This window comes from Acetomicrobium sp. UBA5826, from assembly GCF_002433005.1.
In the GTDB taxonomy this organism is placed as follows: domain Bacteria; phylum Synergistota; class Synergistia; order Synergistales; family Acetomicrobiaceae; genus Acetomicrobium.
In genome coordinates this window covers 57672-115342 of record NZ_DJHF01000025.1, presented here as the reverse complement: position 1 = coordinate 115342, position 57671 = coordinate 57672, and the positions used below count along the sequence as shown (strand labels likewise).

At 43.7% G+C, this 57671-nt stretch carries 58 protein-coding genes and 1 riboswitch (1 of these 59 only partly in view); of the genes, 21 read left to right on the top strand and 37 right to left on the bottom strand.

Features of this window, described 5'->3' with window-relative positions; translation table 11 throughout:
- Positions 1-11: 11 nt before the first annotated feature.
- On the bottom strand, positions 12-1250 hold the full coding sequence (gene gltS / locus B3N34_RS09285) for a sodium/glutamate symporter (protein ID WP_286977380.1): 1239 nt from the start codon (positions 1248-1250) through the stop codon (positions 12-14).
- Positions 1251-1630: 380 nt separating this feature from the next.
- Here gltS and B3N34_RS09280 point away from each other — a divergent pair, with 380 nt between their 5' ends.
- The 8 genes from B3N34_RS09280 (at position 1631) to B3N34_RS09245 (ending at position 8057) form a co-directional block, all read left to right on the top strand.
- Positions 1631-2824, top strand: coding sequence for a DUF3798 domain-containing protein (locus B3N34_RS09280; protein WP_286977375.1), 1194 nt, complete (start codon positions 1631-1633; stop codon positions 2822-2824).
- Between the two features lie 252 nt (positions 2825-3076).
- Positions 3077-4246: an ABC transporter substrate-binding protein gene (locus tag B3N34_RS09275; protein ID WP_286977373.1), complete on the top strand. Its 1170-nt coding sequence runs from the start codon at positions 3077-3079 to the stop codon at positions 4244-4246.
- A complete protein-coding gene (locus B3N34_RS09270; RefSeq protein WP_286977372.1) occupies positions 4247-5101 on the top strand; it encodes a branched-chain amino acid ABC transporter permease in 855 nt (284 codons plus the stop codon).
- A gap of 4 nt (positions 5102-5105) precedes the next feature.
- The gene (locus B3N34_RS09265) at positions 5106-6008 is read left to right on the top strand and encodes a branched-chain amino acid ABC transporter permease (RefSeq protein ID WP_286977365.1); all 903 of its coding nucleotides are present in this window, start codon (positions 5106-5108) and stop codon (positions 6006-6008) included.
- The gene (locus B3N34_RS09260; RefSeq protein ID WP_286977345.1) at positions 5957-6772 is read left to right on the top strand and encodes an ABC transporter ATP-binding protein; all 816 of its coding nucleotides are present in this window, start codon (positions 5957-5959) and stop codon (positions 6770-6772) included. The genes B3N34_RS09265 and B3N34_RS09260 overlap by 52 nt, the downstream gene beginning before the upstream one ends.
- Positions 6762-7469: an ABC transporter ATP-binding protein gene (locus B3N34_RS09255; protein ID WP_286977343.1), complete on the top strand. Its 708-nt coding sequence runs from the start codon at positions 6762-6764 to the stop codon at positions 7467-7469. The genes B3N34_RS09260 and B3N34_RS09255 overlap by 11 nt, the downstream gene beginning before the upstream one ends.
- A gap of 123 nt (positions 7470-7592) precedes the next feature.
- Positions 7593-7784 (top strand): rhodanese-like domain-containing protein, encoded by a 192-nt coding sequence (locus B3N34_RS09250; protein WP_009200353.1) that lies wholly within the window; start codon positions 7593-7595, stop codon positions 7782-7784.
- Positions 7785-7934: 150 nt separating this feature from the next.
- On the top strand, positions 7935-8057 hold the full coding sequence (locus B3N34_RS09245; RefSeq protein ID WP_262349428.1) for a hypothetical protein: 123 nt from the start codon (positions 7935-7937) through the stop codon (positions 8055-8057).
- An 82-nt stretch (positions 8058-8139) separates the two neighbouring features.
- Here the strand turns inward: B3N34_RS09245 and B3N34_RS09240 are convergent, their stop codons facing one another.
- Genes B3N34_RS09240 through B3N34_RS09230 form a run of 3 tightly spaced genes read right to left on the bottom strand, consistent with a single transcriptional unit; the run spans position 8140 to position 11572 of the window.
- Positions 8140-8574, bottom strand: a complete 435-nt coding sequence (locus B3N34_RS09240) for an arsenate reductase ArsC (RefSeq protein ID WP_286977328.1) — start codon at positions 8572-8574, stop codon at positions 8140-8142.
- A gap of 25 nt (positions 8575-8599) precedes the next feature.
- Positions 8600-10144: a glutamine-hydrolyzing GMP synthase gene (gene guaA, locus B3N34_RS09235; protein ID WP_286977322.1), complete on the bottom strand. Its 1545-nt coding sequence runs from the start codon at positions 10142-10144 to the stop codon at positions 8600-8602.
- Positions 10145-10174: 30 nt separating this feature from the next.
- Positions 10175-11572, bottom strand: a complete 1398-nt coding sequence (locus tag B3N34_RS09230; protein ID WP_349679710.1) for a Do family serine endopeptidase — start codon at positions 11570-11572, stop codon at positions 10175-10177.
- Between the two features lie 303 nt (positions 11573-11875).
- Between B3N34_RS09230 and B3N34_RS09225 the strand changes: the two genes are divergently transcribed.
- From B3N34_RS09225 to B3N34_RS09215, 3 genes are all read left to right on the top strand, one after another.
- Positions 11876-12193, top strand: coding sequence for a hypothetical protein (locus B3N34_RS09225; RefSeq protein ID WP_286977283.1), 318 nt, complete (start codon positions 11876-11878; stop codon positions 12191-12193).
- 241 nt (positions 12194-12434) lie between these two features.
- Positions 12435-13301, top strand: a complete 867-nt coding sequence (locus B3N34_RS09220; RefSeq protein WP_273003133.1) for a MurR/RpiR family transcriptional regulator — start codon at positions 12435-12437, stop codon at positions 13299-13301.
- An 815-nt stretch (positions 13302-14116) separates the two neighbouring features.
- The gene (locus B3N34_RS09215) at positions 14117-15445 is read left to right on the top strand and encodes a B12-binding domain-containing radical SAM protein (RefSeq protein ID WP_286977282.1); all 1329 of its coding nucleotides are present in this window, start codon (positions 14117-14119) and stop codon (positions 15443-15445) included.
- A 128-nt stretch (positions 15446-15573) separates the two neighbouring features.
- Here the strand turns inward: B3N34_RS09215 and B3N34_RS09210 are convergent, their stop codons facing one another.
- The 6 genes from B3N34_RS09210 to B3N34_RS09185 form a co-directional block, all read right to left on the bottom strand.
- Positions 15574-16257, bottom strand: a complete 684-nt coding sequence (locus B3N34_RS09210; RefSeq protein ID WP_286977281.1) for a metal-dependent hydrolase — start codon at positions 16255-16257, stop codon at positions 15574-15576.
- A 148-nt stretch (positions 16258-16405) separates the two neighbouring features.
- Positions 16406-17305, bottom strand: a complete 900-nt coding sequence (locus tag B3N34_RS09205) for a glycosyltransferase family 9 protein (protein WP_273003136.1) — start codon at positions 17303-17305, stop codon at positions 16406-16408.
- Positions 17293-17577, bottom strand: coding sequence for a hypothetical protein (locus B3N34_RS09200; protein ID WP_273003137.1), 285 nt, complete (start codon positions 17575-17577; stop codon positions 17293-17295). Before B3N34_RS09200 ends, B3N34_RS09205 begins: the two co-directional genes overlap by 13 nt.
- A 4-nt stretch (positions 17578-17581) precedes the next feature.
- Complete coding sequence (gene aspS, locus B3N34_RS09195) at positions 17582-19378, bottom strand: aspartate--tRNA ligase (RefSeq protein ID WP_286977280.1); 1797 nt, start codon at positions 19376-19378, stop codon at positions 17582-17584.
- A gap of 22 nt (positions 19379-19400) precedes the next feature.
- Positions 19401-20669 carry a histidine--tRNA ligase gene (gene hisS, locus B3N34_RS09190; RefSeq protein WP_286977277.1) on the bottom strand — a complete coding sequence of 423 codons (1269 nt, stop codon included), beginning with the start codon at positions 20667-20669 and terminating at the stop codon, positions 19401-19403.
- Positions 20670-20825: 156 nt separating this feature from the next.
- Positions 20826-21086 carry a stage V sporulation protein S gene (locus B3N34_RS09185; protein ID WP_009200339.1) on the bottom strand — a complete coding sequence of 87 codons (261 nt, stop codon included), beginning with the start codon at positions 21084-21086 and terminating at the stop codon, positions 20826-20828.
- Positions 21087-21570: 484 nt separating this feature from the next.
- Here B3N34_RS09185 and B3N34_RS09180 point away from each other — a divergent pair, with 484 nt between their 5' ends.
- From B3N34_RS09180 to B3N34_RS09170, 3 genes are all read left to right on the top strand, one after another.
- Positions 21571-22272 carry a DUF1538 domain-containing protein gene (locus tag B3N34_RS09180; protein ID WP_286977262.1) on the top strand — a complete coding sequence of 234 codons (702 nt, stop codon included), beginning with the start codon at positions 21571-21573 and terminating at the stop codon, positions 22270-22272.
- 30 nt (positions 22273-22302) lie between these two features.
- Positions 22303-22626 carry a P-II family nitrogen regulator gene (locus B3N34_RS09175; protein WP_286977259.1) on the top strand — a complete coding sequence of 108 codons (324 nt, stop codon included), beginning with the start codon at positions 22303-22305 and terminating at the stop codon, positions 22624-22626.
- A 219-nt stretch (positions 22627-22845) separates the two neighbouring features.
- Positions 22846-23124, top strand: a complete 279-nt coding sequence (locus B3N34_RS09170) for a F0F1 ATP synthase subunit gamma (protein ID WP_286977257.1) — start codon at positions 22846-22848, stop codon at positions 23122-23124.
- Between the two features lie 163 nt (positions 23125-23287).
- Here B3N34_RS09170 and B3N34_RS09165 read toward each other — a convergent pair whose 3' ends face one another.
- From B3N34_RS09165 to B3N34_RS09150, 4 genes are all read right to left on the bottom strand, one after another.
- A complete protein-coding gene (locus B3N34_RS09165) occupies positions 23288-23491 on the bottom strand; it encodes a cold-shock protein (RefSeq protein ID WP_009200335.1) in 204 nt (67 codons plus the stop codon).
- Positions 23492-23656: 165 nt separating this feature from the next.
- The gene (locus B3N34_RS09160) at positions 23657-23995 is read right to left on the bottom strand and encodes a tRNA-binding protein (RefSeq protein WP_286977230.1); all 339 of its coding nucleotides are present in this window, start codon (positions 23993-23995) and stop codon (positions 23657-23659) included.
- Positions 23996-24044: 49 nt separating this feature from the next.
- Entirely contained in the window at positions 24045-25910 is a 1866-nt protein-coding gene (locus B3N34_RS09155) for a TRAP transporter permease (RefSeq protein WP_286977224.1), read from the bottom strand.
- An 86-nt stretch (positions 25911-25996) separates the two neighbouring features.
- Entirely contained in the window at positions 25997-26983 is a 987-nt protein-coding gene (locus tag B3N34_RS09150) for a TAXI family TRAP transporter solute-binding subunit (protein ID WP_286977218.1), read from the bottom strand.
- A 189-nt stretch (positions 26984-27172) separates the two neighbouring features.
- On the opposite strand from B3N34_RS09150, the gene B3N34_RS09145 reads away from it, so the two are divergent.
- Positions 27173-27352 carry an EmrE protein gene (locus B3N34_RS09145; protein ID WP_286977214.1) on the top strand — a complete coding sequence of 60 codons (180 nt, stop codon included), beginning with the start codon at positions 27173-27175 and terminating at the stop codon, positions 27350-27352.
- Between the two features lie 11 nt (positions 27353-27363).
- On the opposite strand, the gene hisD is transcribed toward B3N34_RS09145, so the two are convergent.
- Positions 27364-28617 carry a histidinol dehydrogenase gene (gene hisD, locus B3N34_RS09140; protein WP_286977209.1) on the bottom strand — a complete coding sequence of 418 codons (1254 nt, stop codon included), beginning with the start codon at positions 28615-28617 and terminating at the stop codon, positions 27364-27366.
- 12 nt (positions 28618-28629) lie between these two features.
- Positions 28630-29319, bottom strand: coding sequence for a hypothetical protein (locus tag B3N34_RS09135; RefSeq protein ID WP_273002697.1), 690 nt, complete (start codon positions 29317-29319; stop codon positions 28630-28632).
- A 150-nt stretch (positions 29320-29469) separates the two neighbouring features.
- On the opposite strand from B3N34_RS09135, the gene B3N34_RS09130 reads away from it, so the two are divergent.
- On the top strand, positions 29470-30654 hold the full coding sequence (locus B3N34_RS09130) for a M20 metallopeptidase family protein (protein WP_273002695.1): 1185 nt from the start codon (positions 29470-29472) through the stop codon (positions 30652-30654).
- Positions 30655-30746: 92 nt separating this feature from the next.
- Here B3N34_RS09130 and B3N34_RS09125 read toward each other — a convergent pair whose 3' ends face one another.
- The 5 genes from B3N34_RS09125 to ychF are packed head-to-tail and all read right to left on the bottom strand — an operon-like array spanning position 30747 to position 35412.
- Positions 30747-31976, bottom strand: coding sequence for a M48 family metallopeptidase (locus B3N34_RS09125; protein ID WP_273002987.1), 1230 nt, complete (start codon positions 31974-31976; stop codon positions 30747-30749).
- Positions 31977-31994: 18 nt separating this feature from the next.
- Positions 31995-32627, bottom strand: a complete 633-nt coding sequence (gene thiE, locus B3N34_RS09120; RefSeq protein ID WP_286977206.1) for a thiamine phosphate synthase — start codon at positions 32625-32627, stop codon at positions 31995-31997.
- A 12-nt stretch (positions 32628-32639) separates the two neighbouring features.
- Positions 32640-33455: a hydroxyethylthiazole kinase gene (thiM, locus tag B3N34_RS09115; protein WP_273002985.1), complete on the bottom strand. Its 816-nt coding sequence runs from the start codon at positions 33453-33455 to the stop codon at positions 32640-32642.
- Positions 33456-33489: 34 nt separating this feature from the next.
- On the bottom strand, positions 33490-34281 hold the full coding sequence (gene thiD / locus B3N34_RS09110) for a bifunctional hydroxymethylpyrimidine kinase/phosphomethylpyrimidine kinase (protein WP_286977198.1): 792 nt from the start codon (positions 34279-34281) through the stop codon (positions 33490-33492).
- 36 nt (positions 34282-34317) lie between these two features.
- Positions 34318-35412, bottom strand: a complete 1095-nt coding sequence (gene ychF / locus B3N34_RS09105) for a redox-regulated ATPase YchF (RefSeq protein WP_286977456.1) — start codon at positions 35410-35412, stop codon at positions 34318-34320.
- A 339-nt stretch (positions 35413-35751) separates the two neighbouring features.
- Here ychF and B3N34_RS09100 point away from each other — a divergent pair, with 339 nt between their 5' ends.
- A complete protein-coding gene (locus B3N34_RS09100; protein ID WP_286977195.1) occupies positions 35752-37083 on the top strand; it encodes a sodium:solute symporter family protein in 1332 nt (443 codons plus the stop codon).
- Positions 37084-37134: 51 nt separating this feature from the next.
- Here B3N34_RS09100 and B3N34_RS09095 read toward each other — a convergent pair whose 3' ends face one another.
- Entirely contained in the window at positions 37135-37563 is a 429-nt protein-coding gene (locus B3N34_RS09095) for a bis(5'-nucleosyl)-tetraphosphatase (protein ID WP_286977192.1), read from the bottom strand.
- Between the two features lie 106 nt (positions 37564-37669).
- On the opposite strand from B3N34_RS09095, the gene B3N34_RS09090 reads away from it, so the two are divergent.
- The 3 genes from B3N34_RS09090 to B3N34_RS09080 all read left to right on the top strand — a co-directional run bounded on the left by B3N34_RS09090 (position 37670) and on the right by B3N34_RS09080 (position 41512).
- Positions 37670-39169 (top strand): DUF4139 domain-containing protein, encoded by a 1500-nt coding sequence (locus B3N34_RS09090; protein ID WP_286977189.1) that lies wholly within the window; start codon positions 37670-37672, stop codon positions 39167-39169.
- Between the two features lie 145 nt (positions 39170-39314).
- Complete coding sequence (locus B3N34_RS09085) at positions 39315-39590, top strand: FeoA family protein (RefSeq protein ID WP_286977177.1); 276 nt, start codon at positions 39315-39317, stop codon at positions 39588-39590.
- Positions 39590-41512 (top strand): ferrous iron transporter B, encoded by a 1923-nt coding sequence (locus tag B3N34_RS09080; RefSeq protein ID WP_286977176.1) that lies wholly within the window; start codon positions 39590-39592, stop codon positions 41510-41512. The genes B3N34_RS09085 and B3N34_RS09080 overlap by 1 nt, the downstream gene beginning before the upstream one ends.
- A 12-nt stretch (positions 41513-41524) precedes the next feature.
- Here B3N34_RS09080 and B3N34_RS09075 read toward each other — a convergent pair whose 3' ends face one another.
- From B3N34_RS09075 to B3N34_RS09060, 4 genes are all read right to left on the bottom strand, one after another.
- Positions 41525-42310 (bottom strand): ABC transporter ATP-binding protein, encoded by a 786-nt coding sequence (locus B3N34_RS09075; RefSeq protein ID WP_286977174.1) that lies wholly within the window; start codon positions 42308-42310, stop codon positions 41525-41527.
- A gap of 20 nt (positions 42311-42330) precedes the next feature.
- The gene (locus tag B3N34_RS09070) at positions 42331-43314 is read right to left on the bottom strand and encodes a FecCD family ABC transporter permease (protein WP_286977171.1); all 984 of its coding nucleotides are present in this window, start codon (positions 43312-43314) and stop codon (positions 42331-42333) included.
- A gap of 51 nt (positions 43315-43365) precedes the next feature.
- Positions 43366-44217 (bottom strand): LacI family DNA-binding transcriptional regulator, encoded by an 852-nt coding sequence (locus B3N34_RS09065; RefSeq protein ID WP_286977165.1) that lies wholly within the window; start codon positions 44215-44217, stop codon positions 43366-43368.
- A 111-nt stretch (positions 44218-44328) separates the two neighbouring features.
- Positions 44329-44493 (bottom strand): hypothetical protein, encoded by a 165-nt coding sequence (locus B3N34_RS09060; RefSeq protein ID WP_286977161.1) that lies wholly within the window; start codon positions 44491-44493, stop codon positions 44329-44331.
- 184 nt (positions 44494-44677) lie between these two features.
- Between B3N34_RS09060 and B3N34_RS09055 the strand changes: the two genes are divergently transcribed.
- Positions 44678-46621, top strand: a complete 1944-nt coding sequence (locus tag B3N34_RS09055) for an FAD-dependent oxidoreductase (RefSeq protein WP_286977159.1) — start codon at positions 44678-44680, stop codon at positions 46619-46621.
- Positions 46622-46720: 99 nt separating this feature from the next.
- Here the strand turns inward: B3N34_RS09055 and B3N34_RS09050 are convergent, their stop codons facing one another.
- From B3N34_RS09050 to B3N34_RS09000, 11 genes are all read right to left on the bottom strand, one after another.
- On the bottom strand, positions 46721-47080 hold the full coding sequence (locus B3N34_RS09050) for an OPT/YSL family transporter (RefSeq protein ID WP_286977158.1): 360 nt from the start codon (positions 47078-47080) through the stop codon (positions 46721-46723).
- 128 nt (positions 47081-47208) lie between these two features.
- Positions 47209-47724: a L,D-transpeptidase gene (locus B3N34_RS09045; RefSeq protein WP_286977155.1), complete on the bottom strand. Its 516-nt coding sequence runs from the start codon at positions 47722-47724 to the stop codon at positions 47209-47211.
- Positions 47725-47899: 175 nt separating this feature from the next.
- Positions 47900-49546 carry a nucleoside kinase gene (locus B3N34_RS09040; protein WP_286977145.1) on the bottom strand — a complete coding sequence of 549 codons (1647 nt, stop codon included), beginning with the start codon at positions 49544-49546 and terminating at the stop codon, positions 47900-47902.
- Between the two features lie 133 nt (positions 49547-49679).
- Positions 49680-50528: an ABC transporter permease gene (locus B3N34_RS09035; RefSeq protein WP_286977142.1), complete on the bottom strand. Its 849-nt coding sequence runs from the start codon at positions 50526-50528 to the stop codon at positions 49680-49682.
- Between the two features lie 18 nt (positions 50529-50546).
- On the bottom strand, positions 50547-51461 hold the full coding sequence (locus tag B3N34_RS09030) for a quaternary amine ABC transporter ATP-binding protein (RefSeq protein WP_286977139.1): 915 nt from the start codon (positions 51459-51461) through the stop codon (positions 50547-50549).
- A 202-nt stretch (positions 51462-51663) separates the two neighbouring features.
- Entirely contained in the window at positions 51664-52695 is a 1032-nt protein-coding gene (locus B3N34_RS09025) for an ABC transporter substrate-binding protein (protein WP_286977127.1), read from the bottom strand.
- A gap of 408 nt (positions 52696-53103) precedes the next feature.
- Positions 53104-54117, bottom strand: a complete 1014-nt coding sequence (locus B3N34_RS09020) for an ATP-binding cassette domain-containing protein (RefSeq protein ID WP_286977122.1) — start codon at positions 54115-54117, stop codon at positions 53104-53106.
- A 6-nt stretch (positions 54118-54123) separates the two neighbouring features.
- Entirely contained in the window at positions 54124-54822 is a 699-nt protein-coding gene (locus tag B3N34_RS09015; RefSeq protein WP_286977120.1) for an ABC transporter permease, read from the bottom strand.
- 140 nt (positions 54823-54962) lie between these two features.
- A complete protein-coding gene (locus B3N34_RS09010; RefSeq protein ID WP_286977116.1) occupies positions 54963-55823 on the bottom strand; it encodes a substrate-binding domain-containing protein in 861 nt (286 codons plus the stop codon).
- 62 nt (positions 55824-55885) lie between these two features.
- A riboswitch (molybdenum cofactor riboswitch) is annotated at positions 55886-56007 on the bottom strand.
- 60 nt (positions 56008-56067) lie between these two features.
- A complete protein-coding gene (gene panF / locus B3N34_RS09005; protein WP_286977107.1) occupies positions 56068-57522 on the bottom strand; it encodes a sodium/pantothenate symporter in 1455 nt (484 codons plus the stop codon).
- A gap of 6 nt (positions 57523-57528) precedes the next feature.
- On the bottom strand, positions 57529-57671 hold the final stretch of the coding sequence (locus B3N34_RS09000; protein WP_286977101.1) for a YhdT family protein. 172 nt of this gene lie beyond the right edge of the window; the window shows 143 of its 315 coding nt (coding positions 173-315); its start codon lies beyond the right edge, outside the window — the gene reads right to left on this strand; it ends in the stop codon at positions 57529-57531.

The following is a 57671-nucleotide window of genomic DNA, read 5'->3' as shown; positions in this document are numbered from 1 at the left end:
TCATATATGTGTTAATTTGCAAAATAATTTATAAACCATACTATAGAAGGAATGCCAACTAGGTCGATTAACACCGCCCCACATAAAGGTATAATTAGAAAAGCTTTGTAAGACATGACCTTGTAATGCTCGCAAACAGCGCTCATGTTCGCCACCGCGTTAGGAGTGGCTCCCAATCCGTGTCCTACAAGTCCGGCACACATTACAGCAGCATCATAGTCCTTGCCCAATATCCTGAAAAGTAAAAAGGCAGCTAACAACAAAATTGCTACCGTCTGCATTACGAGAATTACGATCAAGGGAACAGCCAGATCGTATAATTCCCATATTCGCAGACTCATCATCGCCATAGTTAAAAATATACCCAAAGATACATCTGAGATTAACTCTATGGCTTTGTCGTGCAATTTTACGAGCTTAACATGATCGTTTATGTTGCGAAACACCACCGCCACAAACATGGCAGCCACGTACCCGGGAAGACTGAAATTGTACAACTCCTTAACTTTACCCGTTACAAAACTACCAAGAGCCATTATCACTAATACGAGTGCCAGCATCTTTATAAAATCGAAACTGGCAAACCCCTCGTGCTTTTCCTCCTTAGCCTCTTGTAGATGTTGCGTATAAACTACATCGTTGTTCGCTCTAATCGTTACTTTATAGCGATCTATCAACCACCTGGCAACAGGGCCTCCCAAAAGACCTCCCGCGATCAGCCCGTATGTAGCCGAAGCGATTGCAACTACTTGCGCTCCTGAAACGCCTAAGCTTTCCGCAACAGGGCCAAAAGCTGCTGCTCCTCCATGTCCTCCTTCCAAAGAGGCAGCACCGGCCATGACGCCCAAAACAGGATGTACACCTAACAGCTTCGCCAAGCCGACCCCGAAGCCGTTTTGGAAAAGCGCCATTCCCCAACAAAAAACCAGGTAGATGATTAGGGCTTTCCCGCCTCGCTTGAGCAGTCCAAAGCTGCCCCCGATGCCAACGGTCGTGAAAAAGGCTATCATCAAGGGAGACTGAAGGGCAGTGTTGAATTTAATTGAACTGCCTCCCTGGTGGTGCAGGAGCAAGACCAATAGCGACATTAAAACACCGCCGATAACCGGAGCAGGAATGCAAAAATGCTCTAAAATGTCTATTCGTCGCCTCAAACCATACCCAACCAAAAGCAGCACAGCAGCTAAAGCTGTAGTCCACATGCCATCTAGATTGATTGTAAATATGTCGTTAATCACACCCCATGACATTCGATGAACCTCCTTTTAAATTGATATTAAAAACCTCGATAATTCCCAGGCCGTTTTACATGAACAATCCCTCCAAACACCTTTTCTGCGGTAAAATTTAACCTACGAAAATGCATAACCTCGCCGATATATATTACATAGCGACATCAAGATGTGCAATAAAGAACAACATATTTGCCCCTATATCTCATTATTATAAATTGCTATGATAAAATATAAATACGGCATATTAATAATTTTTATATTAATTTATATCGTCTAGTCATACTAAACAAATTAGAAAAACTATAATTTAAATTATTAATATAATATTGACAAGTCATAATATAGAAATTATTATTTGTTAAGCCATATATATCGTTTAACAGGAGGGGAAGGGTATGAGAAAAACCAAATATCTTGTAGGTGTAATGATTTTCACATTATTTCTTTTTTCCGGTAACTTAGCATACGCTACAGCACCATATCATATTGGTATAGTAACGGGTACGGTTTCCCAGGGTGAAGACGAACTTCGTGGTGCAGAGAGAGTTATCGAAGATTACGGAGAGGCCTCATCCGGTGGCATGATAGTGCATGTGACTTATCCTGACAACTTTATGCAGGAAATGGAAACAGTAATAAGCCAAATTGTAGGTTTGGCTGATGATCCTTTATTAAAAGCAATTGTTGTCAATCAATCAATACCTGGCACCACAGAAGCCTTTAGACGCGTAAAAGAAAGAAGGCCAGACATTTTATGCTTTGCTGCAGAAGCCCAGGAGGATCCTGGCGTAATTAGTTCTGTCGCAGATTTAGTCACCAGCGTTAATGATGTTTACAGGGGATATCTGATACCCGTAGCAGCAAAGATAATTGGAGCAACTGACTTTGTGCATATATCCTTCCCTAGGCATATGAGTTATGAACTGCTGTCGAGAAGGCGCAACATAATGGAAGCCGTATGCAATGACATAGGGGTTAGGTTTCATTTTGAAACAGCACCAGACCCAGTTAGCGACGTAGGAGTAGCCGGTGCACAACAGTTTATATTAGAAAAGGTCCCTGCGTGGCTTGAAAAATATGGCCCAAAAACGGCGTTCTTCAACACCAATGTTGCCCACGTTGAGCCGCTTATTCGACAAATTGTCACTTATGGTGGATATTACGTCGAATCATCCGTCCCTTCTCCATTAAGGGGATATCCAGGTGCTTTGGGCCTCGATCTTACTGCAGAGAAGGGCAATTTTCCTGCAATAATGCAAAAAATAGAAGATGTAATTATAAAGAAAGGTGCTAGCGGACGACTCGGCACATGGGCTTATTCCTGCGGATATGCAGAATCTGCAGGTCTTGTTGAATTAGCACGAAAAATCATCGAAGGTGAAGCAACAATTTCGATTGAGGATCTCATAAAAGCCTACGAAAAATACACTCCCGGTTCTGAATGGAACGGAAGTTACTATGAAGACTTAAGCACAGGAATTGAAAAGAGAAACTATATCCTTGTATACCAAGACACCTACATTTTCGGTAAAGGTTATCTTGGTTTAACGAAACTGGAGGTACCCGAAAAGTATCTTACCATAAGATGATAATACATTATCATAGAATCATCATGCTTTTTTAGCCTGCTTAAAAGTCTTTGAATCTTATCTATACTAGCAACAGTGTTTAAATTGAGACTAAGTAAAAAATCAGCTATATTTAGCATCTTTCGGCGATATTGCTGAATTAGCCGTGTTGTAAATTGTGTGGTAGTCGTGGACATTCTTCTAAACATCTAAGCTGATATAGTGTATAATTTTTATGAGCAATCTCAAATTTCACACAAAGAGGTGGGTGAAATGCGAAGATTTTTATGCATAGTCATGGTGTTGATGTTTGTCTTATGCGGTTTGTTATCCGTAGATGCTATGGCCCAGGAAACAGTAAAGATAGGTTTCATAACGCCTTTGACGGGTTTTGCCGCAGCTGATGGATATAGTTCCCTTGAAAGCGCAAAACTGGCCGTGGATTACGTCAATGAGCACGGCGGAATCAACGGAAAGAAACTGGAACTCATTTCATATGACGATGGCTGTCAACCCGATCAAGCCTCGGCTTTAACAAGAAAACTCATAGAAAACGACAAAGTTGCAGTCGTAATCAGCGGTTCCTACTCCTCTCCCAGCCGTGCAGCAGCAGTTATATGCCAGCAGGCCAAAGTACCCTTCACTTCGACCTACGCCGTTCACCCCAGTATAGTTGAAGCAGGTGAATATTGTCACAGAATTGGAATGGCGGCACCCATTCAGGGTCGAGTAGGCGGATACTTTGCGGCAAGGGAACTTGGAGCAAAAAGAATAGCCCTTCTTATAATGAACAACGACTTTGGCGTATCCCTGGCTGAGGCCTTCAAAGAAACCGCGCTCAAACTTGGCGCTGAAATAGTATACGAAAAGAAATATCCTCTCGGGGAGACGGAGTTTAGAAGCTATCTGAATGCCATTAAAGCCGCAGACCCCGACTTGCTTTACGCCCCTGGATACTACAACGAAGCTGCCAATATCGTTTCTCAGGCAAGGGAAGTCGGATTGAGATGCTGGCTAATGGGAGATGAAGGTTATGACTCTCCTAAATTCATCGAATTGGCAAAAACAGCGGCTAACGGGGTTTTCATAACGACAGACCTGAATCGAGATAGCGACAGGCCTATGACGCGTTATTTCCTGGAAAAGTACAAAGAAAGGACAAATATAGATGCGGACATGGTAGGAGCCTCCGGCTTCGATGCAGTTATGCTTGTCTCTCATATTCTAAACAAGGTTGGGACCAAAGCAGATGACATAATTAGATATTGGGATACCATAGAGAACTTCGAGGACTGTGCTACAGGCCCAATCATTACTTTCCAAGAAAGATCGGCAATAAGACCGATGGACATTCAAATAGTCCTAAACAATCAATTTAGGTATTTCTATAGATATTACGAACCTGAGATCATTTACCTCAATCCGCCATCCGGGGGAAAGTAAATGCTTCAAGTCCTATTAGACGCAATCGTGCTAGGTTGTTCCTATGCTCTTATGGCCGTAGGCCTTAACATGGTCTACGGCCTTTTGAGGATCATTCACGTAGCTCATGCTGCACTCTATACCCTAGGAGCTTATGTGGGATTATACTGCCTCCTTAACCTATCCCAATCTCTATGGATTTCTTTGTTTGTCGGTGCTCTTTTTTCTGCAATTGTAGGAGTGTTAATGTATCGTATAATTTATAGCCCTGCGCTCACTGCACCCAGATACGTTCCCTTAATCGCAGGTGCTGGAGTTTTTATCGCTTCACAAGAGTTATTCAGACTATTAGCTGGTCCCTATCCATACTCCTTCGACGCTCACTTCCAATTCTTGTCCATAATGACACCTAACTTGAGGGTAACGGAAACGCAGATGTTAATGATAACTTTCATGGTCGTTGCATTTTTATGCCTGTTTATTTTAATCAATAAAACGAATCTGGGTCTAATGTGGCGGGCCTGTACGCAGGATATGGAATTGGCCGCTTCATCGGGAATAAACATCAATCTCATCATCGCCATCAATTTTATGATTGGGTCTGCCCTTGCAGGATCGGCAGGTATTTTGATGGCCCTGTACAGAAATTCCGTCTTTCCCACAATGGGAGCTATGGTCTCCTATAAAGCTTTTGTTGTCATAGTATTGGGAGGTTTTGGGAGTATTCCCGGTGCAGCTATCGCAGGCATTATTTTAGCGATAGCTGAAAGCTTCCTCGGGATGGTCCCTATCTTTAACTTGCCCCGCGAAGCCATAGCTTTCCTAGTGATGATTTTGGTCTTAATGTTTAAACCAAAGGGACTATTTGGGAGATGAGGAGATGACTTTCGGATACATCCTTTCTATAGCTACATTTGCCAGTATATATGCTATCTTAATTTTAGGTTTAAACATATTAACGGGTTACACGAAACAAGTATCTTTGGGACATGCTGCCTTCTTCGCAATAGGCGCCTATACTCAAGCGCTTCTAATTACGAAGGCAGGGCTAACCTTCTGGAGCGCCCTGCCTTTGACAATATTACTATCCATGATTATTGGTGTGGTTATGGGCTTACCAAGCCTCAGGGTCTCAGATGATTTTCTTGTCCTGACAACTATAGGGCTTAACTTCATCGTTATGGGAATAACGGAATATTTCGATTTTTTTGGCGGCGCTATGGGGATAATAGGAATCACCATGCCCACAATTGGAGGAAAAAGTATCGGAACCACAGGATATTTTTTGATTACGCTCTCCTTTCTCCTGTTGACAATCTGCATTTGTTATCTTTTTTCAAAGACGTGGGGACGTCTTGCCATGGAAGCGACGGGTGAAGACGAAGACGCTGCCCAATCCCTGGGAATCAATACCTCTATATACAAAATGTACGCATTTGCACTAAGTTCGACCTTTACGGGATTGGCCGGTGTTCTATGGGCTCATAGCATAGGATCGGTATTTCCAAGAAACTTTTCTTTCGAGATGTCTGTGTTATTTTTGTCCATGCTTGTATTTGGCGGACTCGGTACCATTAGAGGTGCCGTGTTTGGAGCCTTCGTTTTATATATATTGCCTGAATTTTTCAGGTTTATAGAAAACTACAGAATGTTAGTCTACGGCGGTATGCTCGCCATGATAGTGATTTTACAACCTAACGGAATTTTAGGACGAGGGGGATTACTCGATAGATGCATCTTGAGATTGGTGAAGAAAAAAGCGGAAACTCAGGAAATATCGTAGATGTAAAAATCCTAACCCTTAAAAACGTAAAAAAACACTTCGAAGGATTAAGGGCAGTCGATGGGGTCGACTTAACACTCAATAAAGGCGAAATTTTAGGGTTAATCGGTCCAAACGGCGCAGGTAAGACTACACTTTTAAACACGATAAGCGGCCTATTGATGCCCGATGATGGGAGCATAATGTTTAAAGACCGGGATATAACGCTTTTGCCCGCCTTCAAAAGGGCGAAGCTCGGGATAGCGCGTACATTCCAAATAGCTAAACCCTTTAGTCTATTGACAGCAGAAGAAAATGTACTTGTCGGTATGGGCTGCAAATTACATGGCAACATCTCTTCGTTGTTTAAAAACTGTCGAAAAAAGGAAATCCTGCAAAAGGCAGATGAGATTATAAACCTGATCGGCCTTTCCGATTCTAAAAATCAGTTAGCCTCCTCTTTGCCCATAGGTTTATTAAGAAAACTTGAAATAGGTAGGGCCCTGGCAACTGCCCCATCGTTGTTATTATTGGATGAACCTGCATCGGGGCTGAACAACCAGGAGAGAAACGAACTTGCCGAGCTAGTAGAAAAAATCAGAAAACTGGGTATTTCGATCATCCTTATAGAACATACAATGAGTTTTGTGATGAATTTGAGCGACAGAATTGTCGTGCTCCATAGGGGAAATACAATTGCAGAGGGAACTCCGCAAGAAGTTGCCAACGATCCTTTGGTAATTGAGGTGTATCTTGGAACAAAGGGGGTTAAATATGCTTCTTAACGTTCAAGATGTTGAGATTGCTTATAATCGAATTAAAGTCCTATGGGGCGTTACTTTATGTGTAGGCGAAGGTGAAATTGTCTCCTTACTTGGCGCTAATGGAGCAGGAAAAAGCACTTTGCTAAAAGGCATCATGGGTATAGCTCCTCTACATAGGGGATCTATATCTTTCCTTGAAAAGGATGTTTCGAAAAAACGTCCCTGGGAAAAAGCTAAAATGGGGGTTGCCTATATACCTGAAGGGGGCAGAGTTTTTCCAGATCTTACAGTGGAGGAAAACCTGATGTTAATAGCCAGCCTTCATAAAGAAGCCTTCGACGTAAAGGAAAATCTGGACTTGGTTTATTCTTTATTTCCCGTCTTAAAGGAAAGGTTGCAGCAAAAGGCCGGAACTTTGAGCGGTGGGGAGAGGCAAATGCTTGCGATCGGGAGGGCTTTGATGTCGAAACCAAAGCTGCTTTTGATTGACGAAGTATCGATGGGTTTAATGCCAAAACTTGTATCAGAGGTGTTCAATACGCTAAGTTTATTAAAAGAATATGGAATAAGCATTTTGCTAACCGAACAAAATGTCCCGGAAGCATTGGCGATATCCGATAGGGGATATGTATTAGAAAACGGGCGCATCACAATATCCGGCAATTCCGAAGAACTGCTCGGAAACGAGATGGTGAAGACGTCATTCCTTGGATTGTAAAATTTAGTAATGAAGACAGAAGCCGTTAATTTTATTCCCTGGATGATGCATAGCTAAAATCATTTAAATTTGATATAATTTAGATGTACCTAACATTTATCTAAGGAGAGGAGGGGATGAAATATGCCAGATAGAATCGGAGTTGAAGAAGCGAGGAAGAAGGCACAGGCAGGGGAAGCACTTTTGGTTTGCGCCTATGCTGATGAAAATAAGTTTAAAATGGTGCATCTGGAAGGAGCCATATCCCTTCAGGAACTACAAAGCAAGGAGGATGGCTTGCCAAAGGATAAGGAGCTAATCTTCTACTGCGCCTGACCTGATGACGGCACAGCTGTCCGTGTGGCAGCTCAGTATGAAAGCAATGGTTTTTCAAATGCAAAAGCATTGCGCGGCGGAGTGAAAGCCTGGAAAGAGGCAGGTTTTCCAATCCTTTAAGCGTTAATACAAATATGGGAGGGAAATGAATTGGCGATCGAAGAAAGAAAACAAAATAAAGAGGTTTCCAACGAGGAAAAGGAAAAACTCATGAAGGAACTTTTTGAGCAGCTCGACGGATGTGCCGGATGCCCCGGCTGCTGTAACGAATAGTTCTTAACGAGAAAAACAAAGAGGGGAGACTCCCCTCTTTGTTTTTATTTACTGCACCAATTTACATCTTGGCAATGGCGTCTTACGTAATTTCTCTTATCCATTCTTCGATCTTGGCCTTCATCTCTTCTCTTATTTCTCTGGTTCTTTGAAGCTTTTCTTTCCTTGTTCCTTCAAAGGAAGCCGGGTCGGGAAAGTGCCAGTGAAGTTGTTTTTTTGCCCCCGGAAAAACAGGACAAAGCTCAGCCTGAGCCGCATCGCAGACGGCAATAACATAATCGTAAGTTTTTCCCGATTCGTATAGATCCATGATTTTCTTCGTCTTCTTAGCTGAAATATCGATCCCAATCTCTTGCAGCACCTCGACAACAAAAGGGTTTAAACTATCCCCTGCCTCCAATCCTGCACTTTCCGCTTCAAAACGGTCGCCTGCAATGGCGTTAAGCAAAGCTTCGCCCATTTGGCTTCGGGCTGTATTTTTGCCACAGACGAAAAGCACTCTAATTCTATTTCGCATTCTGTCACACTCCTCTACGAATTCGTCACTCCCACTCTATAGTTGCCGGCGGCTTGCTTGTAACATCTAACACCACTCTATTAATCCCGGGGATTTCGTTACATATACGGCGGGCAACTTTATCTAGCAACTCCCGATCTAAATAAGCCCAATCGGCCGTCATGCCGTCCAACGACTCAACCGCCCTGAGCGCAACAGTATAACCATAAGTACGTTCATCCCCAGTTACGCCCACGCTCCTAATGGGTAATAAAACGCAAAAAGCTTGCCAAACCTTTTCGTAATAGCCTGCGGCGTCAAGCTCCTCAATGAATACGGCATCGGCTCGTCTCAACAGCTCAAGTTTTTCAGGTGTCACCTCTCCAAGACATCTAACGGACAATCCCGGCCCGGGAAAGGGATGTCTTCTTAGTATAGAGCGAGGAATGCCAAGAATGGATCCTATAGCCCTAACTTCATCTTTGAAAAGGTCTTTTAACGGCTCAATTAGCTTTAATTTCATTTCCTCGGGCAATCCGCCTACGTTATGATGAGTCTTGATCACCGAAGCTCCCTTACCCTGTCTTCCGCTTTCAATTACATCGGGATAAAGGGTGCCCTGAAGGAGCCATTTGGCATCTCCAACCTTTTCTGCTTCTCGCTCAAAAACCTCGATAAAGGTTCTGCCTACAGCTTTGCGCTTCTCTTCCGGATCGGTAACCCCTTTTAAGGCTTTAAGAAATTCTTCCGAAGCATCTACGTAACGAACGTTCAGTTTTAATTCATTGCGATAGACAGAAAGAACGTTTTCAGCTTCATTGAGCCTCAGTAAACCGGTATTTACAAAGACACAATAGAGCCTGTTTCCCACAGCCCTTTGAGTAAGGACAGCAGCTACCGTGGAATCCACACCCCCAGACAAAGCAGATATGACTTTACCGTCGCCTACTGTTTGCGATATCTGCTTGACTTGTTCTTCCACCCAATCACCTAAATTCCACGTCTGGTCACAATGACATACTTCGAAAAGAAAGTTGCGTAAAATTTCAATTCCATGTTCAGTATGAGCTACTTCCGGATGAAACTGCAATCCAAAGATGGGTTTCTCCGTAAACGCCATAGCGGCTATGAGACCGCTTTCGCTTTTTGCCAAAACGCGGGCACCAGGCGGTAGTTCTACTACCGTATCTCCATGGCTCATCCACACGTAAAACTCCTTCGGAAGACCTCTAAAAATAGCAGCATTGATGTCCAGCACCTCTATTTTTGCGCGACCATATTCGGCCAATTCGACCTTTGCCACCTTGCCCCCCAAAAGATGAGATAAAAGTTGCATCCCATAACAAATGCCCAAAATGGGAACCCCTAAATCAAAAAGCTCCTCAGATATTGTGGGTGCCCCCTGCGACAAAACGCTTTTAGGACTTCCGGAGATGACTATCCCCTTGGGATTTCTTGATCGTATTTCCTCCATAGGAGCATCCCAGGGCAGAATCTCGCTAAATACATGTTGCTCTCTGATGCGTCTTGCAATAAGTTGAGTATATTGAGAACCGCAGTCTAAGATAACAATGACGTCTTCCGCCTTCAATGAAATACACCTCCGACTGATATGAAAAATTTACTTCCGCAAGGAGACAAAGAACGTACGTCCTTCGCGCATTACCAGAAGAACAGCAGAATCAGGGTTTCTTTGTAATGCCTTCTTAAGGTCATCCACAGTTTTTAGAGCTACCCCATTTGCCTCCAAGATTAAATCTCCCTCTCTAATGCCCACTCTGTCGCTTATCGATCCAGGCTTTACCCCTACAACGACGACACCATTTTCGCTATCTATATTGTATTTCTGCTTTAAAGCCGGAGTTACTGGAGATACTTCGATACCCAAGCTTTCCTCCAAATCAGAAACTTCAAGACGAGGCTCCTCAGTCTGACCGGGTATTTCCTCGAGAGTCACCGTGATGCTTCTTTTTCCGCTTGAAGTTGCCATCTCGATCTTAATCTTGTCTCCAGCCATACGCTTGCGTATCTGAAATACCAGATCTTGAGCGTCATTAATTTCAACTTCATCTATTTTAGTAATCACAAAACCCCTCTCAATGCCGGCCTTGTCGGCAGGAGAATCAGGAACGACATCTGCAACTACAGCTCCCTTTTCGACCTTCAGCCCGTATGCCTGAGCTATATCGCTCGTAAGCGGCTGAACGTAAACGCCAAGCCATCCTCTGCGAACTCTGCCGTAGCTTACAAGATCGTCAATTACGCTTTTCGCCATGTTTACCGGTATGGCAAATCCTATACCTTGAGCATAGGGTATGATAGCTGTGTTTATACCAACGACCTTGCCGTCCAAATCCAAAAGAGGACCGCCGCTGTTTCCCGGGTTGATTGCCGCATCGGTTTGCAAGAACCCGTCAAAACTCACATTACCTGCTCTAATAGAGCGGTTTTTAGCGGATATGACTCCAACAGTGACGGTATGATCCAAACCAAAGGGATTTCCTATGGTTACTACCCATTCACCTACTTGAACGGCATCCGAATCGCCCAATGGAAGGACGGGTAAATTGCCTGCCGTCACTTTTATAACGGCCAAATCGAAGGTTGGGTCTTTTCCCACGATCTTAGCATCAAGCTGTCTGCCGTCGGCCAAGGATACCGTTATTTTGTCAGCACCTTCGATCACATGGTTATTGGTCAATATATATCCGTCCTTGGAAACTATGAAGCCCGATCCCTTCCCCTTCATGGGAATAATCTGAGTGAATTGATCCCATTGGTCGCCAAAAAACTGCCTAAAGAAGGGATCATCGGCAAAGGGGAAAAGAGGCCTTTTTACCATGGTCTCCGTATCTATATTGACCACAGCCGGAGATGCCTCCTCTGCTATCTTTGCTATGGGGTTTCCCGCAATGGGATCTACAGGCTTCGCGATCGCCTCCACGGACATGCCCGTGACAATTGCCCCTATCATCATAACCATCAACAATTTAGAAATTTTCTTTAACAAAACATTCACCCCCAGATCTGCTTATATGGACAAAAAATATATATACTTCGAAGCCTAACCTGGCATCGTAAATATTGCCGAAGGCACCCCCTCGAAATAACCCTCTAGTCTCGAACAAAATTCTATCATGACGAGCGCATAAAGACACCTTAAGCGAAGAAAACAACTGCGTAACTCTTTTTCCATCATTGCTTGAAGTTAAGAGACAATTTGTCTTGAAGCTCAACATGGGGCTTGAAAATAGTGGTATTATCTAATGGATTTAACACTTACGCTTTTTTATCTTATCATATCTATTTCGGAGGTAAGGATATGGCAGATACAGCGACAATAACGAAGATAGTTAACAGTTTTGCCGGCGCATTGATAGGCGTCTGCAAAAACCTCGGTATAAGTGCCGTCCTAGACAAGTCTGAGATTTCTCCCGAGACTAAGGCTCCTAACAATCGAGCAGCGGCTTTGATAGGTTTTGTAACATCAACCGTCAATGGCACAATCGGGCTTTTGGCTGACGAGCAGGCATTTGGTGAAATCGTTACCACATGCAGAAGCTCTTCCCACTGCTCTGTATGTTACAGTAGTTTAATTTACGCCCTTACTAGGTTGAAAGATAAGGGATTGTTAGGTTAGCTTTCCAAAAAACGTGAAAATCAAAGTGGGACAGGGATATAAAAATAAAACAAAAGTCGGGATAGGTATTGGAAATTGCTCTGCCGGAGTGGGCAAGAACCTATCAGGTTTTCCTACGACAGCACTGGTACGTTAAAGTAACCCTTCGAAGGATTGACATCTATACAGTTAACCTGTAAACTTTTTTCGTTAATTTTGAACAAAAATATCTTATGTGATTCTTCTAAGGACGGTGTGGAGCATGAACCGAGAAGAGCTAGAATCTCTTTTGAGAGATAAAATACCGACGTTGCCTAAAAAAGCCAGAAAGGTAGCAGAATATCTGCTGTCTAACATGAGAGAGGTGGCTTTTTATTCAATAGGCGAGGTGGCGGAAAAATTAAACGTCTCTAAAGCTCAACTGGTCCGTGTGGCAAGAATTTTGGGTTTCCAGGGATATGCCGATTTAAAGACAGCCCTCCAAATGGCCATATTGGAACAAATAGATCCTGTGACCATGTTGGCTAGGGCAAAAGAACGGGGAGAGGGCCTCCTTCCCAATATCTTGGACACGGAGCACGCAAACATCGATAATACATGGCGCATGTTGGATAGAGAAAATATCAACGAATTCGTGGAACTGGTTAAAAAAGCAAAAAACATCTATTGCATGGGTTGGGGCATTTCCTCGCTGGTAGCTGAAACTTTCTATATGCGCTTCAGGGTAATGGGTCTTGCCGGGCATCTCATCAAACGCGGTTCTTTGGCGATTTTAGAGCAAGTGCGGGGCATCAAAGAAGGGGACATGGTCATCGTTTGCGAATTACCCAGCTATGTCGTGGAAGTTACGGAGGCCATAACAAAATGCGCAGCACAAAAGGCAACAATCGTTACCATAACCGACACTGCAGCCGCTCCCGTTTGTTCAGTGGCCACTCTCCAATTTTACGCCAGCGCCCTCAGTCCTACCTTTGGAAGCAGTATTATCGGGCCATTGTTTTTGGCACACATCTTAACCTCCATACTCTCTGTAGAGCTTGGGGAAGCTGCTAAACATGCACTCGAGGACCAAGTGCAGTTTTTACACGATGAAAGGATTTTCCACCCTGTCTTTGGCTTAAGATATTGAAATACTTATAAGCGATCAGAAATTTGAGGGCAATCAAAAGCACAAAATTATAAAATATATGTGTTATTATCTGAGTCTGCTGAAAAACCCGCTTGACATTGGTTGTTCTATATCCACCTCAGGCTTAATGACTTTAAGATATTAAAGTGCTTTGATCTGAGGTCAGCTTTTGGTCATTTTCTCGCTCTTTATGCTCTTCAAATGCCATTTTTCTTATGGTTTTCGCTCTATGAACCCTGAAAAAGGCATAGTAATCCCTTTAAAGTCGTACCACACCGCATGAAGAAAGGGCACCTTTGTGCGTTTGAATGAGGTTAAAAGCCCTTTTTATGTTCTAGGAGACCAATCTATGAGATTATTAATTTTTAATAAGAAGTGATTTTTGGAAGTCGTTCCTTTACGACCTCACTAAAAAATGTCGCTTGTTTCGATCTACGTCCCAACATAGGATATGACCTCCTAATTCACTTATGGCTTCTTGAGTGCTATGATACTATAGAGCAAGGAAAGATGGGAAATCTAAAATAGAACTAAATACTATATTACTTTCTCGAGAATCGTGATAACATAAAGTAAAAAATAAAGAAGGGAGTTTTTCAGCGAACTCAATATAAAATACATAATAGCAACACTTCAAAGGACTAAAACCTTTGGTAGTTTTACCAGAAAGGCAAATATATATGGCTATTTCGGTTAGCCAAACAGCAGTAAGATTTTTTAAGGTAGATTGCAAACATTCTTAGAGGCTTAGAGGACTCTCTTTATGAGTCTCCACGTTTTATGTGAATTTTTTGATGAAAAGGTGGTATTCTAATATGAAAGTAGCTTTGATATCTCCAGGTAAGGACGATTACTACGCCAAGCGGTTAAAAAGCGCGTTAAAACTCCCTCCCTTAACCTTAAGCACCATCGCTGCCTTAATTAAACCAGGCATAGAGGTCACATTAATCGATGAACATGTCGAACCCATAAACTATGATAACCCCCCCGATCTAGTCGGCATAACAGTTATGACCTCCGTGGCCCCAAGGGCATACAATATCGCCGACGAATTCAGAGCCAGAGGAGCTAAAGTCGTATTAGGAGGCCCACATCCTTCCGCGCTTCCTAAGGAAGCGATACAGCACTGCGATGCGGTAGTCATTGGAGAGGCCGAGGGTGCTTGGCAGAGGCTCATCGATGATTTTGAAAAGGGTGACTTAAAGCAATTTTATTCTAACGAACGATTCCCAAGCATGGAAAATTTACCTGAACCACGAAGGGATCTGTACAAAAAAGGGGCTTACTACCTCGAAAACACAATCCAGATCAGCAGAGGCTGTCCCTTTGGATGTTCCTTTTGCTCTGTTTCAAACTTCTTTGGCAATACCTACCGCCACAGACCCATAAGAGATGTTATTCGGGAGATAAGCCACATGAAGGGAAAATTGATCGCATTCATGGACGATAACATCATCGGCAATCCCAAACATAGCAAGGAACTATTCAAGGCCCTCATTCCCTACGGCAAAAAGTGGGTTGGACAAAGTTCCTTCAACATCGTCGAGGATAAGGAATTATTGGAGCTCGCACAAAAAAGTGGTTGCTCGGGGCTTTTCATCGGCCTTGAGAGCATTTCGGAAGCAAGCATGAATGAGATAGGAAAGCCTCAGAACAAAATTAAAAAATTTAAGGAAGGGATAAAGATATTACATGATCACGGAATAATGGTTATGGGAGCCTTTATCTTTGGCTTCGACAGCGACGACAGAGACGTCTTTAAAAGGACACTGGATTTCGCACTTGATTCCAAGTTGGACTTAGCTCAGTTCAGCGTCCTGACGCCCTTGCCTGGAACCAAATTATACGAGAAGCTGTCTCTCGAAAACCGCATCATTGTGAAGGACTGGTCCAAGTATGACTTTGGAAATGCTGTTTTCAAGCCCGCTCAGATGACGCCAGAGGAACTTGAAAAGGGCAATGGATGGGCATGGAGACAATTTTATTCTTACGGCTCGATTTTAAAGAGAGTTTTTGGCATGAAGTATGAACTTCAGAGATATTTACTCTATTTTGCGCCGATTTTAACGCTTAACCTCAGCTTTAAAAAGGCCCTTAATTTTGAAGCAAAGATGTCCAAGATATCTCTTGCATCATTGAGTTGATCATATACGGCCAAGTCAATTAAGGTAAACTCCTCTCGATCGTTATATAACCATGGAGAGGAGTTTACCTTAGTTTACCTTAAAAGAATAAACGGATAAGCTTGCGTATTTTTTGCATTTACGAACAGCTAAATTTCGTAGCTTTGGCCCGGCTCTAAGATTATAATTTCGGCCAAAGATCCTACTTTCGCCTTAAATTCCTGCGGATCTGCCTTTATCACCGGAAAAGTATCGTAGTGCATCGGGATTACCTTTCTTGGTTTAATGAACTCGACTGCCCTAAGGGCGTCATCGATATCCATAACGTAATTTCCTCCTATAGGCAAGATAGCAAGGTCTATGTTTTCGGCTTCGAGAAGTTTCATCTCCATAGTAAGACCTGTATCGCCGGCATGGTATACCTTTTTGCCGTCCACTTCGATGACAAATCCACAGGGAGTGCCTCCATACAACATTTTGTCCCCATCGGTGATCCCGGATCCATGCCATGCCGGAGTTAGCTTAACCCGCCCGAAGGGAAAGGTGTATCTTCCTCCTATGTGCATAGCATGACATTTAACTCCCTTGGAGGACAAGAAACCGGATATCTCCGCATTAGTCACAACAGTAGCTTGAGTTTCTTTGGCTATTTGAACCGTATCCCCCAAGTGGTCATCGTGACCATGTGTTATGAATATGAAATTCAGCTCCTTTATATCGCTTGGCTTCCAAGCGCTGTTGGGATTACCCGACAAAAAAGGGTCTACTAACGCCTTTAAGCCTTTACCCTCGATATAAAAGGCCGCATGCCCAAGGTATGTCACTTTAGCCATCTATCATCGCCTCCTCATCGAAAAAATTCTTGAAACCCAGCAAGTATCGAGATTATACGTTTACATTATACCGTAACCCTTACATTTCTGTTTATAGGGTAAATCCACAGGGGATTTTGCCCGAGCAATGCTGCTCGCTTCGAACTCGCTACGACATGTCATCCAAAAGGGATGTCCCGATTACCCCCTTTACGTAGCCGCTCTTTATGGATTTTAGATATCTCTGCGCTGTGAAAAACACCCTTTCGACGGAATGAGCCATTTTCCCTCCCCGTTCCCATAACCAGAGCCCTACTCCCCATTTCGGTATCTCCTTTGGAGAAGTGGGGCCAAAAAGACCTATAACCGGGACCCTTCCTCCGAGCGCTATGTGAAGACCTAGCGTATCGACGCTTATAAGCAAGTCGAGGTTATAAATCCAATCGGCATAACCGACCATAGTTCCTCCCGGCTGCCACGCGACTTCGCATCCTGCGCTTTGAAGCTTTTTTGCCAGGCTCCACCAGCACTCCATTGGCCAAGCTTTTTGTGGCCACTTTAGTCCTACGCGAGGATTTAACCCAACTAAGGGACGTTTACGGAGATTGCCACCCTGTATACGGATGTAAGACCAATAGGGCTCGCCTCTCCATTGCATGCCACACAACTTGTAAAGCCAGTGAGGATGAGAATGCCTACTGTTGTCGTTTGAATCTATTAAATTCTCCAATTCCGGAAATCTTGGCCTTGTTCGCCAACGGTTTCCGTCGAAATAAAATCCCTTTATTTTGGATGCCCACTCCTCAGGGAAAGGGATTTGAGTCCTTTCGAGGTAAAAAATGACATCGGGTTTTTGGGCTTCTTCCAATGTATCTATAAAATGCAAATTTTCTACAGGAGGAAAGAGCGTCTGTAACTTTCCGGGGACACCATACCAATACACTTCGTTGTCTGGCAAAAGACGAGAAAGCAATACTCCGCTCCTGAACACCTCGCCATCGGAAATGCCTCCTGTGGCGGAATCCCTAAGAAGCTCTGTCTCGCCGGTTTTTATAATTAAAAATCGCATTCTGCCACCACCTTAATTCGCGATGAGCTATAATGACCCGATTCATCACATTCAATTCCCATAAGACGAATAACGAAACTTTCATCAGATATCATTGCTGAAACGGAAGTGTCTTTGTTTTTTTCATACCAAGCATTCATAAGTTTTGCTTCTTCCCAACCCTCGGCAAAGATAAAGCCATTCAACGTTTCATCTCCATTTAAGTCGTAAATCCAATTTTCAAATATCCCTCCAAGAATAATTCCTCGACCCTTTAAGCACCTAGAACCCACTTTTTTAACCTTCCTCCTCATCAGTGGCCGTTACCTTAATATGAAGCTCTTCAAGTTGACGCTCGTCGACATAAGATGGGGCACCGGACAACAGACACTGAGCTTTCTGAGTTTTAGGAAAGGCAATGACATCTCGTATAGATTTGGCACCGGCCAAGAGCATTACCAATCTGTCAAACCCTAATGCAATCCCCCCGTGTGGCGGTGTACCGTAAGAAAGCGCAGACAGCAAAAAGCCGAACCGTTTTTTTGCCTCAACCTCGTCCAATCCAAGGACATTAAAAACGCTCTCCTGCACATTAGGGTCATGTATTCTTATAGAACCTCCGCCGACCTCATTACCGTTTAGAACTATATCGTAGGCACGAGACCTGACCTTCCATGGTTCGCTTTCCAACAAGTGCAAGTCCTCATTTTTAGGAGACGTAAAGGGGTGATGAACGGAAACATATCGGTTTTCCGTTTCGCTCCATTCGAATAAAGGAAAATCGACCACCCACAGAAAGGCCCATTTGCCCTTTTCGATCAAATCGTACTTCCGTGCGACTTCTAAACGAAGTTGTCCCAATACCTCGCATACTTTGTTCCTATCTTGATCTGCCATTACAAATAGAGCGTTCCCTTGAGAAAGTTGCGATTTTTCTATAACTAGCCTCTTTCCATCGTCGTCCAAGAATTTGACCATGGGACCTTTCAATTCGTTCCCCAGCTGAAAATAAGCCAATCCTTTGGCTCCCAGTTCCTTTGCCATCCCTTCAATAGTGCTCATCTCTTGTCTGGACAGCGAAGCTCCGCCAGGAAGCACAAAACCTTTAATCGCCCCTCTTTCTCCAACTTCGAAAGCCCTAATACCTCTGCCCTGAAAGACTGCTTTTAAGTCGACAATCTCAAAGGGAATCCTCAAATCCGGCTTATCCGAACCGAAGCGCTCCATTGCTTCTGAATAGCTTAAACGTGGGAAGGGCGTTTGTATTTCCACCCCTATAGTCTCGCGAAATAATCCCTTCATATAGTCCTCTATTAGCTCAAAGATGTCCTCCTCCGTCAAAAAGCTCATTTCTATATCGATTTGAGTAAACTCCGGTTGCCTATCGGCTCTCAAATCTTCATCTCTGAAACACTTAACTATCTGAAAATATCTGTCTAACCCGGAGATCATCAATATTTGTTTAAAAATTTGTGGAGACTGGGGAAGAGCATAAAATTTTCCAGGGTTTACCCTGCTCGGAACCAGATAATCTCTTGCCCCCTCAGGAGTCGATTTGGTCAACATCGGAGTTTCCACTTCAACAAAACCTGCATCCGTCAAAAACGTTCTTGTATAATTCGCCGCTTTGCTTCTGAGGCGCAAATTCCTCTGCATAACTTCACGTCTTAAATCTAAATATCTATATTTAAGCCTTATATTCTCATCGATGGCGCTGGCCTCATTTAAATCGAAGGGCGGCAAAGTTGATGGAGATAGCACCATGAGGTCGTCGGCTATAATTTCGACATTACCTGTCTTTAAAGATGGGTTTTCCGTTCCAGCAGGCCTTTTTTTAACTACACCCTTGATGGCAACCACGTACTCGCTTCTCAGCTGTTTTGCCCTTTCGTGAACTGATTCGTTCGTCTCGGGGTTAATGACCACCTGAACTAAACCGGTATGATCCCATATCTCAAGGAATATAATGCCACCCAGATCCCTTCGCTTTCTCACCCACCCGTTAATAACAACTTTTTTCTTTATATGGTCTTCGGTTGTATTGCCACAATAAACGGTCCTTTTCCAGTTTTCATCGAACACTGCGTCAAACATTGAATTCGCCTCCATAGCCAAGCTATCCAGCTAAATTTGCCTTTACGTAATCTATCAAGGAATCATTCGCCACTTCGCTTTGGGAACCTTTCCTGAGATCTTTTACGGTAACAACGCCCTTCTCAATCTCGACACCACCCAAGATGCAGGCAAGTTTGGCTTCCCTATTTGAAGCTGTCTTGAGCTGCGAGCCAATTGATTTACCGGTGTAATCCATATCGACGCTAATTTGCTCGTGCCTCAAGTCGTAGAGCAACTTCAATGCCTTATTTTTAGCCAAGTCATCAGCTGTCACTATGAATACATCGATACCTGGTTGCTGGCCAAAATCGCAACCTTGCCCTTCCATGGTCAACACTATGCGCTCTATCCCTGCCGCAAAGCCCACACCTGGAACGTGAGGTCCACCTATCGTTTCAGCAAGGTTATCGTATCTTCCGCCACCGCATACGGCATTTTGTGCGCCAAGCTCCCCCGAAAGGACCTCGAAAGCCGTCTTTGTATAATAATCCAAACCCCTAACGAGATTTTTATCTTCTTTATAGTTGATACCGAGAATTGTCATTCCCTCTTTCACTCTTTTGAAGTGTTCGCTGCATTCATCGCACAAATAATCCGCAATACCCGGGGCATCTTTCATAATTTCACGACACCTTTCGTTTTTACAATCCAAAATCCTGAGGGGGTTTCTTTCAAATCTATTTTGACATGTGTTGCATAACGCATCGAAATTACTTCCCACATATCTTTTCAATGCATCTCTATAACCTGGCCTGCAGACAGGGCATCCTACCGAGTTTATCACGACTTCAAGATTGGAAAGGCCAAGCGCATTAAATAAATATATAGCGAAGGCAATGATCTCCAGATCGACTTCCGGAGCTTCTGAACCAAGAGCCTCGACATCTAATTGCCAAAACTGACGATATCTTCCCTTTTGCGGGCGCTCATACCTAAACATTGGCCCTGCGCTCCAAAGTTTAACCGGCTGAACCTTCTTTGACATGCCATGCTCCAAATAACACCTGACCATAGAAGCCGTAAGCTCAGGCCGCAAGGTTAAGCTTCTACCCGCTCTATCTAAAAAAGTGTACATTTCCTTTTCCACTACATCCGTCGAATCTCCTATACCTCTGGAGAAAAGTTCTGTATGTTCGAAAAGCGGCAAATGTATTTCATTATAACCAAAAAAACCTGCGACTTTTCTCGACGTCTCTAAAACGTAGGCCCACTTCCAAGCCTCATCGGGAAGAATATCCCTTACACCCCGCGGTGCTTTAATTATATCCATAGCGCATCGACGCCTCCTGTTAATTTACATATGATGATATTTATTGACATTGAAAATTATGATATCAAAAGATCGGAATAGTAAAAAGCGCGGCCACCACGATGCCGCGCTTTTTCGTGCATCTACGTCGGGGATTTACCCAAACATCTACAAGGATTATCTTGATTCAAGTTGAAACTTAATTGCCGTCCTTTCTTCGCCATCTATGCTGATTTTTGCAAAAGCAGGTATGCAAATTAGATCAATGCCGTTAGGAGCTACATAACCCCGGGCAATTGCTATTGCCTTAACGGCCTGGTTCACTGCCCCTGCACCTACAGCTTGCACTTCCACTGCACCCTTCTCCCTCATGACTGCAGCTATAGCTCCTGCGACAGATTTTGGTTGAGAGTTTGCGGAGACCTTGAGAACTTCCATAGCATTCGACCTCCCTGTAAATTAAGCTCTACATTTATCGAATATACTCTTCCCCGACTACACCTTATAGTCTATATCATAGTATAGCTACATATCCAAACTTTTTGCAAGCAGGAAATGCCATAAAAAATCAGTATATTAAAAGAATTTATAATCTCCATGAGGCAAACCTTCTCGCAAAAAAAATTGCATTGCAAATATGAATACATCATTTTTAAATCATGCCCCTGCTATAGATCACATGTAGCACATGTATAACAAATATTCGTAAAGTCTTATATAATAAGAACGGCAATAAAAATAAAACCAAATGTAGCATGTTCAACACAAACGCCAATTCTTAAAGAGATCGCTTTTAACTAATGATATAAGCTTATGTTTAAAACAAGCTATTCTCCCTGAGACAGTAATTATTTTTCAGATATATTGTTTAACACATGATGATATATTCATTATTATATGACATGGGAGGTCAAAGTATTAAATGAGAATATTGGCCAATTTCAAGGATTTCTTGGAAACCACAAGAAGTGTACTGCCTCTAGCTGTAATTCTCATATTATTTCAATTGGTCATATTAAAAAGACCAATAAAAAACGTCAAGGATATCATCTTTGGAATTTTATTGTGCATATTCGGTCTACATATTTTTTTGAAAGGGGTGCTCATGAGTCTGCATCCGCTGGGAGATTCGGTAGGAGAGAATTTAGTATTCATGAGCAATAAATGGCTTATTGTAGGAGCTGCTTTTATTATTGGATATTTCGGAACGCTGGTCGAGCCGGCTTTGAAGACCCTGGCACTTGAAGTGGAAGAAGTATCAATAGGAGCAATACCTCATAAGATGCTGACACACGCGGTTGCCGTCGGCTTCGGCGTCGGGATGGGCATAGGCATATACAAAATTTTATTCGATATCCCCTATGCAAAAATAATTACCCTTTTGCTCCTACTCGTTCTAATATTAATACTATTCACCCCCGATGAATTTATTTCGATAGCAATGGATTCGGCCAGCGCAACCACTGGGCCGGTAAATATACCCATCAACATGGCAATAGCTATCGGTCTGGCAAAAGTTCTAGAGAATGTCGACCCACTAACCAGCGGTTTTGGTATTGTTGGACTAACGTCCATAGGAGCCATGATCTCGGTATTGATATTAGGCATATTGACGAAAATATAAATACTGGTGCAAATGGGGAGAGGGATGTTTATGGATGTCAAGTGTATTGTTGCCATCGTAGAAAGAGGCAAGGCCGACAAAATTGTCGAAGGAGCCAAAAAGGCGGGGGCCAAAGGTGCGACTATCCTCTACGGAAGAGGGACCGGTCAATCAGAAGCCTTGAGATTTTTTAACCTTCGCATCGAAGCCTCTAAGGAGGTTATATTAATACTCAGCGAAGTCAACAAATATAAGGCAATATATGATGCCATTGTCGACATTGGAAAACTTAATGAACCAGGCACTGGGATTATATTCACATTTATGGTTTCTGAACTCACTGGCTTACACCACAGGGAACAAATAAAAAGCTAGTTACTGTAAAAAATCATGAGGGAATATAGAGTTACTAGAAGATAGATGATTGCAAAGGGACATTTTTGTGTATGACATCTTGAAATTAATGTTATCGATTTCTTTATATTTCATTTCAATATCTATAAAAAAAATAAAAAATATTGCGATGCATGTAGATTTAATTGTCTCATGATAGTATAATAGGTCCAAAATTTAATTCGAAAAGGAGGGTTTAAATTGCCGGAAGGTAGAGGTAGAAGACGAAGAAGAAGCACTATAGAGGAAATGATTATTAAAACACAAGAAAAACTGGAAAAAACCAAGAAAAGATTTATCAACAAGCATACCAATGAGATCATTGATATGTTCACCCAGATTGTTGAATCAGCAAGACTGGACACATTCGATGTACTTAATGACTATATTAGCATAAACAATGAAAATGAACGCAAGAAATTCGTCCAAGAACTCGTTATTAACGCAGCTCGTAATATCGACACTAACTCTCAATCATAAAAAACGATAAACGTCCCCTTTATCTAAAACCAACGTTCCAATGAAATTAAGGGGACAAAATAAAAGGGCTCCTTAATTTATATGCTATCACACAAAATTTAAGAGGTGCCCCCCAATATGGGGCACCTCTGCGATAGGCTTATATTATCTTAGTTTTTAAGATTTATAGAGCCGATACTTCAGAAGCCTGTGGCCCTTTGCTTCCCTGGACTATCTCAAAAGAAACTCTCTGACCTTCAGCTAATGTTTTGAAACCATCTTGCTGGATTGCGCTGTAATGAACGAAAACGTCCTTACCGCCGTCTGCTGTGATGAAACCATAACCTTTGGACTCGTTGAACCATTTGACTGTACCCTGTGTTTTCACTAATGTTGCCTCCTAAATACACGTTTTAAAAATTTTTTCTCGTCGATGGCGCCTATCGACAAATTTATCATACACCTTATTTGACATAAGTCAAGTACTTTTTAACTTTAAAATTTTGAGAGTTCCTTTACCCAAAAATCCATCACGATCGGTAATGCACCAAAATTAAAACACTCTCGACCCCAAAGGAGGGTTGTCGTCCACGGATAACAAAAGCACCTTTCCCTCCTCATTGGGAACGCCAAGGATCAGGATCTCGCTTTTAAAGCCCGCTACAGTTTTCGGGGGGAAATTTACAACAGCGACTACCAATCTTCCCTGCAAAGCCTGAGACGAATAAAGCTCTGTGACTTGGGCGCTAGATTGCTTAACTCCAATCTCGCCGCCGAAATCGACCCATAATTTATACGCAGGCTTTTTGGCCTTTTCGTTGTATTCAACTTTCACTATTTTCCCCACTCTCATATCCACAGCAACAAACTGCTCATAATTTATGGTATCCACATCTATCTCCCCTTGTTTCAGCACCCTGACTTTATCTCTTAACCTAGCATCAAATATCGTTCTTATAAAAGCTGCCCCTTCGAGCAAGGACAAAAAGCGTTATTATAGCCACAATGCTAATTAATTTTATTGTAGCCATAGGCCACAGACAACATACACCGAAAACCAAAAACAAACTTCTTAATAAAAGACCTATTGGCTTATTTGAATAGCCTTCCAAAGCACAACCTAATGCAACGGCAGAAAATAAGCCGCCCAGAAGGGCCAATATGCCGTAAACTGCATTGGCCTGCAATAAAAGACCGCCATCGTAACAAAAAGCGAAGGGGACTATAAAAGCCAAAAGACCCAACCTCATCGCCTGAAATCCAGTCTTATCAGGATTGGCACCTGCAAGGGAACTGGCGGCATAGGCAGCCAATGCAACGGGAGGCGTGATGTTAGATATAACTGCGAAATAAAACACAAACATATTTGCCGCCAAAGCCGTAAACCCTAATTTAACAAGAGCGGGAACTGTCAATGCCGATGCTACTATATATGCTGCAGTGGTAGGAAGCCCCATACCCAGAATAATAGAGAGTGCCATTACTAACAATAGCGCCAAAAACGGAAGGTTCATGGCCAAGGAGAATATAAAACTTACGACTTTAAAGCCAAAACCCGTTAGAGTCACAGAACCGACAACAACTCCAGCAGTAGCACATGCTATGGCAACGATAAAAATGTTTTTAGATCCGTCGTGAATGGCATCGATGACTGCCCTTGGACCCATGCGATGGTGTTTATCGAAAAGAGACATTACCCAGGCCAAGGCTATGCTAATGACAGCCGCTCTCATGGGCGTGTAACCATATAGAAGCATCACGACCAATCCGCCGAGGGGAATTAGAAGATACGATTTCTTGATGACGTTGGCACGCGACGGAAGTTCTTCACGGGGAAGACCTTTCAACCCTATCTTCAAGGCCCTAATATGCACCATCACCAACACGGCTACGTAATACAAAACCGCCGGGACGAAAGCAGCAATCATGATATTCCTATAAGGAACCCCTAAAAAGGCTGCCATTATAAAAGCACCTGCTCCCATTAAAGGGGGCATTATTTGCCCGCCCGTACTGGCAACCGCCTCGACGGCACCTGCAAAGGTTGGTGAATATCCCGTCCGTTTCATAAGAGGTATTGTAAAAGCCCCGGTCGCATAAACATTGGCCACTGCCGATCCAGATATGGAGCCAAAAAACGCCGAACTTAAGACAGAAATTTTAGCCGGCCCGCCAGGAGAATGCCCTGCAAATGCCTCAGCCAACTCCATAAAGTATGCGCCTGTCCCCGATTTCTCCAAAAATCCTCCAAATATCAGAAAGATCATAACGTAAGTTGCCGATATGCCCAAGGGGGAGGAAAAGATACCTTCATCGGTGAGATAGAAATGTTCTATGATCCTATCAAAGGAAAAAGGATAGGCTCTAAATATTCCGGGCATGTAATGACCAAAATACATGTACAAAGCAAAAAGTGCCCCAATAATCGCTAAAGGCAAACCCACCACCCGTCGCGTTCCTTCAAGTAAAAGAACAACAAGCAATGTCCCCATTACTATCTGGGTAACGGTTACAGGATCAACTTGGATCATTCTATAAATTATAGATTCGTAATTAAATATTACATATAAACCCGGCAGCGTGGCCAAAAAAGCCAGCAACCAATCAAACCAGGGAACTCTATCCTTTGGACTTTGCTTTGTTGGAGGAAATAACAAAAATGTCAAAGGTAATACCCACAGTAAATGCACATTTCGTTGTAAATAGGCTTCAAGAGATCCAAATACGGCTGTATAAAGATGAAACAATCCCATACACACTATATATACGTAAACAAAAGATCTCAAAGGACCAGCAAAACTCCTCAAGCTTCATCACCCTTTATACTTGCAAAAATTAATTGGGCGGACGATAGTAAAAGCTATCCGCCCAATATAAATTGCAATTAATATCTTTATTTAACTTCCGACCAAAATTTTACGCTTCCGGGATGAGCCGGCACTCCTTCGGTGATTGCTTCCGTGGGATTTAATTCCTTGATATCGGCAAAGGCTTCCGCCAGACTTTCCTTGTTTTCCCACAGTGCTTTCGCAAGTTCATATGCCAAATCCTCGGGTAGGGTATCTCTTACAACAATACAAGTATAGTCACCTACCGTAGGCACCGGCTCCTGTGCTCCCTTATATAATCCCGCCTCTATATTAAATGTTGTGGTGCCATATACTTCCGACATGGCACTGCGGGCTTCCTCGTCGACAGGAAGCAAAACTACGTCAACCCGACTTTCGATATCCATAATTACAGGAGATATTCTTCCTACCTGAAAGGCAAAGCAGTCCAGATGGTTGTCTGCCAACAGATCAGCGCCATCCGAATAGGATGCAAACTGTATCGATGCTCCCCATTTTTTCATATCATCCCAGGTTACACCATAACCCCTTTCGAAAATACCGCGGATTGCCATTTCGGAAGAAGTGCCAGGCTTCAACGTGGCAAAACGAATGGGCAGCTTCTTCTCAACTATATCCTTGACGGACTTGACGCCCTGGGCTTCGGCATAATCTTTACGCATAATAAAATAGGTATACTGCCTGTAAAGGTTTGCGAAAAGACTTGTCCCCTTAACGGGCTCCTTAAAAGGGTCTATACCTTTGACTGCTGCACCCAAAGCAGATGTCACGGAAAGCCCAAGATCCGCTTGGCCTCTCGCAACATTGACAATGTTGCTCGTTCCCCCACCGCTGCCGCTACCAACTTGGATCACGTTTTTGGTCCACATATCCGAAATGGCACCTCCTAAAGCGAACCACGTACCTCCAGGAGGACCAGAGGGGAACCTCAACTGCTGAGGCCAATCGCTTTTCGCGGCAAAAGCAAAAGATCCAACGCTACTTAAGAACAACAGGGTAATCAATAATACTACAATCTTTCTGACTTTCATCGTCCAACACCTCCAAAATGTTATTATAAAAAGAAACAAACCGACGATGCAATATATACCCCAGGCGGTTCAATGGGGCAAATTAGCTACAAATATACCACAAAGAAAAAAATTGGTGTACATTTTTTATGACCGATCGAGGATAATATTATTTACAATGAACAAATAATTTTCCAGGGAGGCTTTTAGATGGGTAAAACGTTAAGAATGATCGGGATAGTAGGGATAATCTTAGGAATTCTGATCATGATACCAATAGTGACGATCCCATCCGGGATAGCCATATGCATTAACGGGATAGTTCTTTACGCAATTGGAAGAATATACGACGACGTAAGGGCAATCAAAGACAAGTTAAACCTCCCTTGATTTTTAGCCCGTCAATACAGACCACGCATGCGCATAGACAGGCTATGAGTAGCTAAACCCTCAGCATCGGCAATTCTTGCTCCATGCCGTGCAAGGTTGAGGGCTGCCTCTTTGGAGGCATATAAATGCTGCAGAGGGCGAAGAAAGGTGCCAACCCATAATCCACCTTGGAATTTTGCCGACCTTCCTGTTGGCAAAATATGGTTTGTGCCCGCTATATAATCACCAAAGGGTACGGGAGAATAATTTCCAAGGAAGGCAGCGCCGTAGCAAGTAAAAAGCTCAAGCACGGATTCAGGCTTTTCAACGGCCAGTTCCAGATGTTCCGGAGCAATCTCATTGGCCATCCGTGAAATTTCCTCTAATGTACCTACAGCGACAGCGCCACCATTTTCCCACGCTACAGAAGCTACGGATGAAGTGCTTATATTATTAAGCAGTTTATAAACTTCTCCTATCGCCCTTTTGGCAATGGATTCATCTGTGGTCAATAGCATAGCCCTTGCGCTGGGGTCGTGTTCGAGTTGGGCTACCATGTCGGCGGCTAGGGACTTAGGATCTGCATTGCTGTCGGCAACTATCATCACTTCGCTCGGACCGGCCAGCCCATCTATGCCAACAATGCCGAAAACTTGTCTTTTAGCCTCTGTAACATAGGCGTTGCCTGGCCCGACGACGATATCCGCCTGTTTTATATCGCCAGCCCCAAAGGCAACGGCCGCTATTGCCTGTGCACCTCCAATTGCCCATGCTTCTTTTATGCCAAGCATTCCCATAGCGGCAAGCGTAACCGAATTAGGCCTGCCTTCCTTGCCGGGAGGAGTTAAAACCGCAATCCTTTCTACTCCGGCTTCTTGTGCAGGTATTACTCCCATCAAAACCGTGCTGGGCAAGGGGTATCTACCTCCGGGAACATAGATGGCAGCGCTTTTTACGGGCACAAATCTCATTCCCGCCTTTATCCCTTCGTCTATATCGCATGTAAAGTCTTTTAATATTTCTCTTTGAGCCCTATGAAAGGACCTGATGTTTTTCTCTGCAACTTTTAAGGCTTCTTTCATCTCAGTGGACAATTTTTGCCAAGCTTCTTGGATTTCATCTGGTTTTATCTTTGAAGGTGCAAATCCATCCAAGGACTCGCATATCCTGGCCAGGGCATCCCAACCTTCCAGCCTAATCTGATCCAATATATCCTCTACTCTTCCGCGAACCTCATCCATTAATTCCTTTGTTTTAGATTCGTCAAAACGTTTTAGAAATTGCACGCCTACCACTCCTTAAAGGTTTCTCCACGCACAGCTTTTTGCACGAGAACAACCCGGACATTTGGGGTATAAATCGTGATTATTATATGTTGTTCCAATGCCAACCAAGAAAGTAACCGAATAAAATGGCTCAATCATCATATGTTGATTTACCGTAATACCTTTATTTTCGCCTTTCAAGACATTTAATATGAAGGGTTGTATCGATAGAGACAGCCCTGGAGTGGAGCCGGGAATATGAACTAAGCTCACACAACAATCCTTGGAGCGGGCCAAATCCATAATCATCTTTTTCGTTTTTGCAATAAGTTGCCCCATTATGGATATGCTAATCTCACTTAAAAGATACGAGGTCAGCAATTGGTTTTCGGAATTGTATTTTCGTATTTCCCATTCAATGGCCGAACCTAGGGTAATTAAACCTATGACAACTTCCTTGGCATGGGTTAATTCGGATAAACCCTCATTGATGTCTAAGGAGAATACTTTATCTCCCGCATAAAAAAGAAGCCTGCCATCCTTAACACTGACGGGGCAAATTTCGTAGAGCAATGTGGGATCTACCAATTTACCGGCAACTGAAGTCAATTCGTCCAATCGTTGGTTAACCACCTCTGAATTTAATTTAGATTTATCGCTATCCTTAGCAAAAGTATCGAAATTCAACTCTGACAAAGAAATTTCCAAATTTTCGACTGCCATATGCTTTCTCCCTCCGCAAAAAAACTGGCCTGCTATATAAACTTTCCGGTCACAAAAAACAATGATAGTCATCATTGACGTTTAATCAAAGGGTTCATTATATTCTATCTGAACAACCACAAAGTTCAACAAAAAAGGAGCGTTTAAATCATGTCCACTCTATCCTTGATGAATAGGGCAGCAGAAATTAGGGATTGGATGAAAGAAATAAGAAGAGATTTTCATCAACACCCTGAACTTTCGACAGAGGAGAGGCGAACAAGGGAAAAGATAAAGGATTACCTAAGGGATTTAGGAGTTCCCTTTAAGATATTTGAACATCATTACGGAATAGTAGGATTTATAAAAGGAAAGGGAGACAATACAATTGCCCTCCGTGCTGATATGGATGCATTGCCAATCCAGGACAAAAAAGAAGTGGAGTATGCCTCGCAAAATACGGGCGTTATGCATGCCTGCGGTCATGATGCTCATATGTCGATATTGCTCGGAGCAGCAAAATTGTTAAAAGAAGTTGAGGACCGCCTGCAGGGCAACGTCCTTTTGGTCTTTCAGCCAGCCGAAGAGACGGTAGGCGGGGCCAAGCAGATGATAGAAGATGGTGTGCTGGATAAAGACGTCAAGGCTATCTTCGGACTCCACGTTTCTACGGAAATACCGACGGGAAAGATCGGTATAAGACTTCATCAAATGAACGCCGCTTCAGACGTCCTGACCCTCAGGGTATTGGGCAAAAGCACTCATGGCGCCTATCCCCATGAAGGCATTGATGCCATAGTAATAGCAGGGCAACTAATCTGTGCTTTGCAAACAATCGTTAGCAGGGCGACGGATCCCAGAGATTCTGCCGTATTGACCTTCGGAACAATAAACGGTGGCAGTCAAAATAACATCGTAGCGGATGAGGTAACGCTGACCGGCACTTTGAGAACTCTATCGCCAAAAACTCGCGAGATGCTAAACGATAAAATATCGCAATATGTGGAACTGATTCCAAAAGCCATGGGAGGACAGGGGATTTTGGAAAGGATCAAAGGATACCCAGCCTTAATAAATCATCCCGCCTGGGCCCAATTGGTAGTTGATACCTCCATCTCTCTTCTCGGCGAAAACTCGGTGCTGGAACTTGAAAAACCGAGCATGGGAGTCGAAGATTTCGCATATTTTCTCGAAAGGGTGCCAGGCGCATTCTATCAACTGGGGTGCAGAAACGAAGATAGAGGAATAACCCACCCAGGTCATAACGATCTATTTGACATTGACGAGGAATGCCTTCCCATTGGAGCGGCCCTGCAGGCGGGCTGTGTTTTAAATACACTCTCACGGTTAAGCTAAAAACTCATTGGAGGTATGGGGAATCCATACCTTCAATGAGCAATGATTTTAAACTAATTCCGATTTAGGGGATTTAAAATTAAAATCCTAATTTATACATTACAATAAGCCTTTAAAAACTTTAGCCTCTCCGGAATGGGCGGATGTGTGCAGTACCACGCTTTATATAAAAAATGCCGAGGCAACCAGGCCATGTTATCGGTCGATATTTTTGAAAGGGCGTTTATCATTAGGCTGCTGCCTGCATGCCGGGCAGCAAATAAGTCGGCCTTTATTTCTTGTCGCCTTATAAAGTTCAGCAGGCAGGGTTGAAAGAACAGGGTAACTGCCATATTTAACAGAAGAAAGGCATAAATGGCGAACTGTTGAGGATTTTGAATTTGAAAATCGTACATGAAGCCGACATTGGACATGACAAAGGCGAAGTATACTAAGACCGCTTGAATCGCTAAAATCAAGCCTATGCGCTTCAGGGCGTGTGAAAGTTTCCAATGCCCCAGTTCATGCAACAAAACAGCAATAACTTCATCCGCGGTGAGGCTCGAAACAAGGGTATCGAAGAGCACTATCTTTTTATTGCTTCCAAGACCAGTTACGAAGGCATTGCTATGCAACGTCCTCTTGGATGCATTGGCGACAAAAACTTTTATTTTATTGATGCCCAATTTACCCAACAATTGATCAATTTTAACTATAAGTTCCTCATCGGCAAGAGGGTTAAGTTCAAAGAAAAGCGGGATGACCACCAAGGGGACAAGTATCATGGCAACGATTTCGAACAAAGCAAAGGCAAACATCAGATAGAGTGGCCATATCCGACTTTCAAATATAGCGGCAAAGCAGGCAAATCCCAAAAAAGACAGCAAAACAATAAAACTTGATACTATGGCTTGGTCTCTGATGAATATGCTTTTAGTAGTTTTATTAAATTTATACTTACTTTCGACATAGAATACTTTAGCCCACTCCCATGGGAAAGAAGATACCCAAAAAAGAAGCCCAAAAGCAATGCCGAATGCTCCAGCCCTGAAAATAGGCGAACTAATTTGAGCGGTTAAACCATCGACAAGCTTTGGAAGGTCATAGGCGACGATAATAGCGCTTATTAAGTAATTGGTGAGCGTTTCTCCCAAAGAGATTCTCAAGTGTTCAATGGCGTAGTCAACGTTTTTGTCGTTAACTGTGGACTCTTGGACGTAGCTATCAAAAACCGTATTGGGATCTAACTTCATTTTAATCAGATGTCGCCACTCCAGTGAATGAAGAAAAACCTCCCACGTTACGGCTCCGATCCATAAAATCCAAAAAATTTGTTTCCACATACGAAGTATACCGTTAAATTAAGAAACTAAAGACCTCAAAGTCTTTGCAGCGCCAGCTATGTCCTTTTGCGATATTACAGCAGATATTACAGCAACGCCCACTGCTCCGGCTTGCAAAGCCTGCTTTACGTTATGTACCCCTATCCCCCCAATTGCCACGCAGGGCAATTTTGTGTTCACGCAAACCTCTTTCAGCCCTTCGATGCCTATCGTCTTCGCATCAGGCTTGCTGGACGTTCCGAAGACATCTCCTACTCCAAGATAATCAGCGCCTTTCCTTTCTGCTTCGATTGCCTGATCTGGAGTTCTAACGGATATGCCTATAATAAAACCTTCTGGAGCTATTTTTTCCGCCGCCTCTAGAGGCAAATCTTCCTGTCCAAGATGGACGCCATCGGCACCGGCGGTCAACGCCACATCTAACCTATCGTTTACTATGAAAAGAACGTCCTTTTCTTTGCATATTTCTTTTATCGATAAAGCAGCCCGATAAAAATCTCGCCCCTGCATCCTTTTATCGCGAAGTTGAATGGCTGTAGCGCCCCCTTGTATAGCCAATCTTGCCTGATCACACAAAGGCACTCCTCTTCCCAATCTCCTATCCAATATAACGTAAAGCTTTAATCTATGCTTCAAATCCAATAACTTCACCTTCTTACAGTACTATAAATCTAATTTTTGCCACTTTGGAAACACGATGGACGAGGGGTTTCTTACGTAAGTAAAAAGGGCATCAAATAGGTTGCAATGAAAACTCCCGGGACCGTAGGATTTTTTAACCGCCACTTCTGCAACAAAACCCATCAATGCCAGAGACGCCAAAGCTGCAACCAAAGGTTCAGTTACAGCCATGCAAGCTGCTATAATAGTGCCCACATAACATCCTGATCCGGAAATGAGGGAAAGCCATTCGTGACCGCTCTCTAAGGCAAAGATGTCTCTTCCGTCAGAGACATAATCTATCGGACCTGTGGCGACGGCAATGCAGTTATATTTGCGTGAGACTGTTTTGGCAGCCAGTGCAGCTCGTGGAGAATCTGCAGAATCAACTCCTCGCACTTGAGCGCCTTCACCGCCAAGCAATGAGATCTCAGCACCGTTGCCCTTTATTACACCAAAAGCCTTAGTATCGAGTAACCTTTCTACAAGATCCGTTCTCATATTAGTCGCTCCATAGCCAACCGGATCAATGAGAGCAGGTCTTCCCAATTCTTTAGCCTCTCTCACCGCAACGAACATGGCTTCGATTCCCTCTCTCGTAGGGGTGCCTATGTTAACCAACAATGAATCAGATACGGCGACCAATTCAGCAGCTTCTCCGGGATAAAGCGACATGACGGGAGAGGCACCAATAGCCAAAGCCAAATGAGCCTGCCCATTAATAGCTACCATGTTGGTCATGTGATATATTAATGGTTTATGCTGCAGCAAATTGTTAAATACATCGGCAAAGCGAGCTTCCAATTCCGGATTGTCCATCTACACACCCCCCATCTAGCGAAAAGAAAGCTGTTTAATCGGAATTTTCAAGCCAGTCTACCTTGAAAATATGCCCCACACAGCCATACCCCTTTCCACCTTTGAACCTATGTTGAATAGCCAGCCTGGTATAATCTCGGGCCCTTTTCACCGCTTCTAAAGTATCGGTACCTGCCGACAATTCTGCCGCAATCGCCGCCGACAATGTACAACCTGTTCCATGATGATCGTTCGTATGTATCCTTTCATGCTCAAAGACATGAAATTTTCCCTCATAGTAAAAAAGGTCGGTAACCCTTTCACCCTCCAGATGTCCTCCCTTTACAAACACACCTTTAGGGCCTAATTCGGCAATGACTTTAGCTGCCTCCTTCATTTCGTCAAGAGAGGTAATTTTCATCCCTGTCAGTTTTTCCGCTTCAGGAATGTTTGGGGTCACTATAAAGGCAAGGGGAAGGAGTTCGCTGATCATGGCGTTAACGGCCCCTCCAAACATCAAAGGATCTCCGCTTTGAGCAACCATGACGGGGTCCACCACCAATTTGGTCACTCTATGAGTTTTTATGCCCTCAGCTACCTCTGAAATGGTTTCCTCGCGCGAAAGCATGCCTGTTTTTACGGCGCCTACAGAAAAATCAGTCAATATTGCCTTTATTTGGGCGCCAACCATCTCGCAAGGTATATCGAAGACCTTGTGCACTCCCAAACTGTTTTGAGCTGTTACTGCCGCCAAAGCAACAGTACCAAAAACCTTCAAATGCAAAAAAGTTGCAAGATCAGCTTCTATGCCGGCTCCTCCACCGGAATCGCTGCCAGCTATCGTCATCGCAATACCCCTATATGTCATTTTTATCACCTTGCTTTATATATTGAATCGTATTTCTATAATATCTCCGTCTTTTACTATGTAATCCTTGCCCTCCAGGCGAAGCAGGCCCTTCTCTCTGGCCGCTGCCATGGAAAATCCCAATTGCTTGAAATCGTCGAAGTGTATTACCTGAGCCCTTATAAACCCCCTGGCTAAATCAGAATGGATAGCACCTGCTGCATCCAAAGCGGTAGAACCTTGGGGTATAGTCCAAGCTCTAACTTCGTCATGGCCCACTGTAAAAAAGGAAATCAACCCAAGCATTTTATAGGCCTCTCTTATTAGCCTCTCCCTTCCGGGATTCGTTATGCCAAGCTCTTTCATAAATTCTTTTTGGTCCTCCGGGGAAAGATCGGCCATCTCCATTTCCATCCTGCCGTAAATCTTTATCAAGGAGAGTCCCCTCTCCGCTGCTAACCGGACTATTTTATCGTAATCGGGAATTTTATCGTCAGACGTCTGCGTTTCATCCAGGTTTAAAACTATCAACTCCGGCTTTAGCGTCAAAAAGGAAAAACCTCTCGCTTTTTTATGCTCTGTATCGGAAAATACCAGCTCCCTCAATGGCCTTTCAGACAGAAGATGGGAATGACACTTTTCCAGCAATTCCTTTTCCTGTTCTTCTTCCTTCTGCAGCACTTTCTTTTTTGCCAGCCTTTCCAGACGATTTTCTATAACGGACAGATCTCTAAATATTAACTCCATCTCAACTATTTCGAAATCCCTTAAGGGGTCTATATTTCCCTCGGGATGGGCAACTTCAGCATTATCGAAACATCTGATGACGTGAATCAATGCGTCAGAATCGGCAACGAAAGTCAAAAAGGCATTACCCAAACCGGCTCCTTTACTTGCATCCTTAGAAAGGCCGGCTAAATCGACAAATTCGATTTGGGCAGGAACCGTCTTTTTAGGTTTATATACGGATGCCAGTTCCTGTAATCTCCAATCAGGGACATCGACAACAGCTCTATTTGGATCTGTCTTCCCACCGGCATAGGACTTGACTTCCGCCCTAGCGCTCGTTAAGACATTGAAAATCGTCGTCTTGCCCGACAGAGGAAGTCCAACAATACCACAGTTCAACAAGTCCACCACTCCTTTTTTCAAGAGGCCCTCTACATTTTAACCCAGGGTTATATATTATGCTAATCTCCTGCGATCAATTTCTCTCCCGTCCAAAAATCGTGCGTCTGTCATGTGGGTTCCTGCAATTTTAATATCAATGGTTCAATTGACACATCTCGGGCTTTTTATTAAGATTATTGGAAAAATTTCGGGCAATACAATTCGATATTTTATCATAGTTTTTATGGAGGTGTTATTTAATTGAGCGTTCAATTATCTATATTAATTGGTTATATTGCGATGTTATATGTTATCTCGTGGTACGCGACACGCCTTGTCAATCGAGGCGGGGGAGGAGCTTTGAATTACCTGTTAGCCGGAAGACACTTCCCGACCATCATTGTTGCGACGATGTTGACGGGGCTAGCAATAGGAGGGGCTTCTACTGTAGGGGTAGCCGAAGGAGCGTATACGCAGGGCATCTCGGCCGGTTGGTATAATGCAGCTTGGGGAGCAGGCGGCATTATAGTAGGTATACTGGTCGCCGATGCTTTTAGGCGCATGGAGGTTCGTACAATCCCGGAAATGATGGAGCGCATGTATGGCCCCTCCAGCAGATTAATAAGCATAATAGCTCAAATATTAATAATGATGGTCATCACTTCTCTTCAGTACGTTGCAGGAGGCGCAATTCTTACCGCTCTGCTGCCGTCTATTTTTACCTTCCAGCAAGGAGTTCTTTTGACGGCCCTGGTCTTTGTCGGCATTACGCTGATAGGCGGATATTGGGCAGCAGGTCTCTCTAACCTGATAAACGTAATCATAATCTATCTTGGCGTAGTGGTAGCTATCTTTATTTCTGTCTCGAATTTTGGCGGTTTCGAAGCCATAACTTCCCGACTCCCGGCAGGCGGACCATGGTTTCATCCTATTAGCGGTGTGGGGCTTTCTATTATAATGGCTTGGATGGTCGTCATGATCACTCAAACCTTCTCGATCCAGGCAATAACTCAAATAGCCTTTGCCGCCAGGAACGGCCGTACTGCACGCCGCGGTTTTATTATAGGAGGAATAATAACCATACCTGCTGGTTTTTTGTGCGCGCTCTTTGGAATTATTGCCGCTGCTCAATTCCCTGGCCTAGACAATGCCGCCATGGCACTGCCCACCCTGGTTACCCACATAACACCGGCAGTTGGAGGATTGTTGCTTGCATCCTTGTGGGCTGCGGATATCTCGACAGCAGTGGGATTGCTTCTCGGGTGTTCAACCATGGTCACCGAAGATTTTCTAAAAAGGCTTATGCCTGAAAAAATAACACCACGGGGAGAGTTGCTTATTTCGCGGCTCGCCGTCTTGCTCGTCAGTGCAGCCACGTTATGGCTGGCCCTGACATCTGTCGGAATTTTAAAGACCATTACGACTGCTTTAGCCATGACATCCTCCTTTACCCTTTTAATATTAGCCAATATCTTCGCGCCGGCTCTGTGCAAAAAGAATTGTGGTTTTTGGACTATATTGGCATCGGTAGTGATTTGGGTAGCCTGGACTTTATTTCCTTCGACTCATATTGTTCCTCACATAATATACTTAGAATGGCCAATTTGCCTCGGCGTGTTTTCGGCATGTGCCTTATTGAGCAAAGAACCCGCCGAAAGGCTTTTGAAGGAAGTCCCTGAAATTGGAAACTGATCGGCCTGCAGGATCAGAAATATATGCAGCTGAAGCGACCTTAGAGGATGTTCAAGAATTGGGCATCCTCTCTTTTAAAATTTTTTGGTGAGCCCATTCAAGAATCGCTTTTAGTCTTTCGTTCAAAAGAGCTATCGCATCATCATAGGGCAACCATTTCCACTCATGATGTTCGGGACGCCCCAGATCTGGAGATATTGGAAGAAATATGTCCTTTGTTTTGGCTTCTGCAATATAAAACATGGCAACCTTTCCCTTGCCATAGGGAGGCGTTTCAATAACATCGTCATAAAATATCACATCGGTCAAACCAGTCTCCTCTGCAACCTCGCGCTTAGCGGTTTCCAAGGGATGTTCCTCCTGTTTTATCTCGCCCTTTGGAAAATCCCAATTTCTATAAGCCCTGAGAAGCAAATAAACAGGCCTGTCATTCTCCCAATAAAAGATCACAGCACCTGCACTGATGGTTTTGATTCTCATCTTTCAACGCCTCCTCGGATCCTAGAGCTATCTTATTTTTTCATTTTATTCTAATATAGTCTCGTAAGAACACGAAATTTTAAGAAAAAGCAAGGGAGATGTAAAAATGGGGAAAATACGTCTGGGTCTATACTTATTTGCGGTGGTTTTAACGGCATTGATGGGCGCACACTCGTCTTTGGCTGCAGAAGGCGATTTTAACATGCTATCACCATCTAAAGTAGAAATATTTCCCGAAGGAGCCCTGCTTTACTTTGAAATGCCTTCAGGCGAAGCAACCATTATACTCCCTCCAACAATAGACCCTAACAGTATATCGATATATTCGGATTCTGGCGTAAATATAACGAAACTGGAAATAGACAAAGAATATCTGGGAGATTGGATCCCATCCGAACTTGGGGAGTTGAAAAAACAAATTAACTCATTGCAATCGAAAGTGGCCGAAACGGCTTCCCAGTTAAATGCCCTCAAACAATCTTCCAAGATGTTTGAAAACATTCCACTTCCCTCCGATCCGCGTAAGGCTAAAGAGATAATCTCGGAATTGCAAAAAGAAAGGTTCGCAACTGAACAAAGCATATTCGATTTGGAGCTAAAACTGGAAGCCCAAAAAAGCAACTTGAAATATTTACAGGACCAATGGAATGCCCTTCGTCCTACCGATGATTTTGCAGCCAGGGTTGCGATTTCATCGACCGGAAAGGGCGCAATCCTCCTTAAGGCCTTCAGCCACGAAGCGCGATGGCGCCCAGTTTACTATGCTAATTACGACACTAAAGGAGGAGAATTGACGCTGGATGTCAAGGCTGAAATTTATCAAAAAACGGGAATTCCTTGGAATGGGAAAATATCTCTTTACACCCATACCGCCAAGGACGAGATCGGCATGCCCGAACTTCCGCCTTTGGTAGTGGAGTTCAGAGAACCGATTACCCTTAAAGCGCTTTCGCGAGATACCGCCAGTTTCGAGCAAAAGGCAGAAACAAGAGCCGAAGTTCTTCCGGGTATAGTTTATACCGTGAATTCTACTATTGCCGGTACTGGAAAATTAGCATTACTCCCCCTAGAAAAGTACAGCGAAAAGACGGAAACAGAAATACGTTGCTTACCTCAAATAGATCCTGAAGCATGGATTATCGTACAAACTAAACCAATTGAAAAATCTCTTGCCAGAGGAGAAGTCCATCTTTCTATCGACAATACCCCTACGGGAACAAGCTTAATAGACAATACAAGTGCGGGCGAAAATTTGAGGTTTTCCCTCGGTAAATCTCCATTGGTCAGAGCAACCAAAGTAGACCTTATACCAAAAACCGGTGAAAAGTGGACAAAAGGCACTCTTCTGGATGGCTATGACATCACTGTAGTAAACGGACTTTCCCAAGAGAGTTATATTACAATCGTAGATAGAATTCCCGTAAGTTCCCATCAAGATATCAAAGTTTCAAATATAAGTATCGAACCGGAGCCAACGGAGACAACTGAAAAGGGTATTTACACCTGGAAATTGAGATTAAAACAGAAAGAGACGGGAACCATAAAAGTGAGATACGAGATAAAATTCCCTGAAGACAAGGAGATTACAATAAGACCCATCTTCTAAGACCTTTGATAAGCCTGTATCAATCGAGCTTGACAACTTTTGTTTTAAGATATAAATTTGGCTAGGCTAACTTTTTTCGAATGTTCTTTGATCTTTTATTGGTCAACAGCGTGTGCAATATATTTGGAAAGGAAGTTTTAATAACATGTTAGCGAGAAAATGTGATGATCAAGAGAGCATGTCTCTTATCCTATTGCCTAACGGTAAATATGCAGAGATAGCATCTTTGCCACCGGGCCAGTGTGGAAAAAGACTTGAGGCGCTGGGCCTTAGGCCTGGCAAAAAGATAAAAAAACTTTATGGAATGCCTTTTTGCGGACCGGTGACGATCGAAATCGACGGAAGACAGGCAGCGATAGGTTATATGGCAGCCTCACGAGTTACGGTAAAACTTGTGGAAAACGAATCTCTAGAGGGGTAATGCTCATGTCCTGCCACGGGCTTTTCGACATATTAAAAAAACGAAAAACCGATGATCGAAACAATGTCAACCTAGATGACTTCGAAAGCAATACAGGTTGCGGTATGGGGATACATTGCAGCGAGTGTCCCCTGTCTTTTCGTTGCAGCCATAATGGCAATAAAGACGTATCAAAAACGACGAAGAGCGGCCAAAAAATTAAAAAAGTCCTTTTAATGGGAAACCCAAACGTCGGCAAGAGCGCTATATTTTCCCGATTGACGGGATTACATGCTATTTCCTCCAATTACCCCGGGACTACCGTAGGTTTTCTTGAAGGATCCGTTTCAATCGACGGAGAAACGTACAAGCTCATAGATGTGCCGGGCGCTTACACGTTGGATCCAACTAACGAAGCAGAGGAAGTTGCCCGTCGCATCTTAGACGAAGGTGGAGATATAGTTGTAATAATTGCGGATGCAACTGCTCTGGAGAGAAACCTCTATTTGGCACTTCAGGTGCTTGAAAAAGGTTACCCTTCAGTATTGGTCTTAAATATGGTTGATGAAGCCAGACACAAGGGCATACACATAGATTTGCAAACGCTGGAAAGAGAGCTAGGCATCCCCGTTGTGTCGACTGTTGCCGTTACCGGAGAAGGTATATCTGCACTCAAAGCCGCCCTCGCAAAGGCGCGCCCCTCCTTCATACTTCCCATGGGCAAAGACGAGCGATGGCTATTGATAGGCGATATAATTATGCGATCCCAGCAGGTAACACACAGACACCACACTTTTCGCGATCGCCTTGAGGATATAAGCGTTCATCCCGTATCAGGTCTGATATTGAGCCTATTGGTCATAGGATTGAGCTTTTACGCAATAAGAACTATTGGCGAGGGGTTGATTGATTACGTCTTTGACCCTCTATTCGACAGATTTTGGGGTCCACTTCTTGCTTCTTTGTCTAACCTGTTGGGTGGCTCGGGATTTCTCCACGACATACTCATCGGGCACCTCATTGACGGAAACTTGGACTGGGAACAGAGCTTTGGAATTCTGTCGACTGGATTATATGTGGAATTTGCTATGGTATTCCCCTATATAATCTCATTTTATTTAATTTTATCTTTGCTTGAAGATATTGGCTACCTGCCACGCTTGGCCGTGCTTTTTGACGCGCTGCTGCACAGGATAGGCCTTCACGGATTTGCAATAGTGCCCACCCTTTTGGGTCTAGGTTGTAATGTCCCAGGAATTCTGGCAACAAGGGTATTGGAATCGGAACGGGAAAGGTTTATTGCTGCTACCTTGATATCTGTTGCCGTGCCCTGTGCCGGCCTTCAAGCAATGATATTTGGTGCGATTGGTTCGTTCGGCATGAGGTATGTCGTGGTTATATATGCTTCCCTTTTTCTCGTATGGCTGATTCTTGGATATGTTCTTAATAAAATTTTATCGGGTCAAAGCCCCGAGCTAATTGTTGAAATTCCGCCTTACAGACTGCCTTCGTTTCGAGATCTAGGCCTGAAACTTTGGTTTCGCATATCGGGGTTTTTATTGGAGGCAACTCCCCTGGTACTTATAGGGATACTGATAGCAAATCTTGTTTATTCCAGCGGAATACTTCCCTTGATATCTAATTTCTTAAAGCCTGCCGTGTATCTTCTTGGGTTACCCCCGGAAGCAATTGGCGCGATATTGCTTGGTTTCTTGAGAAAAGATGTGGCCGTAGGCCTGCTATTGCCTCTTGGACTTACTCCCCAACAGCTTATCGTAGCAACTGTTGTGCTTGCCATGACCTTTCCTTGCATCGCTACGTTCGTTGTGCTCTTCAAGGAATTGGGGGCAAAAAGGCTGCTACAAAGCATAATTATCATGATTTCCATTGCCATATTAGTGGGGATCACTTTAAACTCCCTTTTTTCTCTCATGATTACATAGGTCGAGGTTACTTCAAAGGGGTATGGCGATCAACCCGCCATCCCAATGTTTTACGTACCAGGAAACGTCAAATACCTCGCTCAGCATATCTGCATCGACATCTTTCGCGTCACAGATATTATAAACTGATCCATCTTTCATCAAAGCTATCCTGTCCGCAAAACGAAGCGCTAGATTGACATCGTGCATGACGCAAAGGGCCGCTCGGCCCGCGTTGACATAAGCCCTCAAGACTCTCATAACAGCTACCGAATGTTTCGGATCGAGAGCACTCGTTGGTTCATCTAACAGCAGCAAAGCTGTGTCTTGAGCAAGACATTGAGCAAGCAATACCCTTTGCAGTTCTCCGCCCGAGAGGGATGTAATTAATCTTTCTTCAAAGCCCTTCATTTCAACTTCCCGAAGATAACGCAATGCCAATTTTACATCAAAGGTTCCGTAGTTGCCCAAGAAGGAAACCCAGGGATAACGCCCCAACAAGACTACATCCAAAACTTTAAAGGGCATTGCCATGTGTCCCTTCTGAGGCATATAAGATACCATCCTGGCTAACTCTCTGCGGGATAACTTTTCTACGGAACGGTTTAAGATATTTACGCTTCCCTTCATATCTACCAACTTGACAAAAGCCTTTAACATCGTGCTTTTTCCGCTGCCATTAGGCCCGAGCACTGCAACAAGCTCATCCTTATGCACAGTAAGCGATATATCGCGCAAAACCTGCCTGTCTCCATAAAAAGCTGAAACGCCTTGGGCGTTTAACGCCTCTGCCGGGCATTCTGAATCTATTTTATCCAACAGTAAACACCACCTCTAAATCAAGACGACTTCCACAGAAGAAAACAGAAAACGGGGCCTCCCACAAGGACCGTCAGCACTCCCACAGGCAACGAACCCAATGCACGTGCCGCAATGTCCGACCATAACAATATAAGGCCGCCGCCCATCCAAGAGGCAAAAATAAGCCGAATATGAGAATGTCCAACTATCATTCTAAATAAATGCGGGACTATCAACCCTATGAAACCAATCACACCGCTATAGGAGACAGCAATTGAGGTTATAAAAGAAACGATGCAAAGTAAGATCCATCTCGTACGATGTGTGTTCATCCCCAAAGTTTCGGCCTTTCCCTCCCCCAGGGATATGAGATCTAACTCTCTATGCAGCAGCAAAAACAATAAGGCCAAGCCTGAAGCTATTAAACACCCGGGAAGCCATCTCCAGCTGGCAGAGTTAAAACTGCCCATGATCCAAAAGAAAAAAGCACCCAGCTTTTCAGGAAATAAAGTTTGAAGCAACATCATGAAAGCCTGAAGAATGCTGCTTACTATGACTCCCGACAGAATAAGCCTGGTTGGATCGATCGAGCGTGATCTGCTGCTCAATGCCCATACTCCGGAAAGAGTCAAAATGCCCCCCAAAAAAGCAAAGAGCCTTATCGATAGCAAGTTAAAGGCAATTGCAAGAGTTGCACCCAATGCAGCTCCAGAGGCAACACCCAAGGTATAGCTTTCGGCCAAGGGATTAAGAAGGAGGCCTTGATAAACCACACCCGAAGCCCCAAGGATCGAACCAATCAAGAAAGCTATTATTGTTCTAGGAAGCCTTACATAAAGGACAATCGCATTAAAAACGTCCCCCGAATCTCTTGCTTGTGAGGACGTGAGATAGGAAAAAACTATTGAAACAACATCCTTTAATGGAACATGCACCTCACCAATCACGAGAGAAAGGCACATAGTCAAAAGGACAACAAGACTTGAGACAACTACAAAGGCAAAATAGCTCTTTTTTTTCACCGGGTTCCCCTTTCTCAATCCTTCAGCTTAAAAAAGCCATCATCAAAATTATCATTCAATGGAAAATCTCACCAAATTTTTAAAAGGGACATCGCGATGTCTCAATATGTTGACTAAAAGCTTTGCTGCCAAAACGCCCACCTCAAAACAGGGGAAATGAATGCAATATCCACCCATGGCTTTTGCGAAATCTCGTTCTTCGTTGAACAAAAGCAACATATCCCCTTTACGAAAATATCCTTCTTTAAATCCTGAATCCTGATCTATTTCGCAATTGGAGTTGATTAATCTCCCAATTCCCTTTGGCAAGGTCCCGTCGCATACCCAAAGGGAATTTTTACCCTTTCCCTTGTACCCTTCGAGTTTTACTTTTAGAGTTCTATTAGGCTTGGTATCTCCCGCAAATACTATCCTACGCCCGTCAGCGAGTTTTATTATCATTTGAGCCAGGTCCTCCCAATAGGGCACAATGCTTACATGTTTATCTATCGTCTCTCCTACTGCTATCAAGGGAAAATCGACATTCGGCGGAGGACTCCCCACCCAAATAATGCCTTCTACTTTATGCGCTACAAAACGAGACCGCAAAAAGCTCGCCTCAAAATCGTCGGCTACATAAATAATGGGCTCCTTATTCACGGTTGCCATGATGCGATTTATCCCTTTCAGAAACCTATTTAATCCAGAAAATTGCTGCTCTTCAACCACTACGCTTATTAACCCTGACTTTCTTTCCGATAGCCCTCTAGCCAAGGCATTAGGTTTATATTCCAGACGCTTTATGACCTCCCAGACCTTTTCCCTCGTTTTTGACGATATTCGGGGGTCTCCTCGCAACACGCGGCTGACAGTTGCCTTGTCAACACCTGCCTCTTTCGCTACATCAGCCATTGTTACAGACATTAGCTTCACTCCCAGTTAACTTGCCTTTATATCATAAGTATATTGTAATAGTCATTTTACACCACATAATATCCGGGGCAGGAGGTTCCGCTCCTGCCCCGGAGGGGGGCTTCAGGCTTGTATGTTCAAATTTGATCCAATGCCCAGACTTTGAAAGAGCTCCTGCAACATTGCCTGCTGCAAATTTAAGGTCCTTTTCAACATAGCCGCAGCAACAACACCCTGCACATCTTTTACTGCTTCACTGGAGATGTTGCTTGTTTGTCCTACCTCCATGGGCATCACCTCCCCTTACGGCCCTAATAAATTATAGACTATTTTCAAAATACCCGCACACGACCTATAGTCCTTACTGTATTTCATCGTCATAGGCCATATAACAATATGATATATTACCTTCAGGATTCATGGCCGTGCTATAATAATTTTGTATCAACATAATTTGAGGGGGTGCGAAATAATGGAAGGCAAATACAAAAACTTGTTTTCCGAAGGGAAGATAGGCAATTTAAATGTTAGAAACCGCATTGTCATGCCTCCCATGGGCACAAACTTTGCAAATGCCGACGGCTCCGTAAGTCAGGTGCTTACCGATTATTACAAAGAACGAGCCTGTGGTGGGGTTGGATTGATCATTACCGAAATAGTTTGCGTTGACAGCCCTGTGGGAAAGGCCATCACAAATCAACTCTGCCTTGACGACGATAAATACATAGGCGGTTTTTCCGATTTAGCCGAAGCCGTCCACCTGGAAGGAGCCAAGATATTCGTCCAGCTTCATCATGCTGGAAGACAAACTACTCCGGACATTACCGGAGGAATTCAGCCGGTGTGTCCCTCTGCAACTCATGAAGGGTTTTTGAACGTCACACCCAGAGAACTGTCAAACGAGGAGATAGAAGATCTGGTACAAAAATTCGTAAGCGCTGCCGTTCGGGCCAAGATGGCCGGAATTGATGGCGTAGAGCTCCATGGAGCTCATGGTTACCTTATCGGCCAGTTCATGTCACCTCATATAAACAAACGCACCGACAAGTGGGGAGGAAGCACTGAAAGGCGCATGCGGTTTCCCCTCGAGATTATAAAGGGCATTCGACAATCTTTGGGACCGAATTTTCCCATATGCTTCCGTTTTAATGCAGACGACTTTGTGGAAGACGGAATAACATTGGATGAAGCTAAAATAATTGCAAAGATATTAGAGGACGCAGGAGTAAACGTCCTAAGCGTGAGCGTTGGTATTTATGAAACCATGCCAAAACTGCTTGAGCCTTTCCATTTTGAGGAAGGGTGGCGGGTTTATACGGCCGAAGCGATTAAAAAGGTGGTAAATATCCCCGTCATCACGGTTGGAGTCATACGTGACCCTGTCCTTGCCGACTCCATTATAGCGGAAGGCAAAGCCGATTTCGTGGCTATTGGGCGAGGAGTGATAGCAGATCCGGAGTGGCCAAAGAAGGCATACGAAGGCCGCGACGAGGAGATCCGCAAATGCATTTCGTGCAACACCTGCATCGGCTTAAAGGTCTTCTCGGGGCAAAGGATGAGATGTTCCGTCAATCCCAGGGTGGGGTATGAATGGAAATATCCCTATTTGCCATGTGCCTGCGAGAAGAAAAAGGTCGTGGTAATCGGTGGTGGACCTGCGGGAGCCTATGCAGCCATCACTGCTGCTAGTAGGGGTCACGAGGTCATTCTCTTCGAAAAGGAAAATAAAATAGGGGGACAGCTAAACCTCTCAAGCCTGCCGCCTGGAAAGGATAAAATTAACTGGTTTACCGAATGGCTTGAAGGAGAGCTGCAGCGTCAGAATGTTACACTCCGCCTTGGAGAATGCGCAACCCCCGAAAAGATATCTGCCCTCAAGCCGGATATAGTTATCTTTGCAACAGGTGCTGAACCCATAGTGCCCAATATCCCCGGCATCGAAAGGGCATATCTGTCCTGGGATGTGCTAAAGGGCAAGGTTAACGTACCTTCCGGAGAGGAAGTGGTAGTGATTGGAGGCGGATTGGTAGGCTGCGAAACGGCTCATTACCTCCTGGATAAGGGATGCAAGGTCACAATCGTTGAGATGTTGGACGACATAGCATTGGATATGGAGCCTATCGGGCGATTCGATCTTCTTAATACATTCGTTTCTAAAGGAGTCAAGATGCTGACAAAAAGCCTGGTTACGGCCATAACGCCTGAAGCCATCCAAATCGTGGATGCCTATAAGAGGGTTCGTGAGGTTCCTGCAAAGCATGTCGTCTTAGCCGTCGGACAAAAGCCTGCAGGCTGTGATCTGGCAAAAGCCCTGTGCGATATGGGTATCCCAGTGATCACCGTGGGCGACGCTCGATCCGTAGGCAAGATAGTCGATGCAACGTTATTCGGTTTTAACGCAGGTGTAAAGGTATAAACCAGCGATAGCACAATATGTAAAATATAGCATCTCTTTCTCCCTATCGAGGAGAAAGAGATGCTATATAATTTTCAGTGCCTTATACGACCAATTGCATTACTTTTTCCCAAGCCTCGCAAGCCAATAAGCAATGGCAAGCAAAAGAATCAGACCCAAGCTGTTGCTGGTTAGACCCACCTTGAGGCTGACTCCCGTTACGATCATGAAGGCAAACCCGATACTTGGCGTGAGAAGCGCAAAAGAAGTGTTCGAAGAGCCCGTTACGATCATGAAGGCAAACCCGATACCCATTAATGCCTCTCCGGTTATTAGTCCAGCAGCTCCAAGAACACCGATATCATTAGTCGACTCGTTTTTACCCCTTCTCAGTTTTCTGCTTACAGAATTCAGTATGCTTCCGATAAATATGGCCACTCCCAAAGTAAAGGGAAGATAGAGACCGACAGCAACGGGCATGACGGGAGTGCGGAAGTCAGAACCTTTAGCAGCAAGGATTTAATCAATTTCGGTCCTTGTGAGGAGTGCTCCTCCCTGCTTTTTGCGTACCATGCTCATCTCTGCACTCATACCCTTGTGAGTGGGATTTAATTTAGTGACTCCAGAATAACTACCTTTTGGCCTTTCATGCTCATGCTCACGACTTCCAATAGATCGTCGTTCGCCATCCTTATACAACCGTGGCTTGCGTCCGTTCCTATTTCATGCAGATGTTCATCGTCGGTTCCATGAATTCCTATTCCTTTCCACCCCGTTTCAAGGCGAATAAAATAGGGCCCATACCCTATTCGCTCTTTTGTGGCTTTATCGACGTAGCTATCCCAAAAGCTGGAATCCTCGATAGATTTTACGTAAAAAACACCTTCAGGAGTACGCATATCCCCTACTTTAAGTTTTTGCCCAGGATTTCTTCCCGTTGCCACCATCCATCCGCCGTATATCACTTTATCTGTTTCAGAGAGAGCCAGTAAAACATGTTCTTTCTTAGAACAAACCCATGTTATTTTAGCTAAATCACTGGGAGGAGCATTTAGCGACAGCATAACTTCCGAAAATTCGACGACAGAAGTGCCTTGCCCTAAAGAAAAATAATTTACTGCCATTTGGATTAAATCATTTTCGGCAAGCCTATATGTGGCCTCCGTATTGGACACATTACATAACGTAAACATATACAAAAATAAACATATTATTAAAGATTTTAAAAATAAACAATAAGTTATTTTTATTTTTTTATACTGCATTATTATGTATTTTATTAACATATTTGGATTTTTATTAAATCGTTTCAAAACAGCTTCCTCCGATGAACTCCCGTATTATCGAATTATTAGGAACGCCATCGGCAGGCATGAAAGGTACATAATGCAAAAAGGTCAACAATCTTTGCGCTTCTCCGAACATGGGCGAATCCTCATGGATATTTCTAAGTAAAGGTTCGGCATAACCTTTCAATACGGCAAGTTCATATACGGTAGCGGAATTGAACATAACATGAGCTCTCTCTTGATAGGGAAATATATGTTTTTGTGCTCCCCTTGTCACCGATGGCCATTGGATTAAGGTCGCTTCTGGACTCTTGCCCCTTGTCCGATAATCCCTGACCAATCGCCTTATAAGTCTGTTATCTGTCGTACTTGTCCTATTGTGGCGATCAAGATTAATTCCCGTTAAGGGGGAAACGTATATCCTCCACTTATTGGACTCGGGGATGCTTTTGGTGACCATTTCATTCAAGCCATGAATCCCCTCAATAACTATGATGTCACCATCTTTAATACGCATTCGTCTTCCTTTTTCTCTTTTGCCCGTGAAAAAGTTAAATTTAGGGATTTCGACTTCTTCGCCATCGAAGAGATTAACTAGACTTTCGTTTATCAAATCCAAGTCAAGGGCTTCGATAGCTTCGAAATCATAATTGCCCTTTTCATCCTTAGGTGTTTTTTCTCTCTCAACAAAATAATCGTCCAGGGAAATTATAAACACCCGCTTGCCAAACACTTGAAGTTGAATACGCAACCGATGAGCGGATGTGGTCTTGCCTGAAGCCGAAGGTCCAGCGATACAGATCAACCTTATATTGTCATCTTCCGCAATATTTTTAGCCAATTGCGACAACCACTGAGAATGCAACGCTTCCGATATTTGTATTACATCATTGGATTCACCCCTTGAAACCAAGGCGTGAAGGTTTTCCATGGTATTTATTCCTAAGATATCAAGCCATCTTGCATATACCGTAAAAACTTCTGCCAAACGCTTAGAGGGCATAAAGGGCGGAAGCCCCTGAGGGTAGGCAACTGTCGGAAACCTCAATACCATGCCATGGTCGTATGGTATGAGGTCATAGGTTTTCATATAACCCGTAGACGGCGCAAGGGGCGCGTAAAAATAACCGTAGGTATTATCGCTTCTATAAACCTCTATAGGATCGACAGCTGCCCACCTCAACAAGTTGGCCTTATCCATATTTCCTTGACGGGTAAATATTCTCTTGACTTTGTCGCCCGATATCACCTCTCGTTTTATGGGAATATCGGCTTTAACCAGTCTATCCAATTCGCGTTTTATGGCATCTAACTTTTTCTCCGTGACTGGACCGGATTCAAGCTCACAGTAATAGCCGTCGCTAATCGAGTGCCTGATGAATACGTCTTCCGACAAAGCGTTCATACAGGCTAGAACCAGCAAAAAACTGAGGCTTCTTCTGTATACTTCCATCCCCTCAAAGCTTGAGGTGTCCACAAACTCTATGCAACTATCGTCATCCACGACCCAATCCAAAGGGCGCAAGTAGCGATTTACTCTCCAAGCCACTATATTGGACTCGTGCCCCTTGCCACAGGCAACAAGCACGTCCTGCCCTTTTACAGGTCGCTCAAAAACCAGCCTATTTCCCCTCTCTATCTCGACGACAAAGCTCATGCTATGTTTTTACCTCCACTATGTATTTATTGCGCAATCGTCTATATCATACGAAAATCCCGCTAGTTTTATATTTTAGCATGAGATAATTTTCAAAGGAAGAAGCTTTTAAATAATAGTTTTCCGATTATCCTTACCTGGGCGGCTCCCATTTCTTCGCTATGGACTGAGTCACTCTATCGATAACTATAGCCATCACAACAACTGACAACCCCGCTTCAAATCCTCTGCCTATATCTATTCTATTTATGGAGAGCAACACCTCCTGACCAAGCCCCCTGGCCCCGATCATCGAGGCAACGACAACCATAGCTAAAGCCATCATTGTAGTTTGATTGACACCGGTAAGAATGGAAGGCATTGCCAGCGGAATCCTTACTTCCTTGAGCAGTTGCCACTTCGTTGCGCCATAAGCCAAAGCTGCCTCTTCTATGTTTTTAGGCACATGCCTTAAACCCATATTCGTCAGCCTTATTACAGGTGGTAACGAATATATCAAGGTGGCCAAAACCGCAGGCACCTTGCCAAGGCCAAAGAGCATCATGGCCGGTATTAAATACACGAAGCTCGGCATAGTCTGCATCCCATCCAAAATTGGCCTTATGACTACCGCAAAGGAGTTGATCTCCGCCATCAGTATCCCCATGGGAATACCTATTAACAGTGAAATTATAACCGCCGTCAGCACGACGGCCAGCGATTCCATCGCCAATGCCCATAATTCGAAAGCACCGATCAACATTGGCAAGATAGCCAAGGTCAAAGAAGCAATGAGCTTTTTCGTGGTTGCAAAGAGCACCACAAAAACAATTATCATATACAACCACCAGGGGACCATCAGCAGTATTTCGTTTATCCTTAGCAACATAGTAAGGATCCCAGTAGAAATAGCGTCAAAGAGAGGTGCATATGAATCTAGCAACCAATCTACGAAATTATTGACTTGTTCCGCTACATGAAAAGTGAAATGCTCTGGAAACATATTCTCTTCACCTCCTCGTTACGAGCTTGCAGGCGTACTTGCCAGCTTGTTGCCCAAACTCAGTTTCGTCTTTTCCAGCGTCCGCCTTTCGTCGGCAACGAAAGCAGCTACGTAGTCATCTGCCGGATTCGAAACGATCTCATCCGGTGTCCCGATTTGAACTATACTTCCCTTTCTCATGATGGCCATTCTGTCGCCTAACCGCAAAGCTTCCGATAAATCATGAGTAACAAACATTATGCTTTTTTTCATTTCTTCCTGCAGTCTCAACAGTTCGTCCTGCAGTTGTCTGCTGATAAGAGGATCCAGACCGCTAAAAGGTTCGTCCATCAAAAAAACAGGGGCATCCATTACCAGCGCACGGGCTATTCCGACCCTTTGCTGCATTCCGCCGGACAATGCGGCAGGATAATAATTCTCCCATCCCTTCAAACCCACTCTTTCTATTGCAGCTTTGGCTTTTCGATATCTCTCCTCTTTCGGTTCGCCTCGAAGCTTTAAGCCGAAGGCAACGTTATCCAGAACTGTTTTGTGGGGAAGCAAACCATAGTGCTGGAAAACCATCGCGGCTTGATATCTTCTGTGCTTAACCAATTCCTTTTTGCTCAAAGAGGTGATATCGAGATCATTGATTTTAATCGTTCCTGCCGTAACTTCTATCAATCTCATGAGACAGCGTATAAGGGTTGACTTTCCACTGCCGGACAACCCCATGACGATAAAAATCTCTCCAGGATATATCTCGAAAGAGACATCCCTCACAGCCACCACAACCTTGCCGTCTTTTTCCATCTGCGAAATCGTTACTTCATCGTGAACGTCGATATTTAATGTTTTCTTCCCTTTTGAACGTTGCCTTTTAGGAAACACCTTCCACAGGTTTTTTACTTCAACAACCGGAGAAATAGCATTTATAGACTTAATCCCACTCATCCACATCCCTCCCATTTTCGTGGACATTCAAAAACAAATAGGGATAAAATTTGACCAAAATAATCGATCAAACTTTATCCCACCCAAACCACCCAAGTACTTTTATAAAATTTACATATTGTATTGAGCTAGAAAATCCGCCTCTTTCAACATAAATTTAAGTTTCTAACCGAAATCTAACTCGATCAACGAATTTTAAGATCTATTCCTTAACGACCTCTTTATCCAATGCCTCTTTCAGCTTGTCTATATGAGGATCGCCAGAAATGGGAAACCACTGCTCCCATTGCTCGGGAAACTTTTTCAAAAACCATATTGCAGCATCTTTAGGTCGCAACTCATTCTGCCACATGTAGGCAAGTGCTTCGTTTGTCTGTTCGATCGTCGCTTCATAATTTGCTAAAAACGATATGACGAAGGGATCTTTCTGCAGTAATTTTGCGCTCGCTCCTATATGGACTTTTGATTCAGGAAAATCACATCTGTAACCATTTTCTTCGTTCCATAACTTGATATCATATGGCGGTTCCTCGATTTTAGTCATGTCAAAAAGGCCAAGAATCGGCGTAGGCTCCCAATAGTAAAAAAATATGGGCTCACCCTTTCGATAGGCACTTACTATTGCAGTGGAGAGAGCTGCGTCAGAGCCTGGCTCAAAAGATTGATAATACTTATCCAATCCATATGATTGAAGTTTTTTCATATTTATAGAGCTAACCACCCAACCTGTGGGGCCATTGTAAAATCTACCCTTATCCGGATTTTCCGGATCCTTGAAAAGTTCCCAATATTTCGGAAGATCCTCAATGCTTTTGAGGTCCGGCGCCATTGGCTCTATGCCTCTTTCGGGATCGCCCTTAATGACATATGTGGGTACATACCAACCCTGGCCGGCATCTGGATAGGTCGGACCTAAATCCAAACATTCGCCGCTTTCCACATATTTACCCCATGCCTCAATATTGTCCGACCATATTTCCATGGATACATCTACATCGCCTCTCGCCATCCCCAATAACAAGGGAAGACTTTCTCCAAAGCTATAGGAAACGCGATATCCATAAGCCTTTTCCAATACATAACCGGCAATACGATTATGTATTTGCACACTATCCCAACTAAAATCCCCAAAGGTGATGCTTTTCGCTTTGGCAAATGATATTGCAGGTGAAGAGAAAAGAAAGGTAAAACATACTACTATCACTGTCAGCACAGTAATTGCCCTTTTAAACATGCAAATACCCCCTTTAATTCATGCAAAATCTCACATCCTTTGATTCTAAATAGACGGATAAAGGATTATCGGTTGCTGAATATTTGAACTATTGTTTCGTCCACTGTAATATATGCGGTTTTTATATCTGGCCAGACTCAATTGAAAGTGGATTTGATTACGATCACATATTTTAAAATACAATAATATTAATATTTGTCAAGTCAATTGTATACATTTTATTGTCAATATATGAATACCAGAAAACAATAAACCCCTTGATATATTAGCCAAAATCAGACATTACGGACGAAATAACGTCAAAGAAAGAATTTTAAAAATACTGTACACAAACCTTCCAGCAAGATCAGATACAATAAAAGCGTCAAAATCGCTTAGGCATTGGCACACTGTAACCCAAAAAACTTATCATAACCATTTCGCAGCCGTGGCCTTAAACACTACATATATATTCATCCCGGGGCTTAATTTGAGTTCCCTGGCAGCTTCATCGGTAATTAAGGCAACCAAGTTTATCTCCCCTATAGATAGGGTAACCCTTATCTGACTGCCATTACAATAGGCCATCTCTCTAATAAAACAATATAACAAATTACGAGCAGAGGTCCTTTCAGGATGTTCAGCCAAAAGTATCTCCGATGGGCTAATCGACACAACGCCCGATTGCGATGGGGCTCCGGAAACATAAATCTTTTGACCATCCCTCAATCTTTTACAGTACAAGCCGTTTTCAAGCTTTTCCCAAGGGCCGGGGATTATATTCTCAGGCCCCTGATGCACAATTCGACCACTCCATAGCGAAAGGATCTCATCGGCAGTGCTGTAAAGCCATCCTAGATCATGGCTTACCGTGATAATAGTCGTTTTCCACTCTTTTTTTGCCTTGATCACAGCCTGATTTATCAAGGCTTCCGATACTTTGTCGACATTTGCCGTCGGCTCATCGAGCAATAAAACATCGGGCCTTAAAGCGAGACGCGCTGCTAAGGCTACGCGTTGAGCTTCGCCTCCCGAGAGCTCATGCCAGGCTCTGTTTAAAAAATCTCTTGGCTGCAAACCAACCATTTCAAGCGCTTCCACAACCCTGGTCTTAACGGTCTTCGAATCGTATCTGCGTAATTTCAAGCCATAGGCCACATTGTCCTTTACCTTTCGAGTCAATAGACGTGCATTTTGTAAAAGCATTGTCACTTCTTGGCGGAAAAGTGAGGCGTTTTGCGACGTAACGGAAGAGCCTTTATATATAATTTGGCCTTCGCTCGGCTCATCTAAGAATGCCAAAATTCTGAGCAACGTCGTCTTACCGCTCCCGTTCGGGCCGACCAGGCCGTAAATCTTACCCCCCTCTATAGCCAAACGATCTACAGATAGAGCACATCTGTTGTTGTAAAAACGTTTAACATCTCTTAACTCATAAAGCATGTCTGTTCACCTTGTCTGCCTTCTTCGCTTAGCATATGATAGTGTGCTGTTGACTATAAAGGCTATCAACAGCAAGATCATCCCCAAGGCTATCCCCATGGCAAATTGACCCTTGTTTGTTTCAAATGCCATTGCCGTTGTAATTGTTCTCGTTCTCCATTTTATGTTTCCGCCTAACATTGTGGCAGCACCAACCTCGGATATAACGCGTCCATATGCGGTAATTGCTGCCATAAGCATTCCATATCTCGCCTCCCATAAGATGTCGAATAACAGCCTTTTCCCGCTGGCTCCTAGCGTTAAAAGGGTGTCCCTTACCGACAAATCCAGCTCTTCGATGGATTGTGCCGAAAGTGCAATCACAATAGGCAGGGCCAAAACCACTTCGCCCACTATAACGCCTTTTAGAGTAAAAAGCAGATTCATACCGCCCAGTGGTCCGCGATTTGAGATAAAGGCATACACCCATAGTCCGACCAATACTGTGGGAAGGGCAAGCAATGCATCGAAAACGGATCTAAAAAACCGTCTGCCTGGAAAATCGAAGTAGCCCAATAAAAAACCCAAAGGAAGACCTATAACCAGAGAAATTATTATCGCAGCCGTAGAAGCCCTCAATGTAGCGGAGACGGCCGAATATACCTCTTCATCTCCTTTTAAAAGCAACACAAAGGCTTCCGCTATTCCAGAAAAGATATATTCCATGACGTTACCTCCCTCGAAGTTGCGATGCTCAAAAAATTATATACACAAATATAAAAAACAATAAGCCGCCACAGGGGGATGCGGCGGCTTATATGGGGGATTGGAGCATCTATATAAAATCTAAAGAACGCAGGATGTCACTAATTTGTCCCAGAAGCCGCATTTGCGTTCAGGAAGAAAAGTTGTTTGCCCATGAGCCTGAAATCGGCTATGGCTTGCTGGGCTTTTGGAGTAACAATCCATTCGATAAACTTCTTTGCCAAATCGTATTTGACATTGGGGCAATTCTCAGGATTTACCGCAATTACGCTATATTGATTCATCAAGAAAGGATCCCCTTCGGATAGAATGACGAGCGGAGGATTCCCTTCGTGGTTAGCTTCATATTTAATGTAAGTGCCTCTATCGGTTAACGTATAGCCTCCCTTTTCGGCGGCTACGTTAATCGTCACTAACATACCTTGACCTGTCTGCACATACCATTCTTCTTTGTCAGGAATAGCCAAACCCGCCTGCACCCAAATAAATTTTTCCTTGGCATGAGTGCCCGATTCATCGGCTCTGCTGACAAATATAGCCTTCTTTTCGGCAATCTTATTTAATGCTTCAATAGAAGACAACCCCTTTATACCAGCCGGATCATCCTCTGGGCCAATTATCACAAAGTCATTGTACATTACTTGAGTTCTATCAACTCCATATCCGGCTTCTATAAATTTCTCCTCAGAATCAGGATCGTGAACCAGCAGAACATCTACATCGCAATTTTCTCCCAATTTTAAAGCCTTTCCAGTACCCGTAGCCGTCCATTGAAGAGTTATTCCCGTATCTTCTTTAAATATGGGTGCAAGATAATCGAGAAGACCGGTATCGTCGGTACTTGTTGTAGTTGCCATCAAAAGGACGTCTTCTGCTTCTGCGAACCCTTGCCCAAGAGAAAAAACAAGCAATATAGCTACAAAAACAACCAGCAACCGTGAGGTCAACCTCTTCATGTTCATGATAATTCCTCCCTTGCTTAATTTTTTCACAAAAAATTAGTCCCCTTCCCGCCGGGAAAAGGACTAATGTTCTTTCTCCTCCTTTCCGAGCGGGAGGCCCTTTCGTTTCCGAAAAGACCCTATCGGTCAACGCTCATAGACCACAAAGGTCCTTAGAACCGTTGACTCGGAGGTTATATTATTAAAATTAAGATATGTTTACATTGATAATAATACTAAACATAAAAATAAATGTCAACGAAGGTCATTCCCATACCCTCATTACTGCTTTAACCGATGGTTTAGAGAGATAACTGGCCGCTATAAACACGACAAAAGTTACGACAAAAGTAGGCACGATGGGATGTAATCCGTGAAGCAAAAAGGCATATTTGCTCAATGCAATAAATAGGATTACGCCAGTTATCATGGAGGCCAGAGCTCCTGAAGCAGTTGCGCGTTTCCAATAAAGGCCCATCACAATCGGCCAGAAAAATACAGCCTCAAGTCCACCAAAGGCAAAAAGATTAATCCACACTATCAGACTTGGAGGCTTAAAGGCCACGAGAAATACCGTGACCCCTATGATGGTCGTAACTAAAAGGCTGATGCGCCTGATCTTTTTGTCGTCATATGCAGCGCCAGGATTAATATAGCCAACGTACAGATCATTTATAATTGCTGCCGAGGCCAATATAAGTTGAGAATCTACCGTGGACATAATGGATGCCATGGGCCCCGCTAAAAAGATCCCGGCAAAAATCGGAGGAAGGACTTCGACCGTTAAAGTCGGTATAACAGAATCGACTGCTTCTATGTTGGGCAGTACGGCCCTCCCCAAGGCGCCAGCCAGATGCATGCCCAACATCAGAAAGCCGGTCACGAATGTGCCAATTACTATTGCCCTATGCATGGATTTGGAATCTTTATAACCGATACACCTGACAGCGGTGTGAGGTAAGCCAATTATTCCAAAGCACACCAATATCCAAAAAGATAAGATGAAGGGCTTTGTGATAAATCCGTCGACCCCGAAAGGTGTCAATAAATCCGGGTTTATCTCCATCAATTTGGCGCTTATGGCATCCATCCCGCCTGCTGCCTTTGTAATTCCAAACACCAACGCCAAAGTCCCCAACATCATGACAATGCCCTGAAAGGCATCTGTCAATACCACAGCCCTAAATCCTCCTATTACCGTATAAAATATTACGGTAATGGCAAATATAGTGAGACCTGCCTCGTAAGGAAGACCTATAGCCTCAAACAACCTGGCGCCTCCTATAAATTGCGCGACAATAGCTGCAGTGAAAAATAATAACAAACTGATTGATGCCATAACTACTATTGGTGTGCTTTCATATCTGGCTCTCAGGAAATCGTTAATTGTTATTGCGTTAATCTTACGGGCAACAATAGCAAACTTCTTGCCCAAAAAGCCCAGAGTAAGATATGCCGTTGGAACTTGAATCATCGCAAGCAACACCCAGCCCAGCCCCATCTTATAGGCCATCCCCGGGCCACCCACAAAGCTGCTCGCGCTAACATAAGAGGCAACCAATGTCATGGCAAGTACAAAACCGCCCATTGAACGACTACCTATAAAGTATTCGCTAAGAAATGACCCCTTTGTTTCCGACATTTTCCTGTTTGCAATATAACCAATCCCGCATATTATAATAAGATAAAGCACCAATGGAATTGCAATGTCGATATTCATGATTCCTCACCTTACCTTAAGGTCATCTCTCCCATCCGTCTCGAGAGATATGTCTTGAAAGAAAAATTTAACCAAAACCCAGGAGGCGAAAGAAAAGACTATGAACCCTACGACACAACTCCAAAAGAACCAGCTTGGCAAACCCATAA

Excerpts from the sequence above, each read along its gene's own strand:
- B3N34_RS09055 (WP_286977159.1), top strand. The coding sequence starts at position 44,678 with ATGGAAGGCAAATACAAAAACTTGTTTTCCGAAGGGAAGATAGGCAAT.
- B3N34_RS09220 (WP_273003133.1), top strand. The coding sequence starts at position 12,435 with ATGAACCGAGAAGAGCTAGAATCTCTTTTGAGAGATAAAATACCGACG.
- B3N34_RS09030 (WP_286977139.1), bottom strand. The coding sequence starts at position 51,461 with ATGAGTGGGATTAAGTCTATAAATGCTATTTCTCCGGTTGTTGAAGTA.
- B3N34_RS09205 (WP_273003136.1), bottom strand. The coding sequence starts at position 17,305 with ATGCGATTTTTAATTATAAAAACCGGCGAGACAGAGCTTCTTAGGGAT.
- B3N34_RS09210 (WP_286977281.1), bottom strand. The coding sequence starts at position 16,257 with ATGGCTAAAGTGACATACCTTGGGCATGCGGCCTTTTATATCGAGGGT.
- B3N34_RS09035 (WP_286977142.1), bottom strand. The coding sequence starts at position 50,528 with ATGTTTCCAGAGCATTTCACTTTTCATGTAGCGGAACAAGTCAATAAT.
- thiD (WP_286977198.1), bottom strand. The coding sequence starts at position 34,281 with ATGACGATAGCTGGCAGCGATTCCGGTGGAGGAGCCGGCATAGAAGCT.
- B3N34_RS09150 (WP_286977218.1), bottom strand. The coding sequence starts at position 26,983 with ATGAAAGTCAGAAAGATTGTAGTATTATTGATTACCCTGTTGTTCTTA.
- B3N34_RS09045 (WP_286977155.1), bottom strand. The coding sequence starts at position 47,724 with ATGGCAGTAAATTATTTTTCTTTAGGGCAAGGCACTTCTGTCGTCGAA.
- B3N34_RS09020 (WP_286977122.1), bottom strand. The coding sequence starts at position 54,117 with ATGCTTTATGAGTTAAGAGATGTTAAACGTTTTTACAACAACAGATGT.
- B3N34_RS09065 (WP_286977165.1), bottom strand. The coding sequence starts at position 44,217 with ATGTCTGTAACAATGGCTGATGTAGCGAAAGAGGCAGGTGTTGACAAG.
- B3N34_RS09275 (WP_286977373.1), top strand. The coding sequence starts at position 3,077 with ATGCGAAGATTTTTATGCATAGTCATGGTGTTGATGTTTGTCTTATGC.
- thiM (WP_273002985.1), bottom strand. The coding sequence starts at position 33,455 with ATGGACAATCCGGAATTGGAAGCTCGCTTTGCCGATGTATTTAACAAT.
- B3N34_RS09260 (WP_286977345.1), top strand. The coding sequence starts at position 5,957 with ATGCATCTTGAGATTGGTGAAGAAAAAAGCGGAAACTCAGGAAATATC.
- B3N34_RS09010 (WP_286977116.1), bottom strand. The coding sequence starts at position 55,823 with ATGAACATGAAGAGGTTGACCTCACGGTTGCTGGTTGTTTTTGTAGCT.
- B3N34_RS09095 (WP_286977192.1), bottom strand. The coding sequence starts at position 37,563 with ATGAGAATCAAAACCATCAGTGCAGGTGCTGTGATCTTTTATTGGGAG.
- B3N34_RS09090 (WP_286977189.1), top strand. The coding sequence starts at position 37,670 with ATGGGGAAAATACGTCTGGGTCTATACTTATTTGCGGTGGTTTTAACG.
- B3N34_RS09255 (WP_286977343.1), top strand. The coding sequence starts at position 6,762 with ATGCTTCTTAACGTTCAAGATGTTGAGATTGCTTATAATCGAATTAAA.
- B3N34_RS09040 (WP_286977145.1), bottom strand. The coding sequence starts at position 49,546 with ATGAGCTTTGTCGTCGAGATAGAGAGGGGAAATAGGCTGGTTTTTGAG.
- B3N34_RS09280 (WP_286977375.1), top strand. The coding sequence starts at position 1,631 with ATGAGAAAAACCAAATATCTTGTAGGTGTAATGATTTTCACATTATTT.
- B3N34_RS09015 (WP_286977120.1), bottom strand. The coding sequence starts at position 54,822 with ATGGAATATATCTTTTCTGGAATAGCGGAAGCCTTTGTGTTGCTTTTA.
- B3N34_RS09145 (WP_286977214.1), top strand. The coding sequence starts at position 27,173 with ATGGGTAAAACGTTAAGAATGATCGGGATAGTAGGGATAATCTTAGGA.
- B3N34_RS09125 (WP_273002987.1), bottom strand. The coding sequence starts at position 31,976 with ATGTGGAAACAAATTTTTTGGATTTTATGGATCGGAGCCGTAACGTGG.
- B3N34_RS09215 (WP_286977282.1), top strand. The coding sequence starts at position 14,117 with ATGAAAGTAGCTTTGATATCTCCAGGTAAGGACGATTACTACGCCAAG.
- B3N34_RS09130 (WP_273002695.1), top strand. The coding sequence starts at position 29,470 with ATGTCCACTCTATCCTTGATGAATAGGGCAGCAGAAATTAGGGATTGG.
- B3N34_RS09240 (WP_286977328.1), bottom strand. The coding sequence starts at position 8,574 with ATGCGAAATAGAATTAGAGTGCTTTTCGTCTGTGGCAAAAATACAGCC.
- B3N34_RS09185 (WP_009200339.1), bottom strand. The coding sequence starts at position 21,086 with ATGGAAGTTCTCAAGGTCTCCGCAAACTCTCAACCAAAATCTGTCGCA.
- aspS (WP_286977280.1), bottom strand. The coding sequence starts at position 19,378 with ATGTTTGACGCAGTGTTCGATGAAAACTGGAAAAGGACCGTTTATTGT.
- B3N34_RS09250 (WP_009200353.1), top strand. The coding sequence starts at position 7,593 with ATGCCAGATAGAATCGGAGTTGAAGAAGCGAGGAAGAAGGCACAGGCA.
- gltS (WP_286977380.1), bottom strand. The coding sequence starts at position 1,250 with ATGTCATGGGGTGTGATTAACGACATATTTACAATCAATCTAGATGGC.
- B3N34_RS09270 (WP_286977372.1), top strand. The coding sequence starts at position 4,247 with ATGCTTCAAGTCCTATTAGACGCAATCGTGCTAGGTTGTTCCTATGCT.
- hisS (WP_286977277.1), bottom strand. The coding sequence starts at position 20,669 with ATGGATATAATTAAAGCACCGCGGGGTGTAAGGGATATTCTTCCCGAT.
- B3N34_RS09265 (WP_286977365.1), top strand. The coding sequence starts at position 5,106 with ATGACTTTCGGATACATCCTTTCTATAGCTACATTTGCCAGTATATAT.
- B3N34_RS09135 (WP_273002697.1), bottom strand. The coding sequence starts at position 29,319 with ATGGCAGTCGAAAATTTGGAAATTTCTTTGTCAGAGTTGAATTTCGAT.
- B3N34_RS09060 (WP_286977161.1), bottom strand. The coding sequence starts at position 44,493 with ATGGAGGTAGGACAAACAAGCAACATCTCCAGTGAAGCAGTAAAAGAT.
- B3N34_RS09080 (WP_286977176.1), top strand. The coding sequence starts at position 39,590 with ATGCTCATGTCCTGCCACGGGCTTTTCGACATATTAAAAAAACGAAAA.
- B3N34_RS09085 (WP_286977177.1), top strand. The coding sequence starts at position 39,315 with ATGTTAGCGAGAAAATGTGATGATCAAGAGAGCATGTCTCTTATCCTA.
- B3N34_RS09025 (WP_286977127.1), bottom strand. The coding sequence starts at position 52,695 with ATGTTTAAAAGGGCAATTACTGTGCTGACAGTGATAGTAGTATGTTTT.
- panF (WP_286977107.1), bottom strand. The coding sequence starts at position 57,522 with ATGAATATCGACATTGCAATTCCATTGGTGCTTTATCTTATTATAATA.
- B3N34_RS09050 (WP_286977158.1), bottom strand. The coding sequence starts at position 47,080 with ATGCCCGTTGCTGTCGGTCTCTATCTTCCCTTTACTTTGGGAGTGGCC.
- B3N34_RS09175 (WP_286977259.1), top strand. The coding sequence starts at position 22,303 with ATGGATGTCAAGTGTATTGTTGCCATCGTAGAAAGAGGCAAGGCCGAC.
- B3N34_RS09225 (WP_286977283.1), top strand. The coding sequence starts at position 11,876 with ATGGCAGATACAGCGACAATAACGAAGATAGTTAACAGTTTTGCCGGC.
- B3N34_RS09180 (WP_286977262.1), top strand. The coding sequence starts at position 21,571 with ATGAGAATATTGGCCAATTTCAAGGATTTCTTGGAAACCACAAGAAGT.